A 57,671-nucleotide genomic window follows, 5' to 3' on the forward strand; every position below is an offset into this window, starting at 1 on the left:
GTTCGGTCGGGGTGCGGGGTTCGGCCCAAGTGCCGAGTTCGGTCGGGGTGCGGGGTTCGGCCCAAGTGCCGAGTTCGGTCGGGGTGCGGGGTTCGGCCCAAGTGCCGAGTTCGGTCGGGGTGCGGGGTTCGGTCGGGGTGCCGGGTTCGGTCCGGGTGCCGGGTTCGGTCCGGGTGCCGGGTTCGGTCCGGGTGCCGGGTTCGGTCCGGGTGCCGGGTTCGGTCCGGGTGCCGGGTTCGGTCCGAGCGCGGGGTTCGGTCCGAGCGCGGGGTTCGGTCCGAGCGCGGCGCCTTCTCCGGCGCCGGCCCCCAGTTCGGGTGCGGCGCCCGCCCCGGGTCCCGTGCCCGCTCCGGCGCCGGTCCGTCCGGCGCTCATCGGGGCGGCCCGGCAGGACCGTCCGGACCGGCAGCTCGGGCCGGGGGCGGAGCGGGTGCGGCGGCACCGGCGGGGTACGGCACGGCGGTTCCTGCGGGGGGCGGCGGGGCAGTCGGTTCGGGGAGCGGGGCGGCGGCCGGGCCGGGCAGCCGTGCCGCGGTCCCTGCGGGGAGCGTGGCGGTGGATGTTCCGGGCGCCGGTGTCGCCGTAACCCCGAGGGACCGTACGGCGGTTGCCACGCGCAGCGGCACGGCGGCCGGCCCGGGCAGGCGCGCCGCGGTCCCTGCGAGGAGCGGGGCCGCGGTGGCACCAGGCGTCGGTGTTGCCGCAACTGCCGGGCGGGGCACAGCGGTTGGCACGGGGAGTGGCTCGGCAGCTGGGCCCGGCAACCGTGCCGCGGTCCCTGCTGAGCCCGGTGCCGTGGCCGCACCAGGCGTCGACGTCGCTGCAACTGCTCCGCGCGCCAAGCCGGTTGCAACGGGAAGCGGCACGGCGGCTGGGCCCGGCAACCGTGTCGCGACGCCTGCGGGGGGCGGTGCCACGGTTGCACCGGGCGTCGGTGTCGGAGTTCCTGCGGGGACCGGTGCCGTGGGGCCGCCGGGCACCTGAGAACCGAGTTCCGGGTGTTCGGTCACAGGATGATCCGCTCTCGGGCTGTCGGCCACCGGGCCCGGGGCGACCCGGCGTTCGGCCACCCCTTGCGCGGCCACCGGCTGTCCGGTCGCCGGCGGTGCGGTCATCGGGCGGTCGGCCACGGGCCGGGCAGTCACCCGTGGTCCGGAAACCGGGCGGTCCGGCCTCGGGGTACTGGCCACCGGCCATGCCGTCAGCGGACGTCCAGGCCCCGAGCGCGCGGCCACCGGACCATCGGCATAGGCGTGGCCGGCCGCCGGCCGGACGCCCGCCGGACGTTCCGGCCCCCGCCCTCCGGCCACCGGGCGATCGGACACCCACCGTTCGGACCTCCCCCGATCGGCCACCGACCGATCCGGCACCGGGCGATCCGCACCCTGGTGACCGGGCCCCGGTCGCGCGGTCGAACGTCCGTCACGCGTGGGGCGTTCGTCCCGCGGGTGGGACGCGGGTGCTGGGCGTAACGGGGCCAGGGGGCCCAGGTGGGCCACCACGTTGGCGAGGGAGCAGCGTTCGGGGCGGCCGTCGACCGAGAGCAGGGGCATGCCGTCGCGGTTGCGGGAGCCGTGGAAGTACCAGACGTCACCGTGGGCGTCGCGTTGCGGGAGGGCCAGGTCGTACGTCGTCGTGCCGAGCCGGAACGGCCGCGCCGCCGGCGTGCGGGGTGGGGCGGGCGCGGGGCCGCGGGCCAGGACCGTCACCCGGACGCCGTCGCGTTCCCCCTCGGCGGTCACCGTGTGCGGCCGGGTGCGCCTGCCGACGGACGTGATGCCGAAGTAGGCACGCCAGTGCGCCCATTGGGCCGCGCCGTCTACGCGGAGCACGACCCGCACCCGGTCGCCGTCCACCCGCACGCCGTACGGCCCCGCGTGGCCCGCCAGATGGCGTTCGATGTCCCGCGCCAGGTTCCTGGCCCGTGCGCAGGAGGCGTCCCAGGCGAGTGCCTGCCGCTCCAGGTCGGTGACCGGACGGGGGACGCGGGCCCAGCCGCCGTCCGCCGTGCGGCGCAGCACCGCGGCGAAGGAGCGCTCGGGGTCGACCAGCAGCCTGGCCATGTCCAGCGCCTGCGCGACGACGGCCGCCTGTTCGGAGCGGACGGACTCCAGCACCGCGCGGATCACGCCGGCGGCGTGCGGAAGGTTGCCGTTCACGCGGACACCCCCCCGGACACCCAGCGCATCTTCTGCAGCGCGCGGTAGGTCAGCGTCTTGACGGCGCCGACACTCCGGCCCATCGCGAGGGCGGTCTCCTCCGGCGTCAGCTCGTCGAGGAAGCGCAGTTGCACGCAGTGCCGCTGGTGGGCATTGAGCGCGTGCAGCACGCTGCGGACCGTCTCGTGGGCCTCGACGGCCTCCAGTTCCCGCAGGGCGTGCGACTCCGGTCCGGGGCCGGCACCCTGCGGGTCGCGGAACTCGGCGACCGGGGTCTCCAGACGGGTGCGGCCGCGGCCGATCTCGTCGAGGTAGAGGTTCTTGGCGATGGTGGTGAGCCAGGCGGCGAACGCCGTGCCCTGCCAGGTGAAGGCGTCGATGCGGCGCAGGGCGCGGGTGAACACCTCCTGGGTCAGGTCCTCCGCGAGATGTCTGTCGCGGGTGCGGACCAGCAGGAAGCTGTACACCAGCCGGTAGTGCTCGTAGTAGAGGCCGGCGAACGCCTCCCGGTCGCCTGTGCGGGCCCGGGCGACGAGCTCGGGTTCCGGACCGTCCGGAGCGGTGGAAACGGTGTGCGGTACGGACACGATCGGTTTCTCCCGTCGATGTCGTTCTGCGGTACGAGGACCTTCGCCCACATCTTCAATATTCATGTAGATGTAGATTCCCGAAGCACGAATCACCGCCCCTCACCTCGGGGGTCGCGGTGTCCCTGCCGGAGTAATCTGCAGTCTTCACGTAGATGCATACAGTGTCAAGCCGCCTACGGAGCGCCAGAAAGGCGGCGTGGCGCCCGGAACGCCGGGGGCGTGCGATCGTGCCCTCACCGCCCCAGTGCCCCGGCGTGCACCCGACGCCACCACGACTGGTCTGCGATCTACTTGCGCTTGTAGATACCGATGGCAGATCCTCTGAGGCGTGACGAACCAGCAGAGCCCCCCAGGAGACACCGATACCGGCCATGATCCCCCGCGCCGGGACGTCGACCTGGTGACTCTGCTCGAACGCCTCCTGGCCCAGGTTCCGGGACGGACACAGAAGGACCTGGCGGCGGAATCCGGTATCTCGTACCCGACACTGAACGCCTGGATGAACCGGACCCGCGGCACCTCCCGCATCGACCCGGAGAAGCTGCGGTCCATGGTCGAGGTGTTCCGGCGCTGGGGCGTGCGGACGACACCGAGAGAGTTCTTCGAGGCCGTCGGCCGCCCCGTGCCCGGCCCCAGCGGCGACGAACGCGAGGCCCGGCTCCTCAAGCTGTACCGGCAATTGCCGGAGGCACGTCAGCGCGCGCTGCTGAAGGACGCCGAGATGATGCTGCAGGTCAGCCGCATCACCTGAGGTCAGCCGCGCCGACCCGGTCCGCCACTCACCGCACCGATCGACCGCCGGGCACGACGGAGTACCGGGAGCGGCGGAGGAATATGACGAAACGCCTCACGAGCCCCACCGCCATCGGTACCATCAGTCAGCCGCTGACCTCCCGGAGCGGATCACACCGTGCAGTTGTGCATCCCTGGGGAGACAGTCGTGTGCATCCACATTTCCATGGCGGACGAGCTGCCGGCCATCGCGGTCTGGGACCCCGACGAGGTGAGCATCCGCGTCGCCAGAGGCTTCCGTGTCCGTGACGCGCTCCAGGAAGTGCGGGACATCCTGATGATCGATCTGGGAGCCCCTGTGTCACAGGGCGACGTCCTGCACTGCTTCTGCGGGATGCGGGTCGAACTGCCGCACGAACTCCGGCCCTGCGTCACCCCGGCCAGGGCGGGGTGACATGGGGCCGAATCTCCCTGGCCGGACTGAGCCGTAGGGCCAGCACCGGGCAGTCGGCGGCGGCCTGCCGGGCCCGCCTCGCGATCCGCGCGGGCACGGGGGCGCCGTCGAGAAGCGGGTAGCCCCACTCGTCGAGCGCGATCCGCTCGGGGAGCAGCTCCGCGCACAGGCCGTGGGCCTGGCGGGCGGTCCAGTCGATGTCGACGCGCTGTTCCCGTCAGTGCTCCTCCGGGGACGGGCAGCAGGGGGCGGTGCCGGTCGCCGTGCACAACCCCCGTGCGTGGGCGTCCAGTTCGCCCGCGAAGGTGGTCAGGGCGCTGCGGACCAGGCGGACCGTGCCGTCGGGGTGGTGACAGGCACCGCAGCCCTCCACCAGGCCCGCCCGGCGGGCGAGGTCGGCGCGGACCGTGCCCTGCGGCCCGGGGGCGGCCAGGGTCCGCAGACCGGCGGCGACGCGGGGCAGCCCGTTCAGGCACGGCCCGCACTGGCCGGCCGGCTGGAGGGCCAGGTGGCGCACCACGCGGGCGGTCTCGGCGACCCCGCAGCGGCCGGCGGCAGTACGGCCAGGACGCCGGCGCCCATGGTGGTGGCGTCGAGCCGGAGCCGGGCCGCCTCTGCGGCCGGGACCCAGGCGCCGTGGTAGCCACCGAGCAGCAGGGCGGACATGCGGGGTTGCCATGACCGTTCCCCTCCGTAGTGACTCCGTGTCACGCCCTACGGTCGGGGAACGGCCTGAGAGAAGTCTGTGAGGCGCCCACGGGCGTCCGCAGAACCTCCTGAGAGATCGGTTTGCGTCACGCCGTCAGGCGGGCGATCGCCTCGTCCACCGTGAGCTCCTCGCGCTCGCCGGTCTTGCGGTCCTTGAGTTCCAGGACGCCCTCGGCGGCACGCCGTCCGGCGACCAGGATCTGGGGGACGCCGATCAGCTCGGAGTCGGTGAACTTCACGCCCGGGGAGACGCCGGGGCGGTCGTCCACCAGGACGCGGACGCCGGCCGCCGCCAGCTTCTGGGAGACGTCGAGGGCCAGTTCGGTCTGCAGGGCCTTGCCGGCGGCCACGACGTGCACATCGGCCGGGGCGACCTCCTTGGACCAGACGAGTCCCTTGTCGTCGGCGGTCTGCTCGGCGAGCGCCGCGACCGCGCGGGAGACGCCGATGCCGTAGGAGCCCATGGTGACGCGGACCGGCTTGCCGTTCTGGCCGAGGACGTCGAGCTTGAGGGCGTCGGCGTACTTGCGGCCCAGCTGGAAGATGTGGCCGATCTCGATGGCGCGGTCCAGCGTGAGGCCGGTGCCGCACCTGGGGCAGGGGTCGCCCTCCTCGACGACCACGACGTCGACGTACTCGCCGACCTCGAAGTCACGGCCCGCGACCACGTTCCTCGCGTGTGTGTGCTCCTTGTTGGCGCCGGTGATCCACGCCGTGCCGGGGGCCACCCGCGGGTCGGCGATGTAGCGGACCTTCTCCAGGCCCTGCGGGCCGACGTAGCCGCGGACCAGGTCCGGGCGGCCCACGAAGTCCTCTGCGGTGACCAGTTCGACGGTGGCCGGCGCGAAGTGCGCCTCGACCTTGCCCAGGTCGACCTCGCGGTCACCGGGGACGCCCACGGCCACGATCTCGCCGTCGACCTTCACGAGCAGGTTCTTCAGGGTGGCGGAGGCCGGTACCCCGAGGGAGGCGGCGAGGGTCTCGATGGTGGGGGTGTCGGGGGTCGGGATCTCCTCGGCCGCGGGCACGGCGGAGCCGTCGACCGGCTTCAGCTCGTAGGTGACCGCCTCGGTGTTGGCCGCGAAGTCGCAGTTCGGGCAGTCCGCGAAGGTGTCCTCGCCGGCCTCGGCGGGGGCGAGGAACTCCTCCGACTTGGAGCCGCCCATCGCGCCCGCGGTCGCGGCGCAGATGCGGTAGTCGAGGCCGAGGCGCTCGAAGACCCGCTGGTAGGCCTGGCGGTGCAGGGCGTACGACTTGGCGAGGCCCTCGTCCTCGGTGTCGAAGGAGTAGGAGTCCTTCATGAGGAACTCGCGGCCGCGCAGGATGCCGGCGCGGGGGCGGGCCTCGTCACGGAACTTGGTCTGGATCTGGTAGAGGATGACCGGCAGGTCCTTGTAGGAGGACGCCTGGTCCTTCACGATCAGCGTGAAGATCTCCTCGTGCGTGGGGCCGAGCAGGTAGTCGCCGCCCTTGCGGTCCTGGAGGCGGAACAGCTCGGCGCCGTACTCCTCCCAGCGGCCGGTCGCCTCGTAGGGCTCGCGCGGCAGCAGCGCGGGCAGCAGCACCTCCTGGGCGCCGATCGCGTCCATCTCCTCACGGACGATCCGCTCCACGTTGGCGAGGACCTTCCGGCCGAGGGGCAGCCAGGACCAGACGCCGGCCGCGGTACGGCGGACGTAGCCGGCGCGGACGAGCAGCTTGTGACTGAGGACCTCGGCGTCCGCCGGGTCGTCGCGCAGCGTCTTCGCCAACAACTGGGACATGCGCTGGACCGGTGCGTTCGCCATGATTCTCGTACTCCTGCTGCGTGAGGGTGATGGCAGGAGGTTAGCCGGGCGGTGCGGGAGCGTGGAAATCCGTTATCGGCGGCGCAGCGGGAGCGGGGCCCCCATCACGGCGTACGGCTTGGGGGCGCTGGGGAAGAGGACCTGGCGGGCGAGGTCCTCGTAGCCGAGGGAGTGGTAGAGGCCGCGGGCCGGGCTGACGGTGTCGATCGCGGAGAGGATCGAGCGCGGTTCGGTGGCGGTGTCCGTGATCGAGGTGATCAGGGAACGGCCGAGACCCCGGTTCTGGTAGTGCGGATGGACGTGCAGCTCGGTGATCACGAAGGAGCCGTCCAGCCAGCCGTCGTGGCCCTGGGCGCGGAGGTAGGGCTCCACGACGGTGGACCACCAGTGGGAGCGGTCGTTGGGCATGCCGTAGACGAAGCCGACGAGACGTCCGGCGAGGGTGGCGCCGAGTGCGCGGGCGCCGGGATAGGTCATGTGGCGCAGCACGATCTGGCGGCGTACGGCGACCTCGTCGGCGCCGAGACCGAAAGCCACCGCCTGGACCGCGAGGGCCTCGTCGACGTGTGCGGAGAGGTCGAGGGGACCGATCACGACGTCGTCGGGGTGGCGGGGTCCGTGACCGGAAAATCGCATGTGGGGAGAGTACAGGGGCTCACGGGTTGTCGTTCGGCCACGGAATTCAGAAGAGAACGCTCATGAACTCGCCCACCTCGCGGAAGCCCACCCTCCGGTACGTCCGTCGCGCGGGGGTGTTGAAGTCGTTCACGTACAGGCTCACCAACGGGGCGACGTCCGCCAGCGCGTGGCGGAGCACCGCCGCCATGCCGGGCGCCGCCACTCCCCTGCCCCGGTACTCCGGGGCCACCCACACGCCCTGGATCTGGCAGGCGCGGTCGGTGGCGGCGCCGATCTCGGCCTTGAAGACGACCCGGCCGTCGGGGCCCAGACGGGCGAAGGAGCGGCCGGCGGCGACGAGTTCGGCGACCCTGGCCTGGTACAGCAGGCCGCCGTCCCCGGCGAGCGGGGAGACCCCGACCTCCTCGGTGAACATCGCCACGCAGGCCGGCATGATCGTGTCGATCTCGTCCTTGCGGATGCGGCGGACGTACGGATCGGGGTCGACGGTCGTGGACAGGCGGTCGGTGACCATGAGCGGCTGGTGCGCGCGGACCTCGCGGGCCGGGCCCCAGCTGGGTTCGAGCAGCCGCCACAGCTCGGCGGTGGGCTCGGCGGGGCCGACGACGGAGGAGCAGCGGCGGCCGGCCCGGCGGGCCCGGTCGGCGAACGCGCGGACGGCCCGCGGAGTGGCGCAGATCGGGACCAGGTTGGCGCCCGCGTAGCACAGGGACGTGAGCATGCCGCCCTCGTACCAGCCCCACATCTCGCCGCCGAGCCGCCAGGGGTCCAGGCCGGCGATCCGCACCCGGGAGGTCACGAAGGCGTTCGCGACGGGCTCACGGTCGAGGACGGCGAGCGCGGCGTCCAGGTCACTCGGCTCGAGAACCCGGGAGGTGGTCTGGGTCAACACGTACGGGGCCTCACCCTAAGGTCTACGGATCTCCGCACTGTACCCGCCGAAAATGTGCCACGCCGCCCCACGGGACGGCCTCGTGCCAGGATCGGCCCATGATCTTGCAGACCGAGAGAACCGACGCGCGGACGTGGCCGAAGGAGCAGATGGCCGAGCTGTTCAGTGAGGGCTTTCCGCGGTTCATCACCGCCGATCGGCTGGGCAAGCAGTACATAGGCCGGGTCAGGGAGTGGTTCGGCGAGCTGGACCTCATGCTGCTGGACGAGGCGGGCGTGCCGGTCGCCGGAGGGTGGGGAGTGCCCATCTGCTGGGACGGGCAGGTTGGCACGCTGCCGTCGGGATACAGCGACACCCTGGTCAGGGCCGTCGAGGGCCGGGAGCAGGGGGTCGAGCCCGACACCTTGGTGATCTGCGGCGCGATCGTCACTCCGTCGCTCAAGGGCCGTGGGCTGGCGGGCCGAACGCTGTCGACGCTGCGGGACACCGGTCTGGCGGCGGGCCTGAGCCGGGTCCTCGCCCCGGTGCGGCCGACGACGAAGACGCGGTACCCGTTGACGCCGATCGATTCCTTCATGCGCTGGCGCCGGTCCAACGGTGCGGCCCTCGACCCGTGGATCCGGACCCATGAGCGTCTCGGCGCGGAGATCCTGGCGGCGGCGCCGGCCTCCCAGACGATGACGGGCACGGTCGCCGAGTGGGAGGAATGGACGGGGCTGGCCCTTCCCGAGTCCGGCGATTATGTGATCCCGGACGGCCTGAGTGTGCTGCGGGTCGACCGCGACGCCGACACGGGCGTCTACCACGAGCCCAACGTGTGGATGCGTCACGTCTGACGGACGGTCGGGCTCTCGGGGCGGAGGCGGAACACCACGCTGGGGCGCAGGGGTCCCTCGGGCGCGTCGGGGTCGTCGAAGTTCTCGGCCGGGTCGTGGGTCATGCCCAGGCGGCGCATCACCGCCTGGGAGCGGAGGTTGGCGGCCGTGATCACGGCGAGGATCTCGGGGAGGCCGAGCGTCGTGAAGCCGAACTCGACGGCGGCGCGGGCCGCTTCGGTGGCGTAGCCGTGGCCCCAGGCCGCGCGGGACAGCCGCCAGCCGGCCTCGATCCCCGTGAAGGGCATGCCGTCCTCGACGGGGTCGAGGCCGGCGAACCCGACGAACTCGCCGGTACCGGTCACTTCTACGGCCCACCAGCCCCAGCCGCGCCGGTCGAGGTCGGCCTGGAAGGCGGCGACGGACGCGGCGCTCTGCTCGGCCGTGAGGAGTCCGGGGAAGTGCTCCCGGACCTCGGGGTCGGCGTTCAGGGCGGCCCAGGGGGCGAGGTCGGAGTCCCGCCAGGGGCGGAGGACGAGGCGCTCGGTGCGCAGTGCGGACATCGCGCCACGCTAACGCGGTCATGAGGGGGCGGCGATCGAATATTCGCCGCCCCGGGCGGCTGTCAGCCCTTGACCGAGATCTCCGGCTCGCCGGAGGCGACGCCGGCCGCCTCCATCTGTTCGGCCAGCTTCATGGCCTCCTCGATGAGGGTCTCCACGATCTTCGACTCGGGGACGGTCTTGATGACCTCGCCCTTGACGAAGATCTGGCCCTTGCCGTTGCCGGAGGCGACACCGAGGTCGGCCTCGCGGGCCTCGCCGGGTCCGTTGACGACGCAGCCCATGACGGCGACGCGCAGCGGGACCTCCATGCCGGTCAGACCGGCGGTGACCTCTTCGGCCAGCTTGTACACGTCGACCTGGGCGCGGCCGCAGGACGGGCAGGAGACGATCTCCAGGCCGCGCTGCCTGAGGTTCAGCGACTCCAGGATCTGGTTGCCGACCTTGACCTCCTCCACGGGAGGCGCCGACAGGGAGACCCGGATGGTGTCGCCGATGCCCTGGGAGAGCAGCGCGCCGAAGGCGACCGCCGACTTGATGGTGCCCTGGAAGGCCGGCCCGGCCTCGGTGACGCCGAGGTGCAGCGGGTAGTCGCACTGGGCGGCGAGCTGGCGGTACGCCTCGACCATCACGACCGGGTCGTTGTGCTTGACCGAGATCTTGATGTCCCGGAAGTCGTGCTCCTCGAAGAGGGACGCCTCCCACAGCGCGGACTCGGCGAGCGCCTCGGGCGTCGCCCTGCCGTACTTCTTCAGCAGCCGCTGGTCCAGGGAACCGGCGTTGACCCCGATGCGGATCGGGGTGCCGTGGTCCTTCGCGGCCCGGGCGATCTCCTTGACCTTGTCGTCGAACTGCTTGATGTTGCCGGGGTTCACCCGCACCGCGGCGCAGCCGGCCTCGATGGCCGCGAAGACGTACTTCGGCTGGAAGTGGATGTCCGCGATGACGGGGATCTGGGACTTGCGGGCGATGGTCGCGAGGGCGTCGGCGTCGTCCTGGGTGGGGCAGGCCACGCGGACGATCTGGCAGCCGGAGGCCGTCAGTTCGGCGATCTGCTGGAGGGTCGCGCCGATGTCCGACGTACGTGTCGTGGTCATCGACTGCACCGACACGGGCGCGTCGCCGCCCACCGCGACGGATCCGACCTGGATCTGCCGGCTCTTGCGGCGCTCGGCGAGCCGGGTCGGAACGGACGGCATGCCGAGAGAAATCGCAGTCATCTGCTGTGCAACCCCAAGTCGTGGATCAAGGTCCGGTCCCGTCAGCAGCGGGCTCCAGACTTCGAGATTACGGCACGCCCCGAGGCCGGAGCACATCCCGCCCGTAAACCCACTCGATGGGAGGCGGCCCGGAAAACGCCGTTCCGGGCCGCCGTGAACGGGCGGTGACTAGGAGATGCGCACCGGGTTGACCACGTCCGCGATCAGCACGAGCAGGGTGAAGCAGACGAAGACCCCGGCCACCACGTAGGCCACCGGCATCAGCTTCGCCACGTCGAACGGACCGGGGTCCGGCCGGCGCATCACCTTCGCCGCGCTGCGGCGCAGCGACTCCCACAGGGCGCCCGCGATGTGTCCGCCGTCGAGCGGGAGCAGCGGGAGCATGTTGAAGAGGAACAGGGACAGGTTGAAGCCGCCGAGCAGCATGACGAACATGGCGAGCTGCTGCGAGGCCGGGATGTCGAGGGTGGCGATCTCGCCGCCCACCCGGGCCGCGCCGACGATACCCATCGGGGAGTCGGGCTCGCGCGGGCCGTCGCCGAAGGCCGCGTTCCACAGGGCGGGCACCTTCGAGGGCAGTGCCGCGAGGGAGTCGACGGCGTCGCCGACCCGGTCGCCCATCCAGGTCACGGACTGACCGAAGTCCTGCTTGACGACGCCGGTGGCCGAGCTGAAGCCGAGGAAGCCGGCCTCGACGTACTGCCCCTGGACGTACGCCCCGCCGGAGTCCTTCTTGGCGACCCGGTTGGTGGCGATCTTCGCGTGCAGGGTCACCTCCTGGCCCTTGCGGTCGACGACGATCGCCACGTCCTTGCCGGCGCTGACCCGGATCAGGTCGGAGAGCTTGTTCCAGTCGTCGGTGCGCACCCCGCCGAACGCGACGATCCGGTCGTCCCGCTCGAGCCCCGCCGCCGCGGCCGGGGAGGGCGGGTCGCTCTTCTTGCAGGTGTCGCGGTTCTCGCTCTGCGCGATGACGCACGGGGAGACGGAGGCGACGCTGGTGGTCTGCTGCTGGATGCCGAAGCCCATCAGGACGGTGAAGAACAGGCCCACCGCGAGGATCAGGTTCATGAAGGGGCCCGCGAACATCACGATGACCCGCTTCCACGGCTTGCGCGTGTAGAAGAGGCGGGTCTCGTCACCCTCCTTGACCTCCTCGAACGCGGCCGAGCGGGCGTCCTCGATCATGCCGCGCCAGGGCGAGGTGGAGCGCGCTTCGAGCCGTCCGTCGGGGCCGGGCGGGAACATGCCGATCATCCGGATGTAGCCGCCGAACGGGACGGCCTTGACCCCGTACTCGGTCTCGCCCTTCCTGCGTGACCAGATGGTCGGGCCGAAACCGACCATGTACTGCGGTACGCGGATGCCGAAGAGCTTGGCCGTGGACAGGTGCCCCAGCTCGTGCCACGCGATCGAGACCAGCAGGCCGAACGCGAAGACGACTATGCCGAGGATGAACATCAGGGTCGTCATGCACGGGCCTCCGCCGTAGCCGTTTGTGTCGTCAGTTCCCTTGCCCGGGCGCGTGCCCAGGTCTCCGCGTCGAGGACGTCCGCGACGGTGAGCGGGGTTCCCCTCTCCGGGGCGCCGTGCTCCTCCACCACCCTCGTCACGGTCTCCATGATGCCGTTGAACGGCAGTGCGCCGGACCGGAAGGCCTCGACGCACTCCTCGTTGGCCGCATTGAACACCGCGGGAGCCGTGCCCGCGAGCTGTCCGACGTGCCGGGCGAGTCCCACCGAGGGGAAGGCGTCCCCGTCGAGGGGGAAGAACTCCCAGGTGGACGCCGTGCTCCAGTCGAAGGCGGGGGCCGCGTCCGGGACGCGCTCCGGCCAGCCGAGACCGATGGCGATCGGCCCCCGCATGTCGGGGGGCGTCGCCTGGGCCAGTGTCGATCCGTCCGTGAACTCAACCATCGAGTGGACATACGACTGCGGGTGCACGACGACCTCAATGCGATCGAAGGGAATGTCGTAGAGGAGGTGCGCCTCGATGACTTCCAGGCCCTTGTTGACCAGGGTCGCGGAGTTGATCGTGATGACCGGGCCCATCGCCCAGGTGGGGTGCGCGAGGGCGTCCTTGACGGTGACGTGCGCCAGTTCCTCCTTTGTACGGCCGCGGAAGGGGCCGCCGGAGGCGGTGACGACGAGTTTGCGGACGTCCGCGCGGGTGCCTGCCGCCAGCGCCTGGAAGAGGGCGGCGTGCTCGGAGTCGACCGGGATGATCTGCCCCGGCTCGGCGAGGGCCTTGACCAGCGGCCCGCCGACGATGAGCGATTCCTTGTTGGCGAGCGCGAGAGTGCGGCCCGCCTCCAGGGCGGCGAGGGTCGGGGCGAGACCGATGGAGCCGGTGATGCCGTTGAGCACGGTGTGGCAGTCGGAGCCGGCCAGCTCGGTGGCGGCGCCGGCTCCGGCGAGGATCTCGGGGAGCGGCTCGGCCGTGCCGTACCGCGCGGCGAGCGCCTCGCGCAGTTCCGGTACGACGTCCTCGCGGGCCACGGCCACGGTCCGCGCCCGCAGCCGGTGCGCCTGCTCGGCGAGCAGGGCGACCCGTCCGCCGTTGGCGGAGAGTCCGGTGACCCGGAACCGGTCCGGGTTGCGCAGGACGAGGTCGATGGCCTGGGTGCCGATCGAGCCGGTGGAACCGAGGATCACCACGTCCTTCGGGCCGCCGCCCGCCACGGGATCGTAGACGAGGTGCGGGTCGGCGAGGGGGGCTGGGCTGTCGCTCATCCCCCCATTGTGGCCGCAACGGGCGCCCGGACGGACAGCACGTCCCTCGGGCGGGTGTCTTGTCTCGTCTCGGCCCCGGATGGAATCGAATGCAGCGGAATCCGCCCTTGTGAAGGCGGGGTGAAGGACGAGTGAGGACGGCGGGTCCGTCGGCCGCCGGACGGGGGGTCGGGCAGTCGCCGGACCGGGGGGCGGGCAGCCGCCGGACCGGGGGGGCAGCCGCCGGACCGGGGGGCAGCCGCCGGACGGGGGCGCGGTGTGGCCGCCGGACCGCGGGAGCGGGCGACCGCCGGGGTCCGAGGGTCAGGGCCGCCGGGCCGGACCGGCCACCGGGGGCGGGTCGGCCACCGGGGGCGAGTCGGGCGGCCGTCGGGCAGGGCTTACGGCGGGGGCCGTCAGTCCGCGCGGGTCCGGCGGACAGGACCCGCGCGGACTGACGGCCGCCGCGCGTCGCCTGCCAGGGCTCGCGGGGACCGTCGGGTCCGCCACGTCCGAAGGCCGCGGTCAGGACCCGGGGGCTGACCGCCGCCGCGCGCGTCTGAGGTCAGGACTGCCGGGGGCACCGGTCCGTACCCGGCCGGGCCCCGTGCCGGTGCGGCGGCGCGGGGCCCGGACGTGGGTGGAGGTCAGCGGATGGGGCGACGTACGTTCTCCCGTTCGCTGGGTCCCGGGGTGGCGTCGGCGATCCACGGGCCCTCGCCCGAGGGGTCGACGACCCCCTGCTCCAGCCACTCGTAGGTGCCCGCCATGACGCCCTTGACGACCTTGCGGTCGAGGTCGTCGGTGTTGCTCCACAGCCGGCCGAAGAGTTCCTCGACGCGGATGCGGGACTGGCGGCAGAAGGCGTCGGCCAGCTGGTAGGCCTCGCGGCCGTGGTCGCCCTGGTCGCGCAGGAGCTCGGCCCGTACGCAGGCCGCGCTCATCGCGAACAGCTCCGCGCCGATGTCCACGACCCGGCCGAGGAAGCCCTGCTTGGTCTCCATCCGGCCCTGCCAGCGGGACATGGCGTAGAAGGTGGAGCGGGCCAGCTTGCGGGAGGTGCGTTCGACGTAGCGAAGATGCCCCGACAGGTCGACGCCGTGCCTGAACTCGCCGTAGGAGCGCGGGAGCTGACCCGGTCCGGTGACGAGTTTCGGCAGCCACTTGGCGTAGAAGACGCCCGCGTTGGCGCCCGCCTTCGCCTTGTCCGACAGGGACTTGTCGGGGTCGATGAGGTCACCGGCCACGGACAGGTGGGCGTCGACCGCCTCTCGGGCGATCAGCAGGTGCATGATCTCGGTGGAGCCCTCGAAGATGCGGTTGATCCGCAGGTCGCGCAGGATCTGCTCGGCGGGGACCGCGCGTTCGCCGCGGGCGGCGAGGGAGGCGGCCGTCTCGAAGCCGCGGCCGCCGCGGATCTGGACCAGTTCGTCGGCCATCAGACAGGCCATCTCGGAGCCGTAGAGCTTGGCGAGGGCGGCCTCGATGCGGATGTCGTTGCGGTCCTCGTCGGCCATCTGGCTCGACAGGTCGACGACGGCCTCCAGGGCGAACGTCGTGGCCGCGATGAAGCTGATCTTCGCGCCGACCGCCTCGTGGAAGGCCACCGGCTTGCCCCACTGCTCGCGCGCCGCCGACCATTCGCGGGCGATCTTCAGGCACCACTTGCCTGCGCCCACGCACATCGCGGGCAGCGACAGCCGGCCGGTGTTGAGGGTGGTGAGCGCGATCTTCAGGCCGGCGCCCTCGGGGCCGATCCGGTTCGCGGCGGGGACGCGGACCCGGTGGAAGCGGGTGACGCCGTTCTCCAGGCCGCGCAGGCCCATGAAGGCGTTGCGGTGCTCGACCGTGACGCCCTCGGAGCCGGCCTCCACGACGAACGCGGTGATGCCGCCCTTGTGGCCCTCGGACTTCGGGACCCGCGCCATCACCACGAGGAGGTCGGCGACCACGCCGTTGGTGGTCCACAGCTTCACCCCGTCGAGGACGTAGTCGTCCCCCTCCGGGACCGCGCTGGTGGCCAGCCGCGCCGGGTCCGAGCCGACGTCCGGCTCGGTGAGCAGGAACGCCGAGATGTCGGTCCGTGCGCAGCGCGGCAGGAAACGGTCCTTCTGCTCCTGGGTGCCGAACATCTTCAGCGGCTGCGGTACGCCGATCGACTGATGGGCGGACAGCAGCGCGCCGATCGCCGGGCTGGCCGAGCCGACCAGGGCGAGCGCTTTGTTGTAGTAGACCTGGGTGAGGCCGAGGCCGCCGTACTTGGTGTCGATCTTCATGCCGAGGGCGCCGAGCTCCTTGAGCCCGTCGATCACCTCGTCGGGGATCTGCGCGTCGCGTTCGATCCGGGCCGCGTCGATCTTCGTCTCGCAGAACTCGCGCAGTACGGCGAGGAACTCCTCGCCGCGCCGGGAGTCCTGGTCGGCCGGCAGCGGGTGGGGGTGGATGAGGTCCAGGCGGAAGCGCCCGAGGAACAGTTCCTTGGCGAAGCTGGGCTTTCGCCAGTCCTGTTCCCGGGCGGCCTCGGCCACCTGACGGGCCTCACGTTCAGTGACAGCCGGCCGGGAGGAGTGGGTGGGTGGAGCGGACATGAGGCTCACCTCGCCGCGAATCGGGATCTTGGGGCCGTATGGTTACCGACGGGTGCTACCCGATCGTATGTACCGGATCCCGGGCGCCCCCACCACCCCTCGCGCGGCCGTCGGTCCGATCCCGGCCGGTGCGCCCCGGCGTCCCGAGGGCCCGAACCCCGGCGGAACCCGGTGCCGGGCGCGGTACCTGAGGTGCGTTTTCGCCGCCGGGCGACCTTGCGCCGGACGAGTGCACGGACGGTGGGGCCGAGGTTCCGCCGGCGGGCCCGGTCACCGTCCCGCCGGCGGGGTCGGATCACCCTCGTCACGAAGGGGTGGACCACCCTCGTCACGAAGGGGCGGATCACCGCCGTGACGGACGGTCCGGATCACCCTCGTCATGGAGGGGTCGGATCGCCGTCGCGACGGAGCCGGTCCGCGGTGTTGCGCCGGGGGTCCTTCCGGGGGGACGGTTCGGGTACGGGCCCCGGTTCCGACACCGCCAGGGCGCCGCCCCGACGGTGCGGAACGGCCGTAGGAGAAAAGCTGTCGAAGCGCTTCGACAACCTATGGACACCTACTCGCGGTGCGGCTACTGTCGAACCACCCCCACCCACCCTTGTTCGCACTGCGCACTGTCGAAGCGCTTCACAAAGCTTGGAGAGCTGGATGGTCACCCTCGCCGAGGTCGCCCAGCACGCCGGAGTCTCGGCGAGCACGGTGAGCTATGTCCTCAGCGGCAAGCGGTCCATCTCCGCGACCACCCGGCAGCGGGTCGAGCAGAGCATCCGCCACCTCGGCTACCACCCGAACGCGGGCGCCCGCGCGCTGGCCAGCAGCAAGTCGAACATCATCGCGCTGATGATCCCGCTGCGCACCGACATGTACGTGCCGGTGATGATGGAGATCGCCATCGCGGTGGCCACCACCGCCCGCACCCACGGGTACGACGTGCTGCTGCTCACCGGCGAGGAGGGCCCCGACGCCGTGCGCCGCGTCACCGGCAGCGGGCTCGCCGACGCGATGATCCTGATGGACGTCGAACTGGACGACGAGCGGCTGCCGCTGCTGCGCGGCACCGACCAGCCGTCCGTGCTGATCGGGCTGCCCGCCGACACCAGCGGCCTGACCTGCGTCGACCTCGACTTCCGGGCGACCGGCGCGCTGTGCGTCGAGCACCTGGCGACGCTCGGCCACCGTGACATCGCTGTCATCGGCGAGGCCCCCGCAGTCTACGAGCGGCACACCGGCTTCGCCGAGCGCACCCTGGACGGACTCCGTTCCCGCGCCCGGGAGTCGGGGGTGCGGCTGCTGCACCGGCCGTGCGAGGGCGGGTACGACGCGATGGCCGTCACCCTCAACCGCGTCCTCGACGAACGCCCCGGCACCACCGGGTTCGTCGTGCAGAACGAGTCGGCGGTCGAACCGCTGCTCGCCCTGCTGCGCCAGCAGGGCCGCGCCGTCCCCGAGGACGTGTCGGTGGTCGCGATCTGCCCCGACCAGGTCGCGCAGCAGGCGTCGGTGCGGCTGACCTCCGTCGCCATCCCGGCCCAGGAGATGGGCCGGCGCGCGGTCGAGCACCTGGTCGCCAAGCTGGACGGGCACGGCAGCGACGACGTCGTGCTGATCGCACCCGAGCTGACGGTACGGACCAGTACGGGGCCCGCCCCGGCCGCCGTCTCCTGACCCGACCGCCCTCCCCCGCCTCCGTCGCGTCCCGCTTCCGTCACGTCCCGCTTCCGGGCTGCCCCTCCGCCGCCCCTCCGCCTCCGCTTCCACCGGCCCCCACGCCCCGCTCACGGCACCGCCCTGTCCGGCTCCACCCGCACGCCGGCCCCGCACTCCTTCAAAGGAGCACCCACGTGAACCAGCCCGCCGCACACCAGCCCGGTCACAGCGCGGTCAGCCTCGCGCAGTCGTCCCCCACCGTCGGCATCCTGCGCGAGCGGGACGGCGCGCTGGAGTGGAGCGGCCGCCAGGAGACCGTGCGCGTCGAGCCGTGGGGCCCGGACGCCGTCCGGGTCCGGGCCCGGCTCGGCGGCCCGGTGCTCGAAGGGCTGCCGGGCGCGCTCCTCGACGAGGCGCCTGCCACCGAGAGCAGTGTCAAACTCGGCGACGGGGAAGGGCGGTTGACGGTCGGCGCGCTGACCGTCGAGATCGACGCCGAGGGACTGGTCCGGTTCCTGCGCACCGACGACCTGTCGGAGCTCCTCGCCGAGCAGCGGGCCCACTTCTGGTGGCCCGGGCCGCGTCTGTACACCCCGGTCGGCGGCGGCCGGCACCGGCTGGAGCAGCGCTTCGCCGCCTACCCCGACGAGAGGCTGTACGGCCTCGGGCAGCACCAGCACGGGCGGCTGGACCAGAAGGGCCTGGTCATCGACCTCGTCCAGCGCAACGCCGAGGTCGGTATCCCGGTCCTCACCTCCAGCCGCGGCTACACACTGCTGTGGAACAACCCGGCGATCGGCCGGGTGGAGCTGGCCGGGAACGGCACCCGCTGGGTGGCGGACTCCGCTCCCCAGATCGACTACTGGATCACCGCGGGCGACCCGGCCCAGGGTCAGCGCCGCTACAGCGCGGCGACCGGCCGCACCCCGATGCTGCCGCGCTGGGCGGCCGGCTTCTGGCAGTGCAAGCTGCGCTACCGCACCCAGGAGGAACTCCTGTCGGTGGCACGGGAGTACAAGCGCCGGGGGCTGCCGCTGGACGCCGTCGTGTGCGACTTCTTCCACTGGACGCATCTGGGCGAGTGGAGGTTCGACCCGGCCGAGTGGCCGGACCCGGCGGCGATGGTGCGCGAGCTGGCGGAACTGGGCGTCAAGCTGGTGGTGAGCGTGTGGCCGTCGGTGTCGCCGCTGAGCGAGAACCACGAACTCATGGAGCAGCGTGGCTACTTCATCGGTACCCAGTACGGTCCGACGGCGCACGCCGACTGGCCGGACAAGGGGGTCGCCTCGACGGTCCAGGTCGCGTTCTACGACGCGACGAACCCGGAGGCGCGGGACTTCCTGTGGTCGCGGGTGCGGGAGAACTACCTGGAGCCGTACGGCATCACCGCGTTCTGGCTGGACGCCTGCGAACCGGAGCTGAAGCCGGGGTTCTCGGAGAACCTGCGCTACTGGGCGGGGCCCGGCCTGGAGGTCGGCAACATGTACCCGGCGGAGAACGCCCGCACCTTCCACGAGGGGCTGTCCGCCGCCGGGGAGGACGAGGTGATCACCCTCAACCGTTCGGCGTGGGCGGGCAGTCAGCGCTACGGCGCCGCCCTGTGGTCCGGTGACATCGGCACCGACTTCCCGACGCTGCGCCGCCAGATCGCGGCCGGCCTCAACACCTCGCTGTCCGGCATCCCCTGGTGGAACACGGACATCGGGGGCTTCCACGGGGGCGACCCGGACGACCCCGGCTACCGCGAGGTGATGGTCCGCTGGTTCCAGTTCGGTGCCCTGTCCCCGCTGATGCGGCTGCACGGCTTCCGCGACCCGGGGATGCCGCTGGGCCCCGACATGACCGGCGGCCCCAACGAGGTCTGGTCCTACGGCGAGGAGGCCGGGCCGATCCTGGAGAAGTACCTGCGGCTGCGTGAGCGGCTGAAGCCGTACGTCCTGGACGTGATGCGCGAGGCGCACGAGGAGGGGCTGCCGGTGATGCGGCCGCTGTTCCTGGAGTTCCCCGGGGACCAGGCGGCCTGGTCGGTCGACGACGCGTACCTGTTCGGGCGGGACCTGCTGGTGGCCCCCGTCCTCACCGCGGGCGCCACGGTCCGTACGGCGTATCTCCCGGCGGGCGCGCGCTGGACGGACGCGTGGACGGGCCGGTCGTACGAGGGCGGCGGGAGCGTCACGGTCGACGCGCCGCTGGACCGCATCCCGCTGTTCCTGCGGGACGACGCACGGCTGCCGGTGGTGGAGTAGCCGCGCAGGCGCACGGACGTGCGGCCGGTCCCGTAGGGGAGGGACCGGCCGCACCTGCCTTTCAGCCGCTCAACCGCTGCTGACCGTCAGGTTGTTGGTGGTGAAGTCCAGGCCGCCCGAGGACGAGGTGATCTCGTAGCCGAACTGCACGTCGCCGATGGTCTCGTTGCCGAACCAGCCCTTGGTGTCCTTGATCCACTTGAGGATCGGGAGGATGGCGACCGTGCCGGAGGTGGAGTTGGAGGTGCGGACGAACGAGAAGACCGCATTGGCCCCGTTGTCACCCTTGTAGACGGTCCAGGTGTGGCCGCCGAGCGTCACGTTGCCCTGCGAGGTGCCCAGCGGCCCGACGGCCCCGGTCTTGTTGACCCAGAGCATGATCTCGTAGTCGTAGTCGGTGTCCCAGATGTCGTAGGACGTGTTGTACGCGCCGGTCGACGGGACGGTGACGTTGTAGCTGCTGGAGAGCGAACCCAGCGAGGTGATCGACTTGTTGATCACCTTCTTGGCGTTCGGGTAGGACTTGATGCCGCCGGTGTTGGGGTGGTTCGCCCAGACGCCCCAGTTGGTGCCGGAGTTGGCCCAGACGCACTGGCTGCCCGCGCCGGAGCCCCAGATGTTGTTGTAGAGCGTGTAGCCGTTCAGGCTGGTGTTGCCCCACTGGTCGCAGGTGCTCCAGACGGCGGCCTGGGCGGGGGCGGAGGCCAGGCCGACGGTGGCGCCGAGCGCGAGGGCGGGGGCGAGCAGCGCCTTGGTGATCCTGCCGAAGGTGTTTGCTGACATGGGTCTCCTATCCCGTGGTAATTTCCCATTTGTCCTGCAAGGGACCGGTTCGGGCTGGACCGCAACCTCCGGGTTGGAAGCCTCCCTGCTCAGGGGGAGCGGAGTCACGGTGTCCCTTCCATGGAGCGGGGACAAGGGCAGTAACGGGAAGTCACCACGTCTTCAGGGTGAGGACGTGGTCTTCTCCGGCAACGAGGTCGAGCAGCCGAGCGCCATCGGAGGAAGTCCGGACTTCGACGCGGTGAGCGCGTTGCGGCCGGAGGACGGCCCGGGCGCCGTCGGTGCCCCAGGAGAGGTCGAGTTCGGCGCCGAACCGGGTTCGCACCCCCCGCAGTTCGCCGGACGGCAGGGCCGCTGGCAGCGCGGGCAGCAGGACCAGCCGGTCCGGGGTCGACTGCACGAGCATCTCGACCAGCACGGCGGGCAGGGCGTGCGCGGCGTCCGCGTTGTAGACGTCCCGTTTCGGGTAGTGCGCGCTCATCAGCGAAGCGTGGAAGAAGTCGCCCCCGAGGACCTGGGCGAGTGCGTGGGCGACGCGTTCGCCGTCCCGCAGCCGGGCCGCGACCAGGGCGTGGTGCAGGTGGCCGTGGGCGGAGTCGTTCTCCGCGCCGCGCAGTTCGAGGGCGCGGTGGGCGGCGGCGGCGAGGTCCGGGGTGTCGTACGGGTTGATCTCGTCGAGCGGCCAGACGCCGTAGAGGTGGCTGAGGTGGCGGTGGTCGTAGGTGTCGTCGAGACCGGGCCACGCCCATTCGGCGAGGGCGCCGTCGGCGTTGACGCGGTGGGGCGGGAGGCGGTCGGCGAGGGACTGCCAGCGGTCGGCGTCCGGGGTGCCGGGGTGGTAGGCGGCGGCGGTGCGCAGGGCGTGCCGGGCCGCGGACAGGTCCATGGCGGCGTTGACGGCGCCCCAGCCCGCGTTGGCGGGCCGGTTCTCGGGTGAGTAGGAGGGCACCACGGCGAGCTGCCCGTGCTCGTCGGTCCGGGTGAGGAAGTCCTCGTAGAACAGGGCGACTTCGGCGAGTGCGGCGGCGGTGTGCGGATCGCGGACACCGTACGTCTCGTCGTGGTCGACGAGCGGTTTGAGCAGCCAGTCGGCGCCCGCGGTCCACAGCTGGTGGGGGTACTCGCGGGCGAAGTGGTAGGTGTACCCGGTCTCGCCGTCGGTGTGGGTGGGGGCGACGACGCCCCGGGCGCCGAAGACGGCGCGGGCGTTCTCCCGCCAGTCGGGCAGCTGGCGCATGACGAAGGCCGCGTGGGCGGCGGTGACCTCGGGCAGGGCGGCGGCAGCGGCGGAGGCGGTCTGGAGGTTGAGGTTGGCGTTGGTGGTGAGGGCGCCCGACCAGGCGGTGTCCCAGTCGCCGGTCCACAGGCCGGTCAGGCGCGGCGGCAGGAGGCCGGACGCGGAGAGCAGGTGGTAGCGGCCGGCGGCGAACAGGCGCTCCAGGAGCGCGGGGCTCCCGGTGTGCCGGAGCAGTGCGGACCCCGGAAGGGCGCGGTCGGCCGGGTCCCCGCCCAGGTCGAGGGTCACCCGTTCGTAGGCGGCCCGGTGCGGTGCCGTGTGGCGGTCCAGGAGGCGGGTGTACGGGTCCTCGTCGTCCGGGACCAGTGCGCGCAGGGCGCCCGCGTGCGGCATGGGGTCCGGTTCGCCGGTGTGCCGCAGCACCCGGGTCAGCAGCAGCACCGACGCGGCGCCGACGACCCGCACCCCGCCGGTGGGGGTCAGGCGGGTACGGCCGCCCGCCGCGAGGACCAGCGTCACCCCGGTGCAGGCGGTGTCGCTGCCGGGGTAGTGGGCCCGCAGGGTGAGCACGGCGCCGTCGGCGGTGCGGAGTGCCCCGTCGGCGACGGCGAGCCCCGCGGGGGCGCCGGGAAGTCGGTGGTCCAGGGCGATGTCCAGGTCGGGGGCGGTGACGCGCTGGACGATCACGTCGTCGGCGCGGGAGACGAACACCCGGCTGCTCCACCCCTCGCACTCCGTGCCGGTGACGCCGGTGGCGAAGTCGACCCAGCGGCGGTAGCCGGACGCCCCGCCGGTCCTGGGCCCGCGCAGCCGCACGTGGAAGGCCGGGTGGAAGGGCTGGACCCACTGGAGGTCCCGGCCGTCGGTGAAGTCCTCGGCGGCGTGCGGGTCCCCGGCGAGCAGCCGGTCCTGAAGTCCGCCGAGTCGGGCGGCGAGTTCGGGCGGCCGGGCGTGTTCGCCGCCGTTGGGGCGGACCAGGGTGTGGTGGGTGACGACGGTCCGCTCGTCGTCCGGGGCGCCGAGGACGAGGGCGCCGTGCCGGCCGTTGCCGCTCAGGAAGCCGTCCTCCCAGCGGGCGGCCGGCGCCGGCTCCCACGTTCCGTGCACGGGTGTCGCGGTCACGGTGCGAGCACCGCCACCCCGTACCGGCCGAGGGTGAGCGTGTCCTGGACGGCCGTCCCGGTCAGCAGGTCGCGGTGGGTGCCGGGGACGTCGACGGTCACCGGTTCGCGGCCGTGGTTGAGGACGAAGAGCAGGTCGCCGCGGCGCACCGCCTCGACCCGGTCCGGCAGCCCGTCGAGCACCGGCCGGACCCCCACGCCGGCGGCGACGCGGGCCAGCAGGTCACGCAGGGCGGCGGGTTCGGGGAGGGTCGAGAGGTACCAGGCGCGGCCCGTGCGCAGGACGGCGGGCAGTCCGTCGAGCTCCCCGCCCTTGTAGACGGCCTCCGCCGTGGCGTCCCCGGCCGGCTCCAGCTCCTCCGACCACAGGGTGCCGCGGAAGCCGCCGCAATCGACGCTCTCCCCCGCCTCCAGCGGCCACCACTCGTGCAGGGTGCGGATGCCGAACAGCTCCCGCAGCCGGGCGTCCATGCCGCCGGGGCGGATCCGGTCGTCCTGGTCGGCGATCCCGGTCAGGAAACCGGCGACGAGGGTGCCGCCGCCGCGCACGTGTGCGAGGAGGTTGTCGACGGCCGCGTCGGTGAGGGCGTAGAGCTGCGGGACCACGACGAGCCGGTACGCGGACAGGTCGTGCTCGGGGTGGGCGAAGTCGGTGGCGAGGTGGGCCTCCCAGAGCGCGCGGTGCCAGGAGCGCAGGACGTCGGGGTAGTCGACCTCGGTGGAGGGGCGGCCCTCCTGCGCCCCGGCCCACCAGGAGTGCCAGTCGTGCAGGACGGCGATCTCGGCCGTGCTGTGGGTGCCCGCCACCGCGCCGCCGATCAGGGCGAGTTCGGCGCCGAGCTGCTTGACCTCCTGGAAGGTGCGGCCCCGCTCCCCCGCGTGGCTGACCATCCCGGAGTGGAACTTCTCCGCGCCCTGCCGGGACTGGCGCCACTGGAAGTAGCAGACGGCGTCCGCGCCGCGGGCCACGGCCTGGAGGGACCACAGGCGGTTGAGACCGCGCGGTTTGGGGTGGTTGACGCCCCGCCAGTTGACCGGACCCGCCGCCTGCTCCATCAGCATCCAGGGGCCGCGGGCCTGCGAGCGGGTCATGTCCTGGACCAGGGCGCCGTGCTGGGCGCCGAGCGGGTCGCGCGGGTCGGGGTAGAGGTCGACGGAGACGACGTCCTCCTCCGCGGCCCAGCGCCACGCGTCCTGGCCCACCCACAGCGGCATGAAGTTGCTGGTGACAGGGAGGTGCGGGGTGCGCCGGCGGACGATGTCGCGTTCGGCGGTGCAGCACTCCAGGAGCATGTCGGACGTGAAGCGCCTGAAGTCCAGCACCTGGGCGGGGTTCTTCATGTAGTGGGCGTGCCGGGGCGGGAGGATCTCCGCCCAGTCGTCGTAGCCCTGGCTCCAGAAGGCGGTGCCCCAGGCGGTGTTGAGGGCGTCCAGGGTGCCGTACCTGTTCCGCAGCCAGTCGCGGAAGCGGGCGGCGGCCTCGTCGCCCCAGTCGTAGGTGCAGTACTCGTTGTTGATGTGCCACATCGTGAGCGCGGGGTGGCCGGCGTAGCGGGCGGCGAGGTCCTCGGTGACGGCGGCGGCGTGGTGGCGGTAGACGGCGCTGGAGTGTGAGAAGTGCTGGCGGCCGCCCCACCACTCGGTGCGGCCGTCCTCGTCGCGGGGCAGGGTCTCGGGATGCAGCCGGCCCAGCCAGGGCGGGGGCGAGGCGGTGGGCGTGGCCAGGACGACGCCGATGCCGCCGGTGTGCATCAGGTCCATCAGCCGGTCCAGCCAGCCGAAGTCCCTTTCCCCCGGGCGGGGTTCGATCCTGGCCCAGGAGAAGACGCCCAGGGTGACGGAGTTGACGGCGGCGTCCCGCATCAGGCGGACGTCCTCCTGCCAGGTCTCCTCCGGCCACTGTTCGGGGTTGTAGTCGCCGCCGAAGAGGACGCGGCCGCGGGTGGCGTCGCCGAGGCGGGGCATCAGACCGGCTCCCCGTACTGGATGCCGCGTCCGTTGGTGGCGAGGTAGACCCGGCCGTACAGGCGCGGGTCGCCGGTGATCGCCTCGCCGGTCCAGCCCCACTGGTGCGCGTCGTCGTTGATCCGCACCCAGCTCCGCGCGCCGTCGTCGGAGCGGAGGACGGCGGTGCCCGTCCCCGTCGAGCCGACCTGGTAGACCGCCGGGTAGCGCGCACCGCGGGCCGCCCGGCCGAAGCCGAGGGTGTACGAGGCGCGGCAGCTGTCGATCCTCGTGAAGCTCCCGCCCGCGTCGGTGGAGCGGTACAGCCCGTTCTCCTTGGTGCTCAGCCACAGGTCGCCGGTTCTGCCGGGTGCCGCGGCCAGCTTGAACTGGGTGTCGCCGGAGGGCAGTCCGGTCGCCCGCGCGGTGAAGGTCAGGCCGCCGTCGGTGCTGGCGAGCAGCGTTCCGTTGTCGGTGTCGTAGACGTGGAACAGGGCCGGGTCGGCGGGGTCGGCAACCGGGGTGGCGCCCTGCGGGAAGGACGGGACCTCGGACCAGGTGCGGCCGTTGTCCGTGGAGCGGTGGGCGGCGTACCGGGTGCCGTCCCAGTGCACGAAGGACCACAGAAGCACGCTGCCGTCGGCGTTCAAGGCGATCGGGCCGGGCGCGTCCGCGGCGATGGCGGGCTGGGTCGCGAAGGGCGCCCAGGTCCGTCCGCCGTCGAGGGAGAACGCGCCGTTCCCGTGGTCGCCCCAGCCGGCGCGCACGACGTGGGCCGGCCGGAGCGCGGCCTGCGCGAGTCCCGTCGCCGACCCGGACACGGGGTTGTCGGCCATGCCGTGCGAGGGGGACGCGGTGAGCCGCTCGTGGTACATCACGCCGATGTCCCCGAGCCCGCTGATCAGGTGCGCTCTCCCGGAGGGTGGTGAGATCAGCTGGCGTACGGCCGTCTCCTCCAGGCCGCGGATCTCGGGCGCCCAGTGCTCGAGGTCCCGGGTGCCGTAGAGGGTGGCGCCGGTGCCGTAGACGACGTGCTTCGAGTCGTACGGGTCGACGGCGACCGTCTGGATCCACCAGCCGAACTTCGGCCGGTCCTCGCCCCAGGTGAGGTACGGCGTCTCGGACACGTCGAGCACGGCGGTGTCCTTGAGGGACGTCCAGGTGCGGCCGCCGTCGGTGGTGCGGTAGAGGGTGTCGACGGCCGCCCAGCGGTTGTTGGTGGAGACCACGACGGTGCCGGGGCGGCGGGCGTCGACGGCGGCTCCGCCGTATCCGAAGCTGTCCGTGCCGCCGTCCGCGGGGTTCGTCCCGCCCGGCCGCACCGGGGTGACGTCGGTCCAGGTCCCGTCCGTGGTGCGCAGCTTGTGCACGCTGCCGTCGGACTGGCCGTTGGGTCCTGGCGCGTTGGCGTAGGTCAGGTAGAGCTCGCGGGTGTGCCGGTCGTAGGCGGCCCGGACCGGGACCCGGGCGAAGGCGCCGGAGGGCTGTCCGGGGACGGCTTCCCAGGTGGTGCCGTCGGCGGTGCGGTACAGGTTGGCCGAGGTGCCGTCGGAGTCGCCCCAGCCCGCGTACAGGGTGCGGCCGGCGGCGACGAGGAGGGTGACGCCCTGGCCGGTGGCGGACGGCGTGCCCGGGAATCCGGTCGCGGCCGTCCAGCCGGCGCCGCGGTCCGCCGAGGTGAGGAGCCCGTCGTGCCGCGTGCCCAGCCACAGGGTGTCGCTGTCCCGCGGGTCCACCAGGAGCCGCTCCCCCGTGCCCCGGCCGTCCTCGTTGGCGCCGAGCCTGACGGGCAGGTCGGTGCGGGTCCAGGTGGCGCCGCGGTCCGTGGAGCGCAGGACGGCCCCGTTGCCGGCCCAGGACTGGGCGTAGGCGCCGAGCGCCAGGTACAGGCGGTCGGAGTGGGCGGGGTCGACGGCGAGCGCCTCGACGCCGAGCAGGTTCCAGTCGTCCCAGCCGAGGTGGTCGGTCAGCGGGGTCCAGCGGGCGGTCCGGTCGTCCCAGCGGTAGGCGCCGCCGATGTCGGTGCGGGCGTAGGCGAGCCCGCGCACGGCCGGATGGAACAGCACACCGGTGACGAATCCGGTGCCGCCGATGACGGCGGTGCGCCAGCGGTAGGCGGTGGTCTCGGCCGCGTGGGCCGGGCTCCCCGGCACGGACACCGCGGCGAGTGCGGCGGTGGCCGCGGTCCCGGCGAGAACGGCGCGTCGGCTCGGGCGGGGTGCGTGCATGCCACATACCTCGTTCTGCGAAAGGGGGTTGGGGAGATGCCTCGGGGCGCGGGGAAGAGGCGGGACCGGTCACGACGGGCGGGCGGCGCCGGAGACCCGCCGGGGCCCGGCCGTTCGCCGCCGGGGCGTCAGCCCTTCACGGCGCCGGTGAGCATCCCCTTCTTGAAGTGGCGCTGGACGAACGGCGACAGCACGGCCACCGGCAGCAGCGCCAGCACCATGACCGCCATCTGCACCGCCAGCCCCGACAGTTGGCCCGTCTTGATGGCCTGGCCCATGCCGACCGGCGCCTCCTGCTTCTGCACCAGCTGGATCATGACGTTCTGCAGCGGCATCATGTCCTGGTCGTTCAGGTACAGGGACGCGTTGAACCAGGCGCTCCAGTAGCCGACGGCGTAGAAGAGGGTGATCACCGCGAGGACCGCCCGGGACAGCGGCATGACGATCTGCCACAGGATGCGGAGGTCGCCGGCGCCGTCGATGCGGGCGCTGTCGGTGAGTTCCGGTGAGATGCCCATGAAGAAGCCCCGCAGCACCAGGATGTTGAAGACGCTGAGGGCGCTGGGCAGGATCAGCGCGAGATAGCTGTCGGTCAGGCCCAGGGTCTGCACCAGCAGGTACGTCGGGATGAGTCCGGCGCTGAAGAACATGGTCGCCAGCAGCATCATCAGCAGCCAGCGGTGGCCGAGCGAGCCGGTGCGCGACAGGCCGTAGGCGCACAGCACCGACACCGTCATCGAGAACAGCGTGCCGACCAGGGTGACCAGGACGGAGATGACCGCCGCCCGGGTGACCTGGCCGCCGCTGAGGAGTTCCCGGTAGGCGACGAAGGTGATGTTCCTCGGCACCATCACCAGACCGCCGGCCTCGTCGATGGTGCGGCGCGAGGACAGGCTGGTGACGACCACGATCCACAGCGGGAAGAGGATGGCCAGACACGCGAGGGTCAGCGCGAGGGCCTTGCCCGCGAGGCCCGCCCTGGTGGGCTCCTCCTCCCACACCGGCCGGGGCGGTGCGGCCCAGGGGCGCGGCGCCTTCTCGCGTACCGGCTCGGCGTCCTGCTTCGGCTCCCACGTCACGGACGTCATTTCTTGTACACCCCCTGCTCGCCCATCAGATGGGCCACCTTGTTCGCGGCGAGGACCAGTCCGAGACTGATGACGCCCTTGACGAGTCCGGCGGCGGCCGCGTAGCCGAAGTCCTGGTTGCGGACGCCGTTCCACCACACGAAGGTGTCCAGGACCTCCGAGGCGCCCGGCCCCACCGCGTCGCGTTGCAGCAGGATCTGTTCGAAGCCGACCGTGAGGGCGTCGCCGACCCGCAGCACGAGCAGCAGGGCGATCACCGGGCGCAGCGCGGGCAGGGTGACGTGCCACATGCGGCGCCAGCGGTCGGCGCCGTCCATCGCGGCGGCCTCGTACAGGTCGGGGCTGACGGAGGCGAGCGCGGCGAGGAAGACGATGATCCCCCAGCCGGCGTCCTTCCACACGCTCTGCCCGGTGATCAGGAACTTGAAGGTGTCCGGGTCGGTCATGAGGTCGAGGCCGTCGTACCCGTGCTGCCGCAGGGTCTGGGACAGGATGCCGGCGCCGCCGAACAGCTGCTGGAAGACGGCGATGACCAGCACCCAGGAGAAGAAGTGCGGCAGGTACAGGACGGCCTGCGCGACCGCCCTGACCCGGGGTCTGATCACGCTGTTGATGAGCAGCGCGAGCAGGATGGGGATCGGGAAGAACAGCACGAGCTGGAGGAAGAACAGGACCAGGGTGTTCTGGACCGCGTTCCAGAAGGCCGAGTCCGCGAAGATCCGCTGGAAGTTCTCCAGGCCCACGAAGGGGCTGTGCAGCATCGAGACGACGCCGTTGTCGCTGATGTAGGGGTCGTAGTCCTGGAAGGCGACGACGTTGCCGAGGATCGGCAGGTAGTTGAAGAGCAGGATCAGCAGGATGGCCGGCAGTGTCATCAGGAGCAGCACGCGGTCGCGTCTGAACCTGAGCCGCACGCTCAGCTTTCCCGGCTGCCGTCCGCTCCGGGAGCGGGTGGCGCCGCCGGGCGCCGCCCCCGCCTCGTCCGTCTCGTCCTTCGTGTCGGCCTCGGCCCTGCTCCGAGGCACCGTGCTGTGGGACACGGCCGTTCTCCTCGCCTCAGTGCCCGGTCACTTCGCGGTCGCCGTGCCGTTGTCGTCGAGCAGCTTTTGGTACCAGTCGCGGAGCCGGTCGCCGCCCTTGCTCTTCCAGTCGGCGACGGCCTGCTGCATGTCGCCGACCTTCTTGCGGCCGCGGACGATGTCGTCCTCCAGCTGCTCGAAGTCGTTGGAGAGGTTGGTGTAGCGGGACGGCTCGGTGATCTGCATGCCGTAGAACACCGACTTCCTGGTGAAGGCGCCCATCCGCTGCTGCCACTCGACCTGCTCGCGGGCGATGTCCGGGAGGTCGGGGTGGGCGATCGTGGGGGCCGGGCTCGCCACCATGACGTAGGCGTTGGCGACTTCCTGGTTGCCCTTGTCGTTCTTGACGGGCACGCCGTTTTTGACGGTGTAGTGCGTGCCCTCGACCCCGTAGTTGGTGAGCATGTACTCCTTGGTGCCGTACGGGGCCGCGGTGACGTTGGCGACGGCGAGCGCGTCCCGGACGACGGACTCCGAGGCGCCCTTGTTGACGAAGGCGAAGATGTTGGCCGGCTGGGTGGCGTAGATCGTCGGGTCGCCGCCGTCGTGGCCGAAGATGTCCATGCCGCTGATCCGGAACTTCTTGTTCTGGGTGGCCTGGGACGCCTGCTGGCCGTACCAGCTGGAGATGTCGTTGTTGTAGATGAGGAACTCGCCCGCGGCGAACTTGGTGCTGGGGTCGACGGCCTGGCTCTTGCCCAGCTTGAAGTCGGGGTGGACGACGCCGGCGGCGAACAGCTTCCGGGCCCACTCCAGCGCCTCCAGATACACCTGGGTCTCGACCCGGTTGACGAGCTTGCCGTCTACGAGGTCCCAGCTCAGGGGCTTCTCGGCGCCGGAGATCACACCCCAGGCGTTGAACGCGGTCCACTTCATGTCGCCGCACGCCCACCGCTTGGCGCGGGCGTTGGTGATGTCCTTCGCGAGGGCCATGAACTCGTCCGCCGAGGTGGGCAGTTGGTAGCCCTCCTCGTCGAAGATGTCCTTGCGGTAGAAGGGCACGATGTTGGCGACGTACGAGGACGGCATCGGCAGGGCGCGCAGCTTGCCGCCGAAGATGCAGCGCCGCCAGGCGTCGGTCGGGACGGCCGCGAGGTTCGGGTACTCCTTGACCTTGTCGCCGGACAGGTAGGGGCCCAGGTCGGCGAACTTGCCGATGATGGCGCTGGGTATCTTGCCGCCCATGTTCCAGCCGGGGACGACCACCACGTCGGGCACGTCGCTGGAGGCGAGGACCGCGCCGAGCTTCTGGTCGTAGGTGTTGCCGTCCTGGTTGTGCCAGACGACGTCGACGCCGATCAGGTCGTTCATCGCCGTGTAGTAGGGGTTGTCGCCCTTCGGCGGGGAGCCCCAGAACGGCGACATGACGGTGACCTTGCCGCCCTTGCCGAGCTTCTTCGGCACCGAGGTCTTCAGGCCGGCCAGGTCGAGCTTGCCGGTGAAGCCGGCCGCGGAACCGTGTCTGCTGGGGATGTCGGGCGTGACCACGTTGCTCGCCACGTACGCCGGCAGCAGTTTCTTCGCGTTCTTGCCCGAGGTGGTGCCCTCCCGCGAGCCGCTGTCCGAACCGCCGCAGGCGGCGAGCAGCGGCATCCCGCCCGCGACCGCCGCGGCGGCGACCGCCGTCGAGGCGAGGAAGCTTCTCCGGCTGGGAGCGGAGGAGGAAGCGGCGTTCGGCGTCATTGCGTCAACCCTTCGTGGCGCACCAGGACACCCGGCGGTGGGCCGTCGGCTGCGGTGTCTTCAGTGGAACTGGCTGAGCCGAAGCGGATCTCCGGCGCGTTCCGGGGGGCCGGGGCACGCCGAGGACCGAACGGGCCGTGCCGATGGATGCGCACGTCCCGGTGGCGGCCCTCGTGTCGAAGCGCTTCGATGTTGCTGCGAGGTTAAGTGAACGCCTGGGGGTGCACAAGGGTCGCTCCCAAGATTCCTCGCGGCCGCGCACGGAGGAGCGGTCTTGGCAATCGCCTCATATGCCGCTTGAAATGTCGCTGGGCAGCCGGACTTGTTGCCTCGGGGTGTCTTGACACCCGGCCCCGCTTCGACTGAGCATCGAAGCGCTTCGAAAGCGCCGCGTCGCTCCACAGCAAAGGGAACCCCACGTGACCGCACCCACGCCGCCCCTCCCGCCCTTCCGCGACCCGGCCCTGCCGTTCGGCAAGCGCGTCGACGACCTGCTGTCGCGCCTCACGCCGGAGGAGAAGACCGGGTTCCTGCACCAGTTCGTGCCCGCCGTCGAACGGCTCGGCATCGCCGCGTTCCGCACCGGCCAGGAGGCGCTGCACGGTGTGGCGTGGATGGGCCCGGCGACGGTGTTCCCGCAGGCGGTGGGTCTCGGCGCCACCTGGAACACCGGCCTGGTCCAGCGGGTCGGCGAGGCGGTGTCCCGGGAGGTGCGGGCGATGCGCGCCCGCGACGACCGGGTGGGCCTCAACGTCTGGTCCCCGACGGTCAACCTGCTCCGCCACCCCCTGTGGGGCCGCAACGAGGAGGGCTACTCGGAGGATCCGAAGCTGACCTCGGCCATCGCCACCGCCTACACGCGCGGGCTGCGCGGGGACCATCCGGTGTACTGGCGCACCGCCCCCGTCCTCAAGCACTGGCTCGCGCACAACAACGAGACGGGCCGGGACGTCACCTCGTCGTCGGTGCGTCCGCGCGTCCTGCACGAGTACGACCTGCGAGCCTTCCGGGAGACCGTCGAGGCGGGCGCGGTGGCCGGCGTGATGCCGGCGTACAACCTGGTCAACGGCCGCCCCAACCACATTTCCCCCTATCTGCGCGAGCAGTTGCGCACCTGGACGGAGGAGGAGCTGCTGGTGTGCTCGGACGCCGGGGCGCCCTCCAACCTGGTCGACTCCGAGCACTACTTCGACACCCACGAGGAGGCGACGGCGGCCGCCCTGCTGGCCGGCGTCGACAGCTTCACCGACCACGGCACGGACAGCTCCGTGATCGTCGGCCGGATCCGCCAGGCCCTCGACCGGGGCCTGCTGACGGAGGCCGACATCGACACGGCGGTCCGCCGCCAGCTGTCGGTGCGCCTGCGCCTCGGCGAGTTCGACCCGCGGCACGACCCGCACACCGCGGGCGCCGCGTTCGACACCCCGGCACACCGCGCCCTCGCCCAGGAGGCGGCGGAGCAGGCGGTCGTCCTGCTGAAGAACGACCGCCTGCTGCCGCTGGCCCCGGACACCCGCCTCGCGGTGGTGGGCCTGCTCGCCGACGAGTGCAAGCTCGACTGGTACAGCGGCACGCTCCTGCACCGCTCCACCCCCCTGGAGGGCGTGTACGAGCGCTTCGGCGCGCAGCGCGTGGAGTTCGCGGAGGGCGTGGACCGGGTGCTGCTGCGCACCTCGGCCGGCACCTTCCTGCGGGTGCCGGCCGCCGACGCCGAGGACGAGGCGCGGGGCGCGGCGGGCGCCCTGGACCCGGCGCTGCTGGCGGGCCGCACCGACCTGCCGCCGCTCACCGCCGGCGCCGAGGGCACCGAGCTGGCGCTGGTCGACTGGGGCGGGGGCGTCCTGACGTTCCGCGCCCCGGACGGCCGTTATCTCTCGGTCGCCGGGGACGGCCGGGTGCGCGCCTCCGCCGACCAGCCCGGCGGCTGGGTCGTGCAGGAGACGTTCCGTCTGGAACCCCACGGGGACGGTCACCTCCTGCGGCACCTCGGTACGGGTCGTCACGTGTGCGTCTCCGCGGACGGCGTGAAGGTTGCCGGACAGGACGCGGGGAATCCGGAGATCTTCGAACTCGTGGTCACCGAACGCGGCGAGGACGCGGTGCGCCGGGTCGCCGCGGAGGCCGACGTGGTGCTCGTGGTCGCGGGCAACGACCCGCACATCGACGGCCGGGAGACCGAGGACCGTACGACCCTGCGCCTGCCCGCCCAGCAGGACCGCCTGCTGCGCGCCGCCCGGGCCGCGAACCCGGCCACGGTGCTGGCACTGACCTCCGCCTACCCCTACGCCGTCGACCCGGCGGACCTCCCTGCGGTGCTGTGGACCGCGCACGGCGGACAGGCGGCCGGTACGGCGCTGGCCCGGGTCCTGGCCGGTGACGTCTCCCCGGCCGGCCGCCTCCCGCAGACCTGGTACGCCGGCGACGCCGATCTGCCCGACCTCCTGGACTACGACGTGATCGGCGGCCGGCAGACCTATCTGTACTTCGAGGGCACCCCGCTGTTCCCGTTCGGGCACGGCCTGTCGTACGCCTCCTTCTCCTACGACGACCTGACGGTCCGGGCCGCGGAGGGGGCGCTGCGGGTCTCCTTCACGGTCACCAACACCGGCGAGGTCACCGCCGACGAGGTCGCCCAGCTCTACACCCGCGCCGTGGACCCGTCGGTGCCGCGCCCGCGCCGCGAGCTGGCCGGGCACCGCCGGTTGACGCTCCGGCCGGGCGAGCGGGCCGAACTGTCCTTCGAAGTGCCGTGGCGGGCACTGGAGTTCTGGGATGTCGCGGCGGGCCGGTGGCGGCTGGAGCCGGGCCGCTACGAGGTGCTGGCCGGCGCCTCCAGCGAGGACGTCCGGCTGCGGACGAGCGTCGCCCTCGACGGCGAGAGCGGCGCGCCGCGGCCCGTGCGTGAACGCGGCCTGGACGCGGCCGACTTCGACGAGCAGAGCGGCACCCGGCTCGTCGACCGGACCCGGACGGCCGGGGACGCGGTGACCGCTGTGGAGGGCGGTACCGGTGAACTGCTCTACCGGGCCTGCGACTTCGGGGACGGTGTCACGGAGGTGACGGTGGCCGTGGCCGGCGAGGGCGCTGTCGAGGTGGCGGTGGACGGCGGCCCGGCGCCGGCCGCGCTGACACCGGACGGGCCCGCCTCCGGGCCGTACGACTACCGCACGCTCTCCGCCCCGTTCACCGCCGGCGGGGTGCACGACGTGCGGATCGGGCTGCGCGGCCCGCTGCGGCTCGCGCACGTCGGCTTCTCCGGCTGAGGGTCCGGGGACGTCCGGCGCACGGAAGGGGCCCGGCACCGGACGTTCACCGGTGCCGGGCCCCTGTCGTCGCGAGCCGTGGTTACAGAGCCAGGCCCGTGAGCACCAGGACCCGCTCGTAGGTGTAGTCCTCCATCGCGAAGCGCACGCCCTCGCGGCCCACACCGGACTGCTTCACACCGCCGTACGGCATCTGGTCGGCGCGGTAGGAGGGCACGTCGCCGATGACGACACCGCCGACCTCCAGGGCCCGGTGGGCGCGGAAGGCGGTCTGCAGGTCGTGCGTGAACACGCCTGCCTGGAGGCCGTACTTGGAGTCGTTGGCGGCGGCGAAGGCGGCCGCCTCCCCCTCCACCCGCTGCACGGTGAGGACCGGCCCGAAGACCTCCTCGCAGGAGAGCGTCACATCGGCCGGTACGCCGGTCAGGACGGTCGGCGCGTAGGAGGCGCCGTCCCGCACGCCGCCGGTCAGCAGCTCGGCGCCCGCCTCGACCGCCTCCCGCACCCAGGCCTCGACCCGTACCGCCGCGTCCTCGCTGACGAGCGGACCGACGTCCGTCTTGTCGTCGGAGGGGTCGCCGGTGACCTGCGCCTCCACGGCTGCCACCACGCGCGGCAGCAGCCGGTCGTAGACCGCCGCGTCCGCGATCACCCGCTGCACGGAGATGCAGGACTGGCCGCCCTGGTAGTTGGAGAAGGTGGCGATGCGCGTGGCGGCCCAGTCCAGGTCCTCGTCGCTCGCCCAGTCGGCCAGCACGACGGCCGCGCCGTTGCCGCCCAGCTCCAGGGTGCAGTGCTTGCGCGGCACCGAGTCCATGATCGCGTAACCGACCTTCTCGGACCCGGTGAACGAGATGACCGGCAGCCGCTCGTCCTGGACCAGCGCGGGCATCCGGTCGTTGGGCACCGGCAGGATGCTCCACGCACCGGCCGGGAGGTCCGTCTCGGCGAGCAGCTCACCGATGACCAGCCCCGACAGCGGGGTGGCGGGCGCCGGCTTCAGGATGATCGGCGCGCCGGCCGCGATGGCCGGGGCGATCTTGTGGGCGCACAGGTTGAGCGGGAAGTTGAACGGCGCGATACCGAGGACGACGCCCTTGGGGAAGCGGCGGGTGAGGGCGAGCCGGCCCTGTCCGCCGAGGTCGGTGTCGAGGCGCTGGGCCTCGCCGCCGTTGAACCGCCGGGCCTCCTCGGCGGCGAACCGGAACACCGAGACCGCCCGGCCGACCTCGCCGCGGGCCCACTTGACCGGCTTGCCGTTCTCGGCGGAGATGAGCTGCGCGATCTCCTCGGTGCGCTCGGCCAGGCGCCTGCTGACGTGGTCGAGGGCGGCGGCCCGCACGTGCGCCGGGGTGGCGGCGAACTCCTCGCGGACCGCGTACGCGGCGGCCACGGCCTCCTCGGTCTGGGCGTCGGTCGGCACGGCGACCTTCGCGACGGGACGGCCGTCCCACGGGGAGGTGACGTCGAAGGTGTCCTCGCCCGTGGCCTGGCGGCCGGCGAGCCAGAAGGCGGTGGTGGAAGTCATGGGGTTCCGGCCCTTCCGCGATGGGGGTGGTCGTGCGCTGTCGGGTCCACGGTAGGCGGGGGGTGGGGGGCGGGCGTATGTCCGGGGCGTAGTAGTCGGGGTGGGGGGTGTGCCGGAATGGCGGGGTGGGGGCCGGCGGGGCGCGGGGTGCGGGTTCTCGCCCTCGCCGCCCCTTCCCGTCCCTGGGGGCTGCGCCCCCAGACCCCCCTTCGGCCCTGAGTGGCCTCGTCCTCACACGCCGGACGGGCTGATCTTCAGGGCCAGCCACAGCTCCATGCGGACGTCCGGGTCGTCCAGGGAGCGGCCGAGGATCTCCTCCACCCGGCGCATCCGGTAGCGCAGGGTGTGGCGGTGGACGCCCAGGTCCGCCGCCGCCGCGTCCCACTGGCCGTGCCGGGACAGCCAGGCGCGGAGGGAGGCCACCAGGTCTCCGCGGCCCGTCGCGTCGTGCTCGTGCAGGGCGCGCAGCAGTCCGTCGGCGAACGCCTTCACGGCGTCGTCCGCGAGCAGCGGGAGCACGGAGCCCGCCGCGAGCTGTTCGTGCTCGACGCACACCCGTCCCCGCCGCCGCGCCACCGCCAGCGCCTGGTCGGCCTGCTTGTAGGCGGCGGCCGCCGCGATCGGGCCGGCCGGCGCGGACAGGCCCACGACGAGTCCGTCCTCGTCGCCCGCGAACGCCTGCTCGCCTCCCGCCGGGGCGGTCCGCGCGGCCTCCAGCGTCCGCGCGTGCTCGCCGCACGCGGCCGCGGCGGCGCCCCCGTCCGCGACCAGGACGACCAGCCGGCGGCCGTCCGCCTCGGGGACCACGAGGAGCGCCTCCCCGGCCCGGGCCGCGGCGGACTCCACGACCTCGGCGAGGGCGTCCAGCGGATCGGCCTCCGCTGCCGCCTCGGTGGCCGGTCCGCGGCTTCGGGGTTCGGCGTGCGCGCGGGCGGCGGACGCCGAGGCGTACTCGGCGACGATCATCCGGAACGGCGCGTCCAGCAGGGCGCCGTACAGGTCCCCGGCCACGGCGCGCGCGTGGTCCGGCTCGCCGGCCAGCAGCATGCGCAGGACCGCCGCGCCGATCCGCTGCTCGGCCGCGTGCAGGGAGCGCGAGCGTTCCGTCGTCAGGGTGAGCAGCGCGATGGCGGAGTGGACCGCGTACCGCTCGGCGGTGCCGAGGGCGGCGGCGGTGCCGACCGCGAGCGCGGCGCGGGGCCGCCGGCCGGTACCGAGGGAGTGCAGTTCGACCCGGTCCTCGTTCTCGGGGTTCGCGGAGTTCGCGTGGTTGACGGTGCTTCCGGGGTTTCCGGGGTTTCCGGGGTCCGCGGTGTTCCCGGACCCGCCCACCACCGAGGAGGCGGGCGCGGGCCGCTCCCGCAGCCGCTCCACGTCCGCGGTGAGCCGGGCGGCCCGGCGGCCCGCCCACTCCGGTGCCGTGGCGACGACGGCGCCGGACGCGTCGTAGAGCGCGGCCCAGCCGTCGACCTGCGAGGCGAGCGCGGCGAGCAGCCCCTCGGGGCCGCCCGCGAGCGCCTGTCTGGTCAGTTCGCGCTGGGCGGCGAACCCGGCGGTGACCGCCCGGTACTGGTCCGCGGCGATCGCCGCGGACACCGCCTTGCTGATCGCGAGGAAGGGGGTGCGGCGCGGCACCTCCAGCAACGGCAGCCCCTCCTGCTCGGCCGCCTGGACGAGCGCCTTCGGGATCTCGTCGTAGTTGACGCCGACGGCGAAGCCCAGTCCGACGACGCCCGCCCCGGCCAGGCGCTTCACATAGCGCCGCATGGTGTCCGCGTCCTCCGCGTCCAGTTTCAGCGCGGTGATCAGCAGCAGTTCCCCGCCCTCCATGTAGGGCACGGGGTCGGCCAGCTCGCTGACGTGCGCCCAGCGGACGGGCACGTCCAGGCGGTCCTCGCCGGCCCGCACGGTCAGCTTCAGCGCGGAGTGGTGGACGAGCGAGGCGAGCGTGGGGGGCATGGGGCCTTCAGGTCGGTGTGATCCCGGTGATCTTTTGGCCGCCGTGTATGAACGGCCTGGGTCGATTCTGCCTCACCGTACGGTCCGCGCGTCACCTGACGGCCCACACGGCCGGCTCAGCCGCGCAGGTCCACCAGTAGCGGCGGCGCGTGCTCCCCCGTCACGTCCGTGAGCGAGAGCACCGCGTGACCGGGCGGTACGGCGTGAGCCAGCTCGGAGGCGGACCACCGCTCCCGCTCGACCTGCCGCACGGTCACCGCCCGCGCGGTGGGCGCCTTCCCGGTGATCACCCGGCGCAGCATGTGCACCGCCTTGCCGGCCGGGGTCTCGGCGATGATCTGCCGGTCGGTGACGTCCCGGGCCTCGGTCCACTCCTTGCCCCACACCTCGGCGAAGTCCTGGCCGTCCCAGGGGGTGAGCCCGGCGAGCGCCATCCGGCATCCGATGGAGCCGAGCAGCGGGCCGCGCAGCGGGCGCGGTACGTCGTCCAGGGTGCGCAGGGTCAGGACGACACCGGCGTTGCCGGACCGCAGCCGCTGGATGCCCCGAACGGCCTCGGGCGTCACCACCCCCGTGGCGTCGTCGAACACCAGGCACGCGAACAGCGACCGGTCCTCGCGGACCGCGACGCTCGCCGTGAACTGCGCCAGCACCAGCCGCGCCAGCATCCGCGAGGCGTCGGCGTGCCCGCGCTGCGGCAGGTCGATCCGGACCCGGACCGGATGGTCGAGCGCCTTCAGCGAGAAGGGCCGCGACTGTCCGGAGGTGTCGAAGAAGCCGGCGAAGCCCGGCCGGTCGAGGAGCGCGACCCGGTCGGCGAGCACCCCGGCCACGTCTCCCGGGTGACTCAACTGGCGTTTCCTGGCGTCCAGTTCACGCAGCAGCGACTCCTGCCCCGAGCCCTCCAGTGCCTGCCGGAGGGCTCCGAGCGCGCCGGGGGCGCCGTCGAGGAGCTGCCGCAGCTCGGGCACCGAGGGGAAGCGCGCGTGGACCGCCCGGAACGGGCCGAGCAGCTGGGCGAGGACGGTCGTGGAGCGGCGGGTGTCGCCGCCCTGGTGGGGTTCGGCGAGGTCCCCGACGAGCGCCTCGGCCAGCACGGCCGCCGCCTCGTCGGGGTCGGTGGCGCCGCCGTAGAGGTCGAGGTCGTGGACGGACTCCGGATTCCCGATCCGTACGACGACGTCGTAGGCGTCGGCCGGGCCGAGGCCCGCGCCGGCCGCGCCGACCACGACGACCGCGGCCCGTCCGGCGAGCGCGTGCAGGCACAGCGACTCGGCGAGCGGCCACACCACGGCACCGGTCTTGCCGGAGCCGGCGGGCCCGACGGCGAGCAGGGAGGTGCCGAGCAGTTCGGGCCCGAGGCCGAGGCCGGTGCCGCGGAAGGCGTACGGGTTGCGGGCGTCGTCGGCGGTGGTGCCGAGCCGGACCTGGCCGGTGACCAGGTCGTGCCGGGCGAGCCGGGCCGGCAGGTCGCGGTCGCCCGAGGGGTGCAGACAGGCGGCGGAGCCCTCCGTGAGCACGGCGCCGGTGAAGGCGGCGAGGCTGTGCCGGCCGGTGAGCACGCTCTGCCAGGCCCGGGTGATCCGGGCGTGGTCGACGTCGCGCATCAGTCCGGCGCGGGCTTCCGCGGCGAGCCGCTCGGCGGCGTCGGACGCGCCCGCCGCACGCAGCTGGGGCCACTCGGCGGGGTCCTGCTCGGGGGCGGGCGGCCGGTGCTCGGGGGTGCGGGCGGCCGGGCTCCAGGCGGGCGGGCCGTAGCGCCGCCAGACCTCGCCCCAGCGGCCGAGGCGGCCGACCACGAGCATGATCGCGAGGGCGATCAGGGTGTAGTAGCCGTACCAGAGGACGGCGTTGCCGACGCGGTCGCCGCTGTGCAGCCAGGAGTCGGGGGTGAAGAGTTCCAGGGGCACCACCCACCAGCCGCCGAGGTAGCCGTTCCACAGCAGCGACCAGATCAGCCAGCCCACGAGGAAGGCGATCACGGCCCCGCTGAGCAGCTGGCGTCCCGGGATCCGCTCGGGCTCCTCCTCGGGACGGGGCGTGTACCCGAACCGCCACACGCCCGGCGCCGCCTGTGGCCGGGGTGTCCGCAGCCAGGTCAGGAACGCCGACCCGTCCGGCCGGGGCGGCACGCCCGGGGCGCTCGCCGGCCGCGGTGGCGCCGCCGGCACCTCCGGTGGCCCCGCCGGACGCGGCACCGGGTTCGCGTGCGTACCCCGGGCGTCCTGCGTCCCGTCGCTGTCCATCGCCGTTGCCCCCTGACCAGCCGTTCCGTCTGCCATCAGCGAGTCAATCTAACTCCCCCGCAAGGGGAGTTCACCGCTTACGTGGCCGGGTCGTCCGTGATGCGCGACAGTGCCTGTATGTCCACCGCGGACAACCGGGCGCGCCGACAGCGCCCACATGGAGCATGCCCACCCCCGGGACCCCGTCCTAACCTGCGGGAAGAGACAGTCCCCGGCCCGCCGGGCGTCCGGGCGGACCGGGCGGGCCGCGCCGCCCGCGTCCCCGCCGGACCGTCACAGCAGTTCACGTCACCGCAAGATCACCAGGAGCCCCTCATGACCGCACTTCCGCAGGAGCGCCGCGTCGTCACCGCCATCCCCGGCCCGAAGTCGCAGGAGCTGCAGGCCCGCCGTACCGCCGCGGTCGCGGCCGGAGTGGGCTCCGTGCTGCCCGTGTTCACCGCGCGGGCGGGCGGCGGCATCATCGAGGACGTCGACGGCAACCGCCTGATCGACTTCGGCTCCGGCATCGCGGTGACCTCGGTCGGCGCCTCCGCCGAGGCGGTCGTACGCCGGGCCGCGGCGCAGCTCGCCGACTTCACCCACACCTGTTTCATGGTCACGCCCTACGAGGGGTACGTCGAGGTCGCCGAGGCGCTCGCGGAGCTGACCCCGGGCGACCACGCCAAGAAGTCCGCCCTGTTCAACTCGGGCGCCGAGGCCGTCGAGAACGCCGTGAAGATCGCGCGGGCGTACACCAGGCGGCAGGCGGTCGTCGTGTTCGACCACGGCTACCACGGGCGCACCAACCTGACGATGGCGCTCACCGCGAAGAACATGCCCTACAAGCACGGCTTCGGCCCGTTCGCGCCCGAGGTCTACCGGGTGCCGGTCGCGTACGGCTACCGCTGGCCCACCGGCGCCGAGAACGCCGGCCCCGAGGCCGCCGCGCAGGCGATCGACCAGATCAGCAAGCAGGTCGGCCCGGACAACGTGGCCGCGATCATCATCGAGCCGGTGCTCGGTGAGGGCGGCTTCATCGAGCCGGCCAAGGGCTTCCTCCCGGCGATCAGGAAGTTCGCCGCGGACAACGGCATCGTCTTCGTCGCGGACGAGATCCAGTCCGGCTTCTGCCGCACCGGCCAGTGGTTCGCCTGCGAGGACGAGGGCATTGTCCCCGACCTGATCACCACCGCGAAGGGCATCGCGGGCGGTCTGCCGCTGGCGGCCGTCACCGGCCGCGCCGAGATCATGGACGCGGCGCACGCGGGCGGCCTGGGCGGCACCTACGGCGGCAACCCGGTGGCCTGCGCCGGTGCGCTCGGCTCGATCGAGACCATGAAGGAGCTCGACCTCAACGCCCGGGCGAAGAACATCGAGGCGATCATGAAGTCCCGCCTCGGGGCCATGGCGGAGAAGTTCGACATCATCGGCGACGTCCGCGGCCGGGGCGCGATGATCGCGATCGAGCTGGTCAAGGACCGCGCCACCAAGGAGCCGAACCCGGAGGCCACCTCGGCGCTCGCCAAGGCGTGCCACCAGGAGGGCCTGCTGGTCCTGACCTGTGGCACCTACGGCAACGTGCTGCGTTTCCTGCCCCCGCTGGTCATCGGCGAGGACCTGCTCAACGAGGGCCTCGACATCATCGAGCAGGCCTTCACGACCGTCTGAGCCCGGCGGGCGCACAGCGGGGACCCGGGCGGCCCACAGAGACACAGCTCAGCGGCCCCGCCCGGCCCGCCGGCGCTCCCCGCGGCGGTCGCCGGGCCGGCGGGTCCGGGCGTCGGAGGGTGTGAAGAACGTGTGCGGGGTGCATGGCGGGTACGGGTTCCGCCTGTCCTGCGCCCACGGCCTGTCGTAGGTTTCTTCCAGATGAGAGATACACCCCGCCCACAGGGGACTGTGGGTGACATCAGGCCGGGGCCTCCCCAGCTTCGACCTGGTCGTGCCTTCGCGCACACAACCGGGGCCTCTGGCTCCGGGTCTCCTCACCGATCGGACAGTCGCCCGCCCCAAACCCCCCGGGGCGGCCGACCATCCGATCCGATCGGCCGCCCCGGAACCACCCCCCCTGTTCCGGGGCGGCCGGCCCATTTCCCCCCCTTCCTCCTTCTCGGCCTTCCGGCCCTCCTGTTCGCGCTGATCACCTGGCAGGTCGTCGCCGACGGCCCGCTGCTGCGGGCGGACCGGCGCCTCAGCCGCGCCCTGGTCCATCCGGACGGCGCCTCGAAACTCCTCGCCGACCTCGGCGGCGTCCAGATCGCGGTGCCCGTCCTGGTGGCGGTCATGGCGTACGCGGCGCTGCGGGCACGGCGCGCCGGTGAGGACCGCTGGTGGCTGCCGGCCGTGTCGGCCGGTGCCGTGATGGCCCTGGTCCCGGCCCTGGTCGTCCCGCTGAAGGAGCTGACCGCCCGGCCGGGGACCCCGGTCATGCCTCCCGGCAGCGGCTACTACCCCTCCGGCCACACCGCGACGGCCGCCGTCGCCTACGGCTGCGCGACCCTGCTCCTGCTGCCGCTGACGCGCGCGGCGGCCGGCCGCCGCGCGCTGCTCGCCGGGTGTGCGGCGGTCAACGCGGGCGTCGGCTTCGGGCTGGTCCGGCACGGCTACCACTGGCCACTGGACGTCGTGGCCAGTTGGTGCCTGTGCGCGGTGCTGCTCGGCCTGCTGCGCCGCCTCCTCAGCCGAAGTAGCCGTCGAAGGTCTTCTGGAACTCCCAGTTCGCGAACCGGTCCCAGTTGACCGACCAGGTCATCAGGCCGCGCAGCGCGGGCCAGGTGCCGTGGGTGGCGTACGAGCCGCAGTTCGTCTTCTTCGTCAGGCAGTCCAGGGTCCTGGTGACCTCGGCCGGGGAGACGTAGCCGTTGCCCGCGTTGGTGGAGGCGGGCATGCCGATCGCGACCTGGTCCGGGCGCAGCGGCGGGAAGACGTTGTTCGCGTCGCCCGCCACCGGGAAGCCGGTGAGCAGCATGTCGGTCATCGCGATGTGGAAGTCGGCGCCGCCCATGGAGTGGTACTGGTTGTCGAGGCCCATGATCGAGCCGGAGTTGTAGTCCTGGACGTGCAGCAGGGTCAGGTCGTCGCGCAGGGCGTGGATGACCGGGAGGTAGGCGCCCGCCCGCGGGTCCTGGCCGCCCCACTTGCCGGTGCCGTAGTACTGGTACCCGAGCTGCACGAAGAAGGTCTCCGGCGCCATGCTCAGGACGAACTTCGAGCCGTACTTCGCCTTCAGGGTCTTCAGCGCGGAGATCAGGTTGACGATCACCGGCGTCTTCGGGTTCTTGAAGTCGGTGTCGTCGGCGTTCAGGGAGAGCGAGTGGCCCTCGAAGTCGATGTCGAGGCCGTCGAGGCCGTAGGTGTCGATGATCTTCGACACGGAGGAGACGAAGGTGTCGCGGGCCGCGGTCGTCGTCAGCTGCACCTGGCCGTTCTGGCCGCCGATGGAGATCAGCACCTTCTTGCCGGCCGCCTGCTTGGCCCTGACCGCCGCCTTGAAGTCGGCCTCGCTCTCGGCGTTCGGGCACTCGGTGACCGGGCAGCGGGTGAAGCGGATGTCCCCGGACGTGACGGAGGTCGGCTCGCCGAAGGCCAGGTCGATGACGTCCCAGCTGTCGGGGACGTCGGCCAGGCGGGTGTAGCCGGCGCCGTTGGCGAAGCTGGCGTGGAGGTAGCCGACGAGGGCGTGGGCCGGCAGGTCGGTGGAGCCGCCGCCGGTCCCGGCGGTGGTCGTCGCGGTCACCGTCGCCGATCTGGCGGACTCGCCGGCGGCGTTCACCGCGGCGACCTGGAAGCCGTACGCCGTCGAGGCGGACAGTCCGGTCACGGTCGCCGAAGTCCCGTTCACCGTCTGGGTTTTGACGCCATCGCGGTACACGGCGTAGCCGGTCGCGCCGGTGACCGCCGACCAGGACAGGGCGACGCTGGAGGAGGTGACGGTGCCCGCCCTGAGCCCGGTCGGGGCGGCGGGCGGCTGACCGGCGTTCGCGCCGGGACCGACGAGCGAGACGTCGTCGGCGTAGTAGGCGCCGGTGCCATACCAGCCGTGGGTGTAGATCGTGACCCGCGTGGTGGAGGGGCCGGTGCGGAAGGTGGTGGAGAGCTGCTGCCAGGCCGGGGCGGACTGGGTCCAGGTGGAGACGTCGGTGGTGCCGGTGCCGCTCGCGCCGAGGTAGACGTAGGAGCCGCGGACGTACCCGGACAGCGTGTACTGCGCGTCGGGCTGCACGGTCACCGTCTGCGCGCACTGGGCGTTGTCGCTGCCGGCCGGGGTCGCCTGCAGGGCCGAAGCGCCGCTGTGCACGGGTGAGCCGACCGTGGTGCCCGCCGTGCAGGCCCAGCCGTCGAGGCCCGCCTCGAAGCCGCCGTTGCGGGCGAGGTCCGCGTCGGCCGCACGGGCGGCCGACGAGAGCGCGGTGATGCCGGGGACGGCCAGGAGCGTGGCCGTGAGCGCGGCGAGGACGGATCTGGTGCGATCCACAAGGACCTCCGGACATGGGGGAATTGGAGGGTGGAGCGCGCTCAATTTGGTCCAGACCAATCCTGTTGTCAAGACCTCGGACCGCTACCTGCCGTCGTCGCCTGCCGGTCCCGCCGCCGCTTCGTGCATCGCCAGCTCCAGCAGCGCGGGATCGGTGAGGGTGCCGGATCCGTCGGGCGGGACCAGCCAGCGCACCCCGCCGGTCGGCCGGCCCGGGTACGGCACGACGATCCAGGTGCCGGTGCCGGCCGTACGGATGCCCGTGCCGAGCCAGCGGGCCGCCGTGCCGGGCGGCACCAGGAAGCCCATCCGGGCGTCGCCGAAGTCGACCAGCACCGGTCCCGGCCGGTCGAGGATGCGGGTGAGGACGTCGAGCGTCGGATAGCCGAGCGCGCTCGGCAGGATCAGGACGTCCCAGGCCCGGCCGGCGGGCAGCAGCGCGACCCCGTGGGGGTTGCGCTCCCATTCCCGCCGGCAGGCCCGGGGGTCCGGTGCGACGGATGCCAGCCACTCCACCGCCGTCTTCGCCCCAGTCATGAGGAGACCTCCCGTTCCCTCGTGGACGCCGGTCGCGTCACGAGGGAGAGGGAGGTCTCCCGCCGGCATTACGCGGGTTCCGGCACCCCGTTGGAGTGAACCCGGACACCGCGCGGTCAGCTGTCGAAGCCGAGCCCCAGCCGGTCCATGGTCCGCAGCCACAGGTTCCGCCGCCCGCCGTGCGTGTCGGCGCGGGCCAGCGACCACTTGGTGAGGGCGATACCGGTCCACGCGAAGGGCTCCGGCGGGAAGGGCAGCGGCTTCCTGCGGACCATCTCCAGCTCGGTGCGCTCGGTGCGCTCCCCCGCCAGCAGGTCCAGCATCACGTCCGCGCCGAACCGGGTCGCGCCCACCCCGAGACCGGTGTAGCCCGCCGCGTAGGCGACCCTGCCGCGGTGCGCGGTGCCGTAGAACGCCGAGAACCGCGAGCAGGTGTCGATCGCGCCGCCCCACGCGTGCGTGAAGCGCACCCCCTCCAACTGCGGGAAGCAGCCGAAGAAGTGCCCGGCGAGCTTCGCGTACGTCTCCGGGCGGTCGTCGTGCTCGGCCCGCAGCCGGCCGCCGTAGGGGTAGATCGCGTCGTAGCCGCCCCACAGGATCCGGTTGTCGGCGGACAGCCGGAAGTAGTGGAACTGGTTCGCCGAGTCCCCGAGGCCCTGCCGGTTCTTCCAGCCCACCGACGCCAGCTGGTCGGCGGTGAGCGGTTCGGTCATCAGGGCGTAGTCGTACACCGGCACGGTGTACGCCCGCACGCGCCGGACCAGGTTCGGGAAGACGTTCGTGCCGAGCGCGACCCGGCGGGCCCGGATCCGCCCGTACGGCGTGTCCACGGCCATCCCGGCGCCGTACGGCTTCAGGCTCAGCGCGGGGGTGTGCTCGTGGACGCGGACGCCCAGGCGCAGACAGGCGCGCTTGAGGCCCCAGGCGAGCTTGGCCGGATGGAGCATGGCCACGCCCCGGCGGTCGTGGAGACCGGCCAGGAAGGTCGGCGAGTCGACCTGCTCCCTGACCGCCTCCCGGTCGAGGAACTCCAGACCGTCGGCGAGGCCGTGGCGCTCGGTCTCGGCGTACCAGTCGCGGAGTTCGGCCGCCTGGTGCGGTGCGGTGGCGACGTCGATCTCGCCGGTCCGCTCGAAGTCGCAGTCCAGGGAGTACCGGGCGACCGCCCGCTCGATCTCGTCGAGGTTGCGGGCGCCCAGTTCCTCCAGCCGGTGGATCTCCTCGGGCCAGCGGGTGAGGCCGTTGGCCAGACCGTGGGTGAGGGAGGCGGCGCAGAAGCCGCCGTTGCGGCCCGAGGCGGCCCAGCCCGCCTCGCGGCCCTCGATCAGCAGCACGTCCCGCCCGGGGTCGCGCTCCTTGGCGTTCAGCGCGGTCCACAGTCCGCTGTAGCCGCCGCCGACCACGAGCAGGTCGCAGGTCTCGGTCCCGGTGAGGGCGGGCTCGGGGTGGGGTTTGCCGGGATCCTCCAGCCAGTACGGGACCGGCCGAGCGTCGGAGAGTGAGGTGGTCCAGCGGTTCATGGCACCTGGGGCCATGATGTCAACTCCCTACGAGGATCTCGCGGTTATGCCTTCTGGCGGTTGCGGCGGTTGCCGAGGAGCATCGAGACCAGCACGAGCAGCACGGCGACGAGGAACATCGTCGTACCGATCACGTTGATCTGGACGGGCGTGCCGCGCTGCGCCGAACCCCACACGAACATGGGGAAGGTGACGGTCGAGCCCGCGTTGAAGTTGGTGATGATGAAGTCGTCGAAGGAGAGCGCGAAGGCCAGCAGCGCGCCCGCCGCGATGCCGGGGGCCGCGATCGGCAGGGTCACCCGCAGGAAGGTCTGCAGCGGACCGGCGTACAGGTCCTGCGCGGCCTGCTCCAGCCGCGGGTCCATCGACATGACCCGCGCCTTCACGGCCGTGACGACGAAGCTGAGGCAGAACATGATGTGCGCGATGAGGATGGTCCAGAAGCCGAGCTGGGCGCCCAGGTTGAGGAACAGGGTGAGCAGCGAGGCGGCCATGACGACCTCGGGCATCGCCATCGGCAGGAAGATCAGCGAGTTCACGGCGCCGCGGGCGCGGAAGCGGTAGCGGACCAGCGCGAAGGCGATCATCGTGCCGAGGACGGTCGCACCGATCGTCGCCCAGACGGCGATCTGGAGGCTGAGCGACAGCGAACCGCACATGCCGGCGACCCCGCAGGGGTCCTTCCAGGCGTCCGTGGAGAACTGCTGCCACTCGTAGTTGAAGCGCCCCTTCGGCTTGTTGAAGGAGAACACCGTGACCACGACGTTCGGCAGCAGGAGATAGCCGAGTGTCAGCAGTCCCGCGATGACGACGAAGTGGCGCCTGAGCCAGTTGACGAAGGCCATTTAAACCAGATCCTCCGTGCCGGACTTGCGGATGTAGACGGTGACCATGGCGAGGATCGCCGCCATCAGGATGAACGACAGCGCCGCGGCCGTCGGGTAGTCCAGGATGCGCAGGAACTGCGTCTGGATGACGTTGCCGACCATGCGGGTGTCGGTGGAACCGAGCAGGTCCGCGTTGACGTAGTCGCCGGCCGCCGGGATGAAGGTCAGCAGGGTGCCGGAGACCACGCCCGGCATCGAGAGCGGGAAGGTGACCCTGCGGAAGACCGTGACCGGCCGCGCGTACAGGTCACCGGCCGCCTCGTGCAGCCGGCCGTCGATGCGCTCCAGCGAGCTGTACAGCGGCAGGATCATGAACGGCAGGAAGTTGTACGTCAGGCCGCAGATCACCGCGAGCGGGGTGGCCAGCACCCGGTCCCCGGCGGTGATGCCGAGCCAGCTGGTGACGTCCAGGACGTGCAGCGTGTTGAGGGCGCCGACGACCGGGCCGCCGTCCGCGAGGATCGTCTTCCAGGCCAGCGTGCGGATCAGGAAGCTGGTGAAGAACGGCGCGATCACCAGGATCATGATCAGGTTCCGCCAGCGGCCCGCGCGGAAGGCGATCAGGTAGGCGAGCGGGTAGCCGAGGATCAGGCACAGCACCGTGGCGGAACCGGCGTACAGCACCGAGCGCAGGAACTGCGGCCAGTAGTCGGACAGCGCGTTCCAGTAGGTCGCGAAGTGCCAGGTGACCTTGTAGCCCTCCTCCAGGGAGCCCGTCTGCACGGACGTGGAGGCCTGGTAGACCATCGGCAGCGCGAAGAACACGATCAGCCACAGCAGGCCGGGCAGCAGCAGCCAGTACGGGACGAGTCGGCCGCGTTTGCGCGGCGGCTTGGTCTCCGGGGCCGTCGGGGACAGCGGCGGGGGTGCTTCGGTGAGCGTCGACATCAGGCCGCCTCCTCCGCGAGGTCGATGCCCGCGTCGATGTCCTGGGCCGCGTCCAGGCCGAAGGTGTGCCCGGGGTTCCAGTGCAGGACGACCTCGGCGCCGGGCACGAGCCGGGCGTCGCGGTCGATGTTCTGGGCGTAGACCTCGAACTCGGGGCAGACGGGGCTGTCGATGACGTACTGCGTGGAGACGCCGATGAAACTGGAGTCGGCGATCCTGCCGGTGATCCGGTTGCGGCCCTCGGGGATCTCGCCGGCCTCGTCGGCGTGCGCGAGGGAGATCTTCTCCGGGCGGACCCCGACCAGCACCTTGCCGCCGGTGGTCGTCGGGGCGGAACAGCGCGCCGCGGGCAGGACGAGCTTGGCGCCGCCCGCTCCGAGGACGATGTCGTCGCCGATCCGGGAGTCGACCTCCGCCTCGATCAGGTTCGAGGTGCCGAGGAAGTTCGCGACGAACGTCGTCTGCGGGTTCTCGTAGAGGTCGGCGGGCGAGCCGAGCTGCTCGACACGGCCCGCGTTCATCACGGCGACCGTGTCGGCCATGGTCATGGCCTCCTCCTGGTCGTGCGTGACGTGCACGAAGGTGATGCCGACCTCCGTCTGGATGCGCTTGAGCTCCAGCTGCATCTGGCGGCGCAGCTTGAGGTCGAGGGCGCCGAGCGGCTCGTCGAGCAGGAGCACCTTGGGCGTGTTGATCAGGGCCCGGGCGACGGCGACGCGCTGCTGCTGGCCGCCGGAGAGCTGGTGCGGCTTCTTGCGGGCCTGTTCGCCGAGCTGTACCAGGTCCAGCATCTCGCCGACCTGCTTCTTCACCGACTTGATGCCGCGCCTGCGCAGCCCGAAGGCGACGTTCTCGAAGATGTCCAGGTGCGGGAAGAGGGCGTAGGACTGGAAGACGGTGTTCACCGGCCGCTTGTACGGCGGCAGGGCGGTCACCTCCTGATCGCCGAGGAAGACGGTGCCGGAGGAAGGTTCCTCCAGTCCCGCGATCATCCGCAGGGTGGTGGTCTTGCCGCAGCCGGAGGCGCCGAGGAGGGCGAAGAACGAGCCCTGCGGGACGGTCAGGTCCAGCGGCTGTACGGCGGTGAAGGAGCCGTAGGTCTTGCTGATGCCCGAGAGGCGGACGTCGCCGCCGCGGTCGGTGCTGTTCGTCGTCACGGTGGTCACGCCCCAGTCAGCTTCGCGAACTTCTCTTCGAACGCCGTCTCTTCCTTCGCGCTCAGGGAGCGGAAGGCACGGGACTTGGCGGCCATGGCCTTGTCGGGGATGATCAGCGGGTTGTCCGCCGCCCCCTTGTCGATCTTCGCCAGCTCGGGCTTCACGCCGTCGACGGGACACACGTAGTTGATGTACGCGGCGAGCTGTGCGGCCGGCTTCGGCTCGTAGTAGTAGTCGATGAGCCGTTCGGCGTTCGTCTTGTGACGCGCCTTGTTGGGGATCAGCATGTTGTCGGTCGACGTCATGTATCCGCTGTCCGGGATCAGGAAGTCGATGTCCGGGCTGTCCGCCTTCAGCTGCACGACGTCACCGGCCCAGGCGACGCACGCGGCGAAGTCGCCGCTGGTCAGGTCCGAGGTGTAGTCGTTGCCGGTGAAGCGGCGGATCTGCCCCTTGTCGACGGCCTTCTGCAGCCGGGCGATCGCCGCGTCGTAGTCGTCGGCGGTGAAGTTCGCCGGGTCCTTGCCCATGTCCAGCAGCGTCATGCCCATGGTGTCGCGCATCTCCGACAGGAAGCCGACGCGGCCCTTGAGCTTCGGGTTGTCGAGCAGGTCGGAGATCGACTTCACCTCGACGCCGTCGAGCGCCTTCTTGTTGTAGGCGATGACGGTCGAGATGCCCTGCCAGACGTAGGAGTAGGCGCGGCCCGGGTCCCAGTCCGGGTCGCGGAACTGCTCCGACAGGTTGGCGTAGGCGTGCGGGAGGTGGGAGGAGTCCAGCTTCTGCACCCACCCCAGTCGGATGAGACGGGCGGCCAGCCAGTCGGTGAGGACGATGATGTCCCGGCCGGTGTCCTGGCCGGCGGCGAGCTGCGGCTTGATCTTGCCGAAGAACTCGTTGTTGTCGTTGATGTCCTCGGTGTACTTGACCTTGATGCCGGTGCGTTCGGTGAAGGCGTCCAGCGTCGGGTGGTGCTTGCCGCTGTCGTCGACGTCCATGTACTCGGTCCAGTTGGAGAAGTTCACGCTCTTCTCGGTGGCCGAGTGGTCGTCCGCGGAGACACCGCCCTGCGTCTGGCCCGCCGCGGGGATGCCGCAGGCGCTCAGTGCCCCCAGTCCACCGACCGCCAGCGCGCCGCCGGCGGAGGCGCGCAGCATCGAGCGGCGTGTCAGGGAGGCCCTGCCGTTGCGGAGGCTGCGCCGCATCGCGGAGACCTGGGCCGGGGACAGGCGGTCGGGCTCGTACTGCTCCATGCGCTTGGTGCCCTTTCGGGAGGGTGTGCGGCCGCGGGTCGGGCGGCCTGTTCTGCTATCGGTCCCCGAAGACGGTGCGGTGCCAGTCCTTCCGGGCCACCGCCGTGTTGTCGAACATCACGTGCTTGATCTGCGTGTACTCCTCGAACGAGTACGCGGACATGTCCTTGCCGAAGCCGGACGCCTTGTACCCGCCGTGGGGCATCTCGCTGATGATCGGGATGTGGTCGTTGACCCACACGCAGCCCGCCTGGATCTCGCGGGTGGCGCGGTTGGCCCGGTAGACGTCACGGCTCCAGGCGGAGGCGGCGAGCCCGTAAGGGGTGTCGTTGGCCAGCCGGATCCCCTCATCATCGTCGTCGAACGGCAGAACGACCAGCACAGGACCGAAGATCTCGGCCTGGACGATCTCGCTGTCCTGCGCGGCGCCGGTGATGAGGGTGGGGCGGTAGTACGCCCCGTCCTTCAGATCACCCTCGGGCACCTCACCGCCGGTGACCACCCGCGCGTAGGCCCGCGCCCGGTCGACGAAGCCCGCCACCCGGTCGCGCTGGACGTGCGAGATGAGCGGGCCGAGGTCGGTGCCGGCCGCGAAGGGGTCGCCCAGCCGGACGGTGTCCATGAGGGCCGCCGTCCGGGCGACGAACTCCTCGTAGACGGGCCGCTGCACGTACGCGCGGGTGGCGGCCGTGCAGTCCTGGCCGGTGTTGATCAGCGCGCCCGCCACGGCGCCGTTGGCGGCCGCCTCCAGGTCCGCGTCGTCGAAGACCACGAAGGGCGCCTTGCCGCCCAGCTCCAGGTGCAGGCGCTTGACGGTCGCGGTGGCGATCTCCGCCACCCGCCTGCCCACCGCGGTGGACCCGGTGAAGGAGGTCATGGCCACGTGGGGATGCCCGACCAGGCGCTCACCGGCCTCCAGGCCGGTGCCGGTGACGATGTTGACCACGCCGTCCGGGATGCCCGCGTCGGTGGCGGCCCGCGCGAACAGCAGGGAGGTCAGCGGGGTCAGCTCGGCGGGCTTGAGCACCACGGTGTTGCCCGCCGCGATCGCCGGAAGGATCTTCCAGGCGGCCATCTGGAGGGGATAGTTCCAGGGCGCGATGGAGCCGACGACACCGATCGGTTCGCGTCGGACGTACGAGGTGTGGTCACCCGAGTACTCGCCGGCCGACTGCCCCTGGAGATGACGGGCGGCACCGGCGAAGAAGGCGGTGTTGTCGATGGTCCCCGGCACGTCGAACTCGCGGGTCAGCTTGAGCGGCTTGCCGCACTGCAGGGACTCCGCGCGGGCGAAGTCCTCGGCGCGCTCCGCGAGCACGGCGGCGAAGCGGTGCAGGGCGTCGGAGCGCTCGCCGGGGGTGGTGGCGGCCCAGCCGGGGAACGCCCCGCGCGCCGCGGCGACCGCCGCGTCCACGTCGGCGGTGCCGGCCAGCTCGTACGTGAGGACGTCCTCGCCGGTGGCCGGGTCGACGACCGTGTGCGTACGGCCGGAGGTGCCCTTGGCCGGACGGCCCGCGATGAACTGCGCGCCGTCCGCGAAGCGGTCCCGGGCCGGGAACCGGCTCGGGGTGGCGTTGCCCGGTTTGTGCATGTCGCTCTCCTCCGCCGGTGCCCGAACCTGAGGGCGGGTGGCGTAGCTCCAGCTTGATTTGAGTGCCGATCCTGACAGAGCAAAGGGACTCCAACAAGTGATTCCGTTGTTGCCTTTTGGTTACGCGACGGAATCTGTCGACCAGGTGTCGAGTCGGCGAGGAAAAGGGAGGACGGAGTGTCAGTGGTGCGTGCCACACTCGCGTGCATGGGGAAGATCGACTCCTGGGACACGCTGGTCAGCGAGGTCCGCGCGGGGGCACGGGTCAGGTATCTGCACTTCTGGGGGCACCGGCCGCGGGCGGACGGACAGGTCGGCGCGAGCTGTCTCAGCCAGTGGTGGCCGTCACCGTTCGTGGCCGACTCCGTGGTCTACGCGACCGCCGAGCACTGGATGATGGCCGGCAAGGCCCGGCTGTTCGGGGACGCCGAGGCGGCCGGGCGGGTGCTCGCCGCGAGACATCCCGCCGAGGCGAAGAAGGCAGGCCGGCTCGTGCGCGGCTTCGACGAGGCGGTGTGGGAGCGGGAGCGGTTCGCCCTCGTGGTCGAGGGCAGCGTGCGGAAGTTCGCCGCGGACCCCGCCCTGCGGGACTTCCTGCTGGGCACCGGGGAGAGGGTCCTCGTGGAGGCGAGCCCGCTGGACCGGGTGTGGGGCATCGGACTGGCCGCGGGCGACGAGGCGGCGACGGACCCGGAGCGGTGGCGGGGGCCGAACCTGCTGGGCTTCGCGCTGATGGAGGCCAGGGAGAGACTGGGGGGCGAGACGGCCGAGGGCTGACGGGGGCCTCGTCGGGGCCCTGGCTTTCCGGGCCTCTCGGCCTTCCTGGGCCTCTCGGCCTTCCTGTATCTCTCGGGCTTCCGCGGCTTCTCCGGCTTCTTGTACGGCGCTCCGGTGCGGGGCAGGGGCGGCCGGTCGCTAGCTCCCTTTCGCTATCAGGAGCGCGCTGATCACCAGGCCGGCGACGATGCCCACCGAGCCGCAGATGATCCCGGCGAGGGCCTGGCCCGGGTTGGTCGCCTCCCCTCGGCGGGCCCTCCCCCGGGCGACCAGACCGAAGATCACCGCGAGGATGCCCAGGGGGATGGCGAGCGGCCCCAGGCAGAAGAGGACGGACGAGACGATGCCGAGCACGAGACCGGCCGTGCCCAGGCCGTTGCTCGGCTGCGGGGTCAGGCCGGACCAGCCGTAGTACGCCCCGGCGCCCTGGGACCGCGGGGCGTGCGCTCCGCCCGGGCCGCCGTGTCCGCTCTGGCCCGGGTAGCCGTCGTAGCCGCCGTAGGAAGGCTGGGCCGGGTAGCCGTAGAGGACCTGGCCGGGGCCGTCGGGGGCGATCGGCGGCGGGGGCACCGGCTCCCCCTGGGGGTAGGGGGCGGCGGGCGGGGGGAACGGGCCGGCGGGACCGTGGGCCGGTGCGGAGGAATGCGGCGGGGCGAAGGGGTTCGGCTGAGCGCCGTGCTGGGACTGAGCGCCGTGCTGGGGTGCGGCGCCCTGCTGGGGTGGGGCGAAGGGGTTGACGCCCTGGCCGTTCGCGCCGGATCGGCCGTTCGGTCCCGCCGAGCCGTTCGCCGGAGTGGCCGGGGCGGACTGGTTCGGTGCGGCGAACGGGGACGCCCACGGGGCCGGTGAGGCGTCGACCGGCGGGGTGTGCGCCGGAGGGGTGCCGTAGGGACCGGGGAGAGCGGTGACGGTCTGCTGGTCGTGCACGGTGGGCGGTGGTCCGGCCGGGGTGCCGGTGCCGGTGCCGGGGGCGCCGCCGCTCGCCGGCGCCGGCCAGGGGGCCGGTGCCGGGGCCGCCGCGTCGCCCGGCCGGGCCGGCTTGTCGAGCGGGACCTTGCCGGCGGGTGGTCGGTCCCCCGTGCCCACGGGCGCGTTCGGCGGCTGCGCGTCGTCGGACATCGTGGGCCCCCTCCGTTGTGCGTGGCGTCATGCTATGCGGCGCCGCCCGCGTGTGTGCCTCCGGCCTACGATGATCCCGAGTCACCGATCAGCCGATCACCCGCGTCCCGCCGTACACCGGCCGGGGACGCCGTTTTTGGGGAGGACCCTTGACCGACCGCCTTGTCGACCCCGGCGTACCGCGCGACCTGCACGCGTTCATCGCGTCCCTGCCCAAGGCCGAACTGCACGTCCACCACGTCGGCTCCGCCTCCCCCCGCATCGTCTCCGAACTGGCCGCCCGCCACCCCGACTCCAGGGTGCCGACCGACCCCGAGGCGCTGGTCGATTACTTCACGTTCACGGACTTCGCCCACTTCATCGAGGTGTACCTGTCCGTCGTCGACCTGATCCGTACCCCGGAGGACGTCCGGCTCCTCACCTACGAGGTGGCCCGCGACCTGGCCCGTCAGCAGGTGCGCTACGCCGAGCTGACCATCACGCCGTTCTCCTCGACCCGGCGCGGTATCGACGAGCGGGCGTTCATGGACGCCATCGAGGACGCGCGCAAGGCCGCCGAGGCCGAGTTCGGGACCGTGCTGCGCTGGTGCTTCGACATTCCCGGCGAGGCCGGGCTCGAAGCGGCCGAGGAGACCGTACGGCTCGCCACCGACGACCGGGTACGCCCCGAGGGACTGGTGTCGTTCGGTCTCGGCGGCCCCGAGATCGGCGTACCGCGCCCGCAGTTCAAGCCGTACTTCGACCGGGCCATCGCCGCCGGACTGCGGTCGGTGCCGCACGCCGGCGAGACGACCGGCCCCGAGACCGTGTGGGACGCGCTGACCGACCTGCGGGCCGAGCGGGTCGGACACGGCACCAGTTCCGCCCGGGACCCCAAGCTGCTCGCCCACCTCGCCGAGCACCGCATCGCGCTGGAGGTCTGCCCCACCTCCAACATCGCCACCCGCGCGGTCCGCACCCTCGACGAGCACCCGATCAAGGAGTTCGTGGCGGCCGGGGTCCTGGTGACCGTCAACTCGGACGACCCGCCGATGTTCGGCACCGACCTCAACAACGAGTACGCCGTCGCCGCCCGGCTCCTCGACCTCGACGAGCGGGGCGTGGCCGACCTGGCCAAGGACGGGGTCGAGGCATCCTTCCTGAGCGGGGCCGGGAAGACCCGGATCAGGGACGAGATCGACGCGTACACCTCGGCATGGCTCGCCCCCTGAGCCCCGCCGCCCCCCTCGCAGCCGCACCCGCACCCGTCCTCGCATCGGAGAGCTCCGTCGCCATGACGTCCCCGCAGAACGTGACCGCCGTGGCCCACCGCGGCGACCCCTACCGCGCCCGGGAGAACACGCTCGACTCGCTGCGTTCCGCGCTGAGCCGGGGGGCGGACGCCGTCGAGGTCGACGTACGGCTCACCCGCGACGGTGTGCCGGTGCTACTGCACGACGAGACGCTGAAGCGGCTGTGGGAACTCGACCGGCCGCTGCACTCCCTCTCGGCGGCCGAGGTGCGCGGGCTGACCGGGGGCGGGGTGCCGACACTGGCCGAGGCGCTCGCCGCGGCCGACGGGAGCCGGCTGATGCTCGACCTGCCGGGGGCGCCGAGCCGGTCGGCGGTACGGCGGATTGTGGACGTCGTGCGGGAGTGCGGGGCCGGGGAGTGGGTGTACTACTGCGCGGACGCGCCGGCCATGCTCGCCGTGCGGGCGGCCGACCCGGCCGCCGAGATCGCGCTGACCTGGAAGACGGTCGCGCCGCCGCGGGCTGCGCTGCTCGCTGCGGTGCGGCCGCGGTGGCTCAACTACCGGTTCGGGCTGGTGTCACGGGAGTTGGCCGACCGGGTCCACCGGGACGGGTACCTGCTGTCCGTGTGGACGCCCGACACTCGGCGGTCGATGCGGCGGCTTCTCGACGCGGGTGTCGACTCGATCACTACCAACCGGGTCGATGTGCTGCACGCGTTGCGGGGTGGGGAGGCCGGGGGGCGGTCCGGGCGCTGAGTCGTGGTGGTGGCGTGGCTGCGGGTGCGTCGTGGCTCGGCGCGCCGTTCCCCGCGCCCCCGAAGCGGCGGCTGCGCCGCGCCCTTCGAGGGTGTGACAAGGGTTTCTCAGCCCCCTTAGGGGCGCTCCCCCCACAACACCCTTACTGGGTGCGGAACTTGGTCGGGGATACGCCAGGGGCGGTGGTCGTCCCGGGTGATGATCCCGCCGGTCGTGAGAGGGCGGAGGCTGATCGCAACCCCCTCGGCCCCTCTCACCCTGGAGCAGCCCATGCGTGTTCGCCGTCGTACCACCGTCCTCGCCGCCTCGCTCGCCCTGGCCCTGGGGGCCGGTCCGCTGGCCGCGCCGGTGTTCGCCGCGCCGGGGCCGGCCGCCGCGCGGGGGACGGCGACCGCGCACGGCACCGCGGCCGGGCCGGACGCCGCCGCCCTGCGGGCCGCGCTCGACGGGCTCCCGGACGCGGACGCCACCGCCGCCCTCGTACGGGTCGGCGGTACTGACGGCAGCTGGCGCGGCAGCGCGGGCGTGCACGACCTGGAGAGCGGCCGCGCGGCCGACCCGGACGCCCGCTTCCGCGCCGGGTCGACGACGAAGGTGGTGACGGCGGCCCTCGTGCTCCAGCTCGCGGCAAAGGGCCGGATCGGCCTGGGCACGCCCGTGGCGCACTACCTTCCAGGGTTGCTCGGCCCGCGTTTCGCCGGGGTCACCGTACGGCAGCTGCTGAACCACACGAGCGGCATCCCGGCGGGCGACGGCTTCGGGGACTCCTTCGAGGACCAGTACGCGCACCGCTTCGACACCCTGTCGCCGCGGACGGTCGTGGCGTCGGCGGCGGCGAAGGGGCCGGAGTTCGCACCGGGCACGCAGCAGCACTACCTGAACATCAACTACACGGTGCTCGGTCTGCTCGTGGAGAAGGTGACGGGGCGGTCGTACGCCTCGGAGGCCACCCGGCGGGTGCTGCGGCCCGCGGGGATGCGGGACACGTACTTCCCCGGCACCGACCCCCGCATCCGCGGCCCGCACAACCACGGCTACCAGAAGGTGGAACGGGCCGACGGGACGGAGGAGTTCGTGGACGTCACGGACTGGAACCAGGCGGACCGGTTCGCGGCGGGCGACATGATCTCCACCACCGCCGACCTGGAGCGCCTGGTGACCCGGCTGTTCCGCGGCGACCTCGTCCCCCGGCCGCAGCTGCGGGAGATGTTCACCCTCCCGGCGGGGATCGACGGCGCCACCATGAGCGCCGGGCTGCAGCGGTTCGAGTTCGGCGGGCGGGTCTACTGGCTCAAGTCGGGCGCCCGTTACGGCTACGGCACGCTGCTCGCCGCGACCCGTGACCTGTCCCGCACGCTGGTGCTGTCCGTCGGCGCGACCGACGCGAAGGGCGAGGGGATGAACCCGGTCACCGAGCGGATCGCGCGGGCCGCCCTCAAGTAGCCGCCGCCGGACTGGTGTTCATGGTGGGCGCCGTCGCATTCTCCAGGGCCTCCAGGGCCCGGATCCTCTTCCGTACGACGTACAGCGGGATCACTCCGAACACGCCGAACGACATGTCGATCACCGACCACCACAAGGGGATG

At 72.4% G+C, this 57,671-nt stretch carries 45 protein-coding genes (1 of these 45 running past the window's edge); 12 read left to right on the forward strand and 33 right to left on the reverse strand.

The annotated features are described in order from the left end of the window. Positions 1-371: 371 nt before the first annotated feature. Positions 372-2,159, reverse strand: coding sequence for a BN159_2729 family protein (locus ABZT03_RS07290; RefSeq protein WP_356034727.1), 1,788 nt, complete (start codon positions 2,157-2,159; stop codon positions 372-374). After that, positions 2,156-2,746: a sigma-70 family RNA polymerase sigma factor gene (locus ABZT03_RS07295; RefSeq protein ID WP_356034730.1), complete on the reverse strand. Its 591-nt coding sequence runs from the start codon at positions 2,744-2,746 to the stop codon at positions 2,156-2,158. The genes ABZT03_RS07290 and ABZT03_RS07295 overlap by 4 nt, the downstream gene beginning before the upstream one ends. Positions 2,747-3,077: 331 nt before the next feature. Between ABZT03_RS07295 and ABZT03_RS07300 the strand changes: the two genes are divergently transcribed. Further along, positions 3,078-3,500, forward strand: coding sequence for a helix-turn-helix transcriptional regulator (locus tag ABZT03_RS07300; protein ID WP_356034733.1), 423 nt, complete (start codon positions 3,078-3,080; stop codon positions 3,498-3,500). Between the two features lie 189 nt (positions 3,501-3,689). Beyond that, a complete protein-coding gene (locus tag ABZT03_RS07305) occupies positions 3,690-3,935 on the forward strand; it encodes a hypothetical protein (RefSeq protein WP_356034736.1) in 246 nt (81 codons plus the stop codon). Here the strand turns inward: ABZT03_RS07305 and ABZT03_RS07310 are convergent. From ABZT03_RS07310 to ABZT03_RS07335, 6 genes are all read right to left on the reverse strand, one after another. Beyond that, entirely contained in the window at positions 3,913-4,134 is a 222-nt protein-coding gene (locus ABZT03_RS07310) for a ferredoxin (protein ID WP_356035152.1), read from the reverse strand. The genes ABZT03_RS07305 and ABZT03_RS07310 overlap by 23 nt on opposite strands. An 18-nt stretch (positions 4,135-4,152) precedes the next feature. Further along, complete coding sequence (locus ABZT03_RS07315; protein ID WP_356034738.1) at positions 4,153-4,455, reverse strand: NADH-ubiquinone oxidoreductase-F iron-sulfur binding region domain-containing protein; 303 nt, start codon at positions 4,453-4,455, stop codon at positions 4,153-4,155. Continuing rightward, a complete protein-coding gene (locus ABZT03_RS07320) occupies positions 4,404-4,601 on the reverse strand; it encodes a hypothetical protein (protein WP_356034741.1) in 198 nt (65 codons plus the stop codon). Before ABZT03_RS07320 ends, ABZT03_RS07315 begins: the two co-directional genes overlap by 52 nt. A 128-nt stretch (positions 4,602-4,729) precedes the next feature. Beyond that, complete coding sequence (locus ABZT03_RS07325; protein ID WP_356034744.1) at positions 4,730-6,430, reverse strand: proline--tRNA ligase; 1,701 nt, start codon at positions 6,428-6,430, stop codon at positions 4,730-4,732. 72 nt (positions 6,431-6,502) lie between these two features. Continuing rightward, entirely contained in the window at positions 6,503-7,066 is a 564-nt protein-coding gene (locus ABZT03_RS07330; RefSeq protein ID WP_356034746.1) for a GNAT family N-acetyltransferase, read from the reverse strand. Positions 7,067-7,112: 46 nt separating this feature from the next. Further along, on the reverse strand, positions 7,113-7,961 hold the full coding sequence (locus ABZT03_RS07335; RefSeq protein WP_356034749.1) for a GNAT family N-acetyltransferase: 849 nt from the start codon (positions 7,959-7,961) through the stop codon (positions 7,113-7,115). 98 nt (positions 7,962-8,059) lie between these two features. On the opposite strand from ABZT03_RS07335, the gene ABZT03_RS07340 reads away from it, so the two are divergent. Next, complete coding sequence (locus tag ABZT03_RS07340; protein WP_356034752.1) at positions 8,060-8,797, forward strand: hypothetical protein; 738 nt, start codon at positions 8,060-8,062, stop codon at positions 8,795-8,797. Here ABZT03_RS07340 and ABZT03_RS07345 read toward each other — a convergent pair. The 5 genes from ABZT03_RS07345 to ABZT03_RS07365 form a co-directional block, all read right to left on the reverse strand. Continuing rightward, on the reverse strand, positions 8,788-9,339 hold the full coding sequence (locus ABZT03_RS07345; RefSeq protein ID WP_356034755.1) for a GNAT family N-acetyltransferase: 552 nt from the start codon (positions 9,337-9,339) through the stop codon (positions 8,788-8,790). The two genes, ABZT03_RS07340 and ABZT03_RS07345, sit on opposite strands and share 10 nt — an antisense overlap. Before the next feature lie 62 nt (positions 9,340-9,401). Next, complete coding sequence (ispG, locus tag ABZT03_RS07350) at positions 9,402-10,559, reverse strand: flavodoxin-dependent (E)-4-hydroxy-3-methylbut-2-enyl-diphosphate synthase (protein ID WP_356034758.1); 1,158 nt, start codon at positions 10,557-10,559, stop codon at positions 9,402-9,404. Positions 10,560-10,727: 168 nt separating this feature from the next. Further along, positions 10,728-12,020, reverse strand: a complete 1,293-nt coding sequence (locus ABZT03_RS07355; RefSeq protein ID WP_356035154.1) for a site-2 protease family protein — start codon at positions 12,018-12,020, stop codon at positions 10,728-10,730. An 8-nt stretch (positions 12,021-12,028) separates the two neighbouring features. Continuing rightward, positions 12,029-13,291 (reverse strand): 1-deoxy-D-xylulose-5-phosphate reductoisomerase, encoded by a 1,263-nt coding sequence (dxr, locus tag ABZT03_RS07360; protein WP_356034761.1) that lies wholly within the window; start codon positions 13,289-13,291, stop codon positions 12,029-12,031. A gap of 626 nt (positions 13,292-13,917) precedes the next feature. Continuing rightward, complete coding sequence (locus ABZT03_RS07365; protein WP_356034764.1) at positions 13,918-15,858, reverse strand: acyl-CoA dehydrogenase family protein; 1,941 nt, start codon at positions 15,856-15,858, stop codon at positions 13,918-13,920. 648 nt (positions 15,859-16,506) lie between these two features. Here ABZT03_RS07365 and ABZT03_RS07370 point away from each other — a divergent pair. Both ABZT03_RS07370 and ABZT03_RS07375 read left to right on the forward strand, forming a co-directional pair. After that, the gene (locus tag ABZT03_RS07370; protein WP_356034767.1) at positions 16,507-17,523 is read left to right on the forward strand and encodes a LacI family DNA-binding transcriptional regulator; all 1,017 of its coding nucleotides are present in this window, start codon (positions 16,507-16,509) and stop codon (positions 17,521-17,523) included. A 176-nt stretch (positions 17,524-17,699) separates the two neighbouring features. Continuing rightward, entirely contained in the window at positions 17,700-19,751 is a 2,052-nt protein-coding gene (locus ABZT03_RS07375; RefSeq protein ID WP_356034770.1) for a glycoside hydrolase family 31 protein, read from the forward strand. A 69-nt stretch (positions 19,752-19,820) separates the two neighbouring features. Here ABZT03_RS07375 and ABZT03_RS07380 read toward each other — a convergent pair whose 3' ends face one another. The 7 genes from ABZT03_RS07380 to ABZT03_RS07410 all read right to left on the reverse strand — a co-directional run bounded on the left by ABZT03_RS07380 (position 19,821) and on the right by ABZT03_RS07410 (position 30,914). Further along, positions 19,821-20,534, reverse strand: a complete 714-nt coding sequence (locus ABZT03_RS07380; RefSeq protein WP_356034773.1) for a hypothetical protein — start codon at positions 20,532-20,534, stop codon at positions 19,821-19,823. Between the two features lie 151 nt (positions 20,535-20,685). Further along, positions 20,686-22,893 (reverse strand): glycoside hydrolase N-terminal domain-containing protein, encoded by a 2,208-nt coding sequence (locus tag ABZT03_RS07385; RefSeq protein WP_356034776.1) that lies wholly within the window; start codon positions 22,891-22,893, stop codon positions 20,686-20,688. After that, positions 22,890-24,857, reverse strand: a complete 1,968-nt coding sequence (locus ABZT03_RS07390; RefSeq protein WP_356034779.1) for a beta-galactosidase — start codon at positions 24,855-24,857, stop codon at positions 22,890-22,892. Before ABZT03_RS07390 ends, ABZT03_RS07385 begins: the two co-directional genes overlap by 4 nt. Continuing rightward, complete coding sequence (locus ABZT03_RS07395) at positions 24,857-27,064, reverse strand: 1,4-beta-glucanase (protein ID WP_356034782.1); 2,208 nt, start codon at positions 27,062-27,064, stop codon at positions 24,857-24,859. Before ABZT03_RS07395 ends, ABZT03_RS07390 begins: the two co-directional genes overlap by 1 nt. A gap of 128 nt (positions 27,065-27,192) precedes the next feature. Then, complete coding sequence (locus ABZT03_RS07400) at positions 27,193-28,152, reverse strand: carbohydrate ABC transporter permease (protein ID WP_356034785.1); 960 nt, start codon at positions 28,150-28,152, stop codon at positions 27,193-27,195. Beyond that, positions 28,149-29,192: an ABC transporter permease subunit gene (locus tag ABZT03_RS07405; RefSeq protein WP_356034788.1), complete on the reverse strand. Its 1,044-nt coding sequence runs from the start codon at positions 29,190-29,192 to the stop codon at positions 28,149-28,151. Before ABZT03_RS07405 ends, ABZT03_RS07400 begins: the two co-directional genes overlap by 4 nt. A gap of 27 nt (positions 29,193-29,219) precedes the next feature. After that, positions 29,220-30,914, reverse strand: a complete 1,695-nt coding sequence (locus ABZT03_RS07410) for an extracellular solute-binding protein (protein ID WP_356034791.1) — start codon at positions 30,912-30,914, stop codon at positions 29,220-29,222. Positions 30,915-31,333: 419 nt separating this feature from the next. Here ABZT03_RS07410 and ABZT03_RS07415 point away from each other — a divergent pair, with 419 nt between their 5' ends. Continuing rightward, positions 31,334-34,177 carry a glycoside hydrolase family 3 C-terminal domain-containing protein gene (locus ABZT03_RS07415; protein WP_356034794.1) on the forward strand — a complete coding sequence of 948 codons (2,844 nt, stop codon included), beginning with the start codon at positions 31,334-31,336 and terminating at the stop codon, positions 34,175-34,177. A gap of 82 nt (positions 34,178-34,259) precedes the next feature. Here the strand turns inward: ABZT03_RS07415 and ABZT03_RS07420 are convergent, their stop codons facing one another. The 3 genes from ABZT03_RS07420 to ABZT03_RS07430 form a co-directional block, all read right to left on the reverse strand. Beyond that, entirely contained in the window at positions 34,260-35,705 is a 1,446-nt protein-coding gene (locus ABZT03_RS07420) for an aldehyde dehydrogenase family protein (protein ID WP_356034797.1), read from the reverse strand. Positions 35,706-35,936: 231 nt separating this feature from the next. Next, positions 35,937-37,664 carry a PucR family transcriptional regulator gene (locus ABZT03_RS07425; RefSeq protein ID WP_356034800.1) on the reverse strand — a complete coding sequence of 576 codons (1,728 nt, stop codon included), beginning with the start codon at positions 37,662-37,664 and terminating at the stop codon, positions 35,937-35,939. Positions 37,665-37,780: 116 nt separating this feature from the next. Continuing rightward, on the reverse strand, positions 37,781-39,910 hold the full coding sequence (locus ABZT03_RS07430) for an ATP-binding protein (protein ID WP_356034802.1): 2,130 nt from the start codon (positions 39,908-39,910) through the stop codon (positions 37,781-37,783). Between the two features lie 315 nt (positions 39,911-40,225). On the opposite strand from ABZT03_RS07430, the gene gabT reads away from it, so the two are divergent. Both gabT and ABZT03_RS07440 read left to right on the forward strand, forming a co-directional pair. Next, positions 40,226-41,560, forward strand: a complete 1,335-nt coding sequence (gabT, locus tag ABZT03_RS07435) for a 4-aminobutyrate--2-oxoglutarate transaminase (protein WP_356034805.1) — start codon at positions 40,226-40,228, stop codon at positions 41,558-41,560. 231 nt (positions 41,561-41,791) lie between these two features. Next, entirely contained in the window at positions 41,792-42,631 is an 840-nt protein-coding gene (locus ABZT03_RS07440; RefSeq protein ID WP_356034807.1) for a phosphatase PAP2 family protein, read from the forward strand. Here ABZT03_RS07440 and ABZT03_RS07445 read toward each other — a convergent pair. From ABZT03_RS07445 to ABZT03_RS07480, 8 genes are all read right to left on the reverse strand, one after another. Beyond that, complete coding sequence (locus ABZT03_RS07445; RefSeq protein ID WP_356034810.1) at positions 42,570-44,366, reverse strand: glycoside hydrolase family 18 protein; 1,797 nt, start codon at positions 44,364-44,366, stop codon at positions 42,570-42,572. The two genes, ABZT03_RS07440 and ABZT03_RS07445, sit on opposite strands and share 62 nt — an antisense overlap. Before the next feature lie 84 nt (positions 44,367-44,450). Further along, complete coding sequence (locus ABZT03_RS07450) at positions 44,451-44,903, reverse strand: hypothetical protein (protein ID WP_356034813.1); 453 nt, start codon at positions 44,901-44,903, stop codon at positions 44,451-44,453. 116 nt (positions 44,904-45,019) lie between these two features. Then, complete coding sequence (locus ABZT03_RS07455) at positions 45,020-46,438, reverse strand: FAD-dependent oxidoreductase (RefSeq protein ID WP_356034815.1); 1,419 nt, start codon at positions 46,436-46,438, stop codon at positions 45,020-45,022. A gap of 29 nt (positions 46,439-46,467) precedes the next feature. After that, a complete protein-coding gene (locus ABZT03_RS07460) occupies positions 46,468-47,268 on the reverse strand; it encodes an ABC transporter permease (protein ID WP_356034818.1) in 801 nt (266 codons plus the stop codon). Further along, complete coding sequence (locus ABZT03_RS07465; RefSeq protein WP_356034821.1) at positions 47,269-48,198, reverse strand: ABC transporter permease; 930 nt, start codon at positions 48,196-48,198, stop codon at positions 47,269-47,271. Then, positions 48,198-49,364 carry an ABC transporter ATP-binding protein gene (locus ABZT03_RS07470; protein WP_356034824.1) on the reverse strand — a complete coding sequence of 389 codons (1,167 nt, stop codon included), beginning with the start codon at positions 49,362-49,364 and terminating at the stop codon, positions 48,198-48,200. Before ABZT03_RS07470 ends, ABZT03_RS07465 begins: the two co-directional genes overlap by 1 nt. Continuing rightward, positions 49,361-50,608 (reverse strand): spermidine/putrescine ABC transporter substrate-binding protein, encoded by a 1,248-nt coding sequence (locus ABZT03_RS07475; protein WP_356034826.1) that lies wholly within the window; start codon positions 50,606-50,608, stop codon positions 49,361-49,363. The genes ABZT03_RS07470 and ABZT03_RS07475 overlap by 4 nt, the downstream gene beginning before the upstream one ends. Positions 50,609-50,663: 55 nt before the next feature. Next, positions 50,664-52,199: a gamma-aminobutyraldehyde dehydrogenase gene (locus ABZT03_RS07480; RefSeq protein WP_356034829.1), complete on the reverse strand. Its 1,536-nt coding sequence runs from the start codon at positions 52,197-52,199 to the stop codon at positions 50,664-50,666. 207 nt (positions 52,200-52,406) lie between these two features. On the opposite strand from ABZT03_RS07480, the gene ABZT03_RS07485 reads away from it, so the two are divergent. After that, on the forward strand, positions 52,407-52,976 hold the full coding sequence (locus ABZT03_RS07485) for an NADAR family protein (protein WP_356034831.1): 570 nt from the start codon (positions 52,407-52,409) through the stop codon (positions 52,974-52,976). A 138-nt stretch (positions 52,977-53,114) separates the two neighbouring features. Here the strand turns inward: ABZT03_RS07485 and ABZT03_RS07490 are convergent, their stop codons facing one another. Beyond that, positions 53,115-54,095, reverse strand: coding sequence for a DUF4190 domain-containing protein (locus tag ABZT03_RS07490; RefSeq protein WP_356034834.1), 981 nt, complete (start codon positions 54,093-54,095; stop codon positions 53,115-53,117). A gap of 149 nt (positions 54,096-54,244) precedes the next feature. Here ABZT03_RS07490 and ABZT03_RS07495 point away from each other — a divergent pair, with 149 nt between their 5' ends. The 3 genes from ABZT03_RS07495 (at position 54,245) to ABZT03_RS07505 (ending at position 57,528) form a co-directional block, all read left to right on the forward strand. Continuing rightward, positions 54,245-55,306 (forward strand): adenosine deaminase, encoded by a 1,062-nt coding sequence (locus ABZT03_RS07495; RefSeq protein ID WP_356034837.1) that lies wholly within the window; start codon positions 54,245-54,247, stop codon positions 55,304-55,306. Between the two features lie 62 nt (positions 55,307-55,368). Further along, the gene (locus ABZT03_RS07500) at positions 55,369-56,085 is read left to right on the forward strand and encodes a glycerophosphodiester phosphodiesterase (RefSeq protein ID WP_356034839.1); all 717 of its coding nucleotides are present in this window, start codon (positions 55,369-55,371) and stop codon (positions 56,083-56,085) included. A 270-nt stretch (positions 56,086-56,355) separates the two neighbouring features. Continuing rightward, a complete protein-coding gene (locus ABZT03_RS07505) occupies positions 56,356-57,528 on the forward strand; it encodes a serine hydrolase domain-containing protein (protein ID WP_356034842.1) in 1,173 nt (390 codons plus the stop codon). Here ABZT03_RS07505 and ABZT03_RS07510 read toward each other — a convergent pair. Next, on the reverse strand, positions 57,521-57,671 hold the 3' end of the coding sequence (locus ABZT03_RS07510) for a hypothetical protein (RefSeq protein WP_356034845.1). The gene runs 389 nt beyond the window's last position; the window shows 151 of its 540 coding nt (coding positions 390-540); its start codon lies beyond the right edge, outside the window — the gene reads right to left on this strand; its stop codon occupies positions 57,521-57,523. The genes ABZT03_RS07505 and ABZT03_RS07510 overlap by 8 nt on opposite strands.

Origin of the sequence: Streptomyces sp. NPDC005574 (assembly GCF_040605435.1) — a bacterium.
Classification (GTDB): Bacteria; Actinomycetota; Actinomycetes; order Streptomycetales; family Streptomycetaceae; genus Streptomyces.

Bases quoted from the DNA above. Each gene is read 5' to 3' on its own strand.
- ABZT03_RS07320 (WP_356034741.1), bottom strand. From the start codon at position 4,601: ATGTCCGCCCTGCTGCTCGGTGGCTACCACGGCGCCTGGGTCCCGGCC.
- ABZT03_RS07325 (WP_356034744.1), bottom strand. From the start codon at position 6,430: ATGGCGAACGCACCGGTCCAGCGCATGTCCCAGTTGTTGGCGAAGACG.
- ABZT03_RS07330 (WP_356034746.1), bottom strand. From the start codon at position 7,066: ATGCGATTTTCCGGTCACGGACCCCGCCACCCCGACGACGTCGTGATC.
- ABZT03_RS07340 (WP_356034752.1), top strand. From the start codon at position 8,060: ATGATCTTGCAGACCGAGAGAACCGACGCGCGGACGTGGCCGAAGGAG.
- ABZT03_RS07345 (WP_356034755.1), bottom strand. From the start codon at position 9,339: ATGTCCGCACTGCGCACCGAGCGCCTCGTCCTCCGCCCCTGGCGGGAC.
- ispG (WP_356034758.1), bottom strand. From the start codon at position 10,559: ATGACTGCGATTTCTCTCGGCATGCCGTCCGTTCCGACCCGGCTCGCC.
- ABZT03_RS07355 (WP_356035154.1), bottom strand. From the start codon at position 12,020: ATGTTCATCCTCGGCATAGTCGTCTTCGCGTTCGGCCTGCTGGTCTCG.
- dxr (WP_356034761.1), bottom strand. From the start codon at position 13,291: ATGAGCGACAGCCCAGCCCCCCTCGCCGACCCGCACCTCGTCTACGAT.
- ABZT03_RS07365 (WP_356034764.1), bottom strand. From the start codon at position 15,858: ATGTCCGCTCCACCCACCCACTCCTCCCGGCCGGCTGTCACTGAACGT.
- ABZT03_RS07370 (WP_356034767.1), top strand. From the start codon at position 16,507: ATGGTCACCCTCGCCGAGGTCGCCCAGCACGCCGGAGTCTCGGCGAGC.
- ABZT03_RS07380 (WP_356034773.1), bottom strand. From the start codon at position 20,534: ATGTCAGCAAACACCTTCGGCAGGATCACCAAGGCGCTGCTCGCCCCC.
- ABZT03_RS07390 (WP_356034779.1), bottom strand. From the start codon at position 24,857: ATGCCCCGCCTCGGCGACGCCACCCGCGGCCGCGTCCTCTTCGGCGGC.
- ABZT03_RS07395 (WP_356034782.1), bottom strand. From the start codon at position 27,064: ATGCACGCACCCCGCCCGAGCCGACGCGCCGTTCTCGCCGGGACCGCG.
- ABZT03_RS07400 (WP_356034785.1), bottom strand. From the start codon at position 28,152: ATGACGTCCGTGACGTGGGAGCCGAAGCAGGACGCCGAGCCGGTACGC.
- ABZT03_RS07410 (WP_356034791.1), bottom strand. From the start codon at position 30,914: ATGACGCCGAACGCCGCTTCCTCCTCCGCTCCCAGCCGGAGAAGCTTC.
- ABZT03_RS07420 (WP_356034797.1), bottom strand. From the start codon at position 35,705: ATGACTTCCACCACCGCCTTCTGGCTCGCCGGCCGCCAGGCCACGGGC.
- ABZT03_RS07425 (WP_356034800.1), bottom strand. From the start codon at position 37,664: ATGCCCCCCACGCTCGCCTCGCTCGTCCACCACTCCGCGCTGAAGCTG.
- ABZT03_RS07430 (WP_356034802.1), bottom strand. From the start codon at position 39,910: ATGGACAGCGACGGGACGCAGGACGCCCGGGGTACGCACGCGAACCCG.
- gabT (WP_356034805.1), top strand. From the start codon at position 40,226: ATGACCGCACTTCCGCAGGAGCGCCGCGTCGTCACCGCCATCCCCGGC.
- ABZT03_RS07450 (WP_356034813.1), bottom strand. From the start codon at position 44,903: ATGACTGGGGCGAAGACGGCGGTGGAGTGGCTGGCATCCGTCGCACCG.
- ABZT03_RS07455 (WP_356034815.1), bottom strand. From the start codon at position 46,438: ATGGCCCCAGGTGCCATGAACCGCTGGACCACCTCACTCTCCGACGCT.
- ABZT03_RS07460 (WP_356034818.1), bottom strand. From the start codon at position 47,268: ATGGCCTTCGTCAACTGGCTCAGGCGCCACTTCGTCGTCATCGCGGGA.
- ABZT03_RS07465 (WP_356034821.1), bottom strand. From the start codon at position 48,198: ATGTCGACGCTCACCGAAGCACCCCCGCCGCTGTCCCCGACGGCCCCG.
- ABZT03_RS07475 (WP_356034826.1), bottom strand. From the start codon at position 50,608: ATGGAGCAGTACGAGCCCGACCGCCTGTCCCCGGCCCAGGTCTCCGCG.
- ABZT03_RS07480 (WP_356034829.1), bottom strand. From the start codon at position 52,199: ATGCACAAACCGGGCAACGCCACCCCGAGCCGGTTCCCGGCCCGGGAC.
- ABZT03_RS07485 (WP_356034831.1), top strand. From the start codon at position 52,407: ATGGGGAAGATCGACTCCTGGGACACGCTGGTCAGCGAGGTCCGCGCG.
- ABZT03_RS07490 (WP_356034834.1), bottom strand. From the start codon at position 54,095: ATGTCCGACGACGCGCAGCCGCCGAACGCGCCCGTGGGCACGGGGGAC.
- ABZT03_RS07500 (WP_356034839.1), top strand. From the start codon at position 55,369: ATGACGTCCCCGCAGAACGTGACCGCCGTGGCCCACCGCGGCGACCCC.
- ABZT03_RS07505 (WP_356034842.1), top strand. From the start codon at position 56,356: ATGCGTGTTCGCCGTCGTACCACCGTCCTCGCCGCCTCGCTCGCCCTG.